The organism is Gimesia sp., from assembly GCF_040219335.1.
Classification (GTDB): domain Bacteria; phylum Planctomycetota; class Planctomycetia; order Planctomycetales; family Planctomycetaceae; genus Gimesia.
The window spans coordinates 377,501-435,171 of record NZ_JAVJSQ010000005.1; the positions used below are offsets into that span (position 1 = coordinate 377,501).

Here is a 57,671-nt window from a genome sequence, read left to right on the forward strand (position 1 = left end):
GCCATTATTGCGATTTTGATCGCGCTTCTGCTTCCCGCCGTACAACAGGCACGTGAAGCAGCCCGTCGCAGTACCTGCAAAAACAATCTGAAACAGCTGGGCCTCGCGTTTCACAATTATCACGACACCCACCGCGTTCTGCCCCCCGCAGCGATTAATCCTGGCAGTGCTAACTGCACGTCAGTTTTTTCCACCAATAACATCATGAATCACACCTGTTTCCAGATGATTCTGCCGTTCCTGGATCAGGCACCACTTTACAATCTCTATAACTGGTCGATTCCCAGTGGACCTGCCATGCATTCCAGCTGTGGACATACCGCGCCACCCACCACTGCTAACCAGTTTGGTCTGCTTGACTCAACGCTTCCGGTATTTATCTGTCCCTCTGAAAGTGGTAACCCGAAAGGCACCCAGAGCGCAGCAGGTAGCTACACCTCGAACGGTGCGCACCGTACCAGCTACGGAGTCGCCGCGAATCAGTATGACTCAGATAAAGTCAGCTCCTTCCAGGGGGACACCTACTCCAAAAAAGCCGCACTGGGCCTGAATGGATCAGCCAGAATTTCTGCGATCAAAGACGGAACCAGTAATACCATGCTCTTGATTGAAACTCCGTTCGAGAAAACGACCAGCGGTTCAGACGTCTATGTCGGCTTCGGTCCCTACTGGGATACATACACCCATACCAATTCCATCCGTCCCACCGGACAGGGGATTAATCGCCCCCGGAATGCAGCCTACAGCCAGCGGGTTTATGGTTGGGGCGCCGGTAGTTCACACACCGGTGGTGTGCATATTCTCCTGGCTGACGGAGCCGTCCGCTTCCTGAGTGAAAATGCCGACATGACTTCCGTCGTGCAGTCGCTGATTTCTGCCAGCGGCGGTGAAGTCATCGGCGAATTCTAATATTCAAAATGCTTTATCAATGTCCCGCTGCACCGTTCTGATACGGAGGCAGCGGGATTTTCGATTCAACGCTCCCTGAACTGCCATGTTTTCGATGACTGGCACTTATCAACGGCCATCGATCCGTTGACGCACGGGGAGTATATTCACTGAAAGACAGATGAAAGTCATGAAACACAGAGCGTTTGAGAAAAAAATCGTCGGCTGCCTGCTGGCAGTCGTAGCATTGACGGCTTGTTCCGGCGGCGAATCGCTGCCCGAACTGGCTACAGTAACGGGAACCGTGAGTCTGGATGGCAATCCACTGCCGGCGGCCAATGTACTTTTCCAGCCCCAGCAGGGAAAAACAGCCTTCGCGATGACCGATGAAAACGGAAAATTCGAATTGATGTATAACCAGGATGTCACTGGAGCAACTCCTGGAAATTATACCGTCAAAATTTCGAAAGAAAAAAATCCGGAAGAACCCGGCAATGAACTGCTTCCGGCCAAATACAACGAGCAGACAACTCTGAGTGCCGATGTCAAAGCCGATCAGGAAAACGATTTTCAGTTTGATCTGAAAACCAAATAATCAGATTCGCGTTTCTATTTTTTACAGATCCGGATTCAGCTCGTCAGAGTTGTTTCCGGATTTTGTAAAATCCGGTGATCGATTTCCAGGCCAGCGGGAGCACGCATAACCAGAGCAGGTAATTCAGTGTGCCCGGCAGGAAGTAAACATCAATGGGAATCCATGCATAGACCATAAACCGGGGACGAACCAGCCAGCTGTAGGGAATGGCCAGCGAACTGCGAATCATCGCGAAAACCACGACCAGCGTATAAAACAGCAGATACAAGCCCCCGACCGTGGCATGGACCACATCAAAATGAATCAGTGTAATCGTCGTAAAAGCAACGACTAACTGGTCTGCTGTCGTATCGGTAAATGAGCCGCGATTCCCCGCCGTTCCCATGAAACGGGCCAGGGGACCATCAATGCCGTCCAGCAGCAAATGCAAAAACAGCAGTCCCAGCGCAATCAGCCGCGCTCCTTCCCAGCTTTGCCCAAAAGTAAAGCAGAACCCGATGCCGCACAGCAGTGAGAGGCCGGTCAGCAGGTTCGGCGTGATCCCGGAGCGGACAAACAGCTTCAAAATCGGCAGAAAAAAACGCTGCCGGCGGGCCTGGGACGCGTCCATCAGCGATTGTTCGCCGCTGGCATAGACGGAGACGCGGGGCTGGGGGGCATTTTTTTGAGAAATCATTTCTGTGCGTTTCCTGACCAGGTCAACATCACCCCCCTGGATTCTGTTCGCACGATTCGATTCCCGGTTTCAGGTCTCCTCGCCTTCCTCGAACAGTTGATCCAGAGCGCCGGATGCTTTGACCTCTTCAAAATTTTGACGAAATACTTTTTCGGATTCCGGATCCAGCTGTGGTGGCTTGTCATGTTCCTGAATGTACTGGCTCATCTGTTCCAGTCTCGGATTCGCAAAGTAATGATCGCTCATGGCCAGGGACACAATCATTTCATCATCCGTCCGGGGCCGGGTCTGACATTGGTCGCAGGGCATGAACGAGCCAAATTTGATATGGCCGCATTGAAAGCAGACAGCTTTTGTCATGGCAACCTCGGGGATTCTCTCTATAAAAATTGATCCAGAGAGCGCGTCAGATTAATTATTGTAACCCCTGGTACCACAAACTTCAGGCAGAAACTCCCGAGATTTATTAAGTTTCCTTTTTATATGGTTCGCTTTTGATATGATAGATTCGTTTGAAGCGCGCAGAGATTGATATTTTTTAATTTAAATTGAGAGGGAACCATGGATCCGCACTCGTTTCAAAATCGGGGAAAAGGTCTTATCGCAGCGGCTCTGCTGCTGACACTCATTTTCGTTCCTGCAGGACAGGGGCGGGCAGAGAAAAAGACGGAAACCAAACCGTTTCCCGTCGTTCTCCAGAAACGCGTTGCCGATGACACGGGAAAATATCGTCCTGTCAAAGAAGCCTTCTACTGGAAACCGGAAGAGACAGCGATCATCGTCTGTGACATGTGGGACGATCATACCTGTAAACAGGCCGCCAAACGGGTTGCCGAAATGGCGCCCGCGATGAACGAAACACTCAAAGCGGCCCGGGATAAGGGAGTCTTTATCATTCATGCTCCCAGCGGACGTATGAATTTTTATGCCGATACCCCTCAGCGACAACGCGCCATCGATGCACCCTTTGTTCATGCACCTCTGGATTTCAAATGGAAATACTGGAATGACGAAAAAGAAGGGCAGCCGCTCGACTTCGTCCGGGCAGGGGGCTGTGGTTGTAAAGTGCCCTGCAAAGGCTGGGTTCCCGATGAAACCGGGCTGCGGCACTGGAAGGGCGAAAAAATTCCCTGGACCCGTCAGATCGCGACCATTGATATCGCTGACCAGGATGCCATCAGCGATAACGGCCAGGAAGTTTTTAATCTGCTCGAACAGAGGGGAATTGAGAATGTAGTTCTGATGGGCGTGCACACCAACCTGTGTGTCTGCGGCCGCCCCTTTGGATTACGACAGATGGTCTACCAGGGAAAAAATGCGGTTCTCTGCCGGGATCTCACCGATTCGCTTTTCCAGCAGAACGATCCTCCCATCAGTCATTTCCGGGGGACCGAACTGGTTGTGGAACATATTGAGAAAAAAATCTGTCCGACGATTCCCTCAACCACGTTCACCGGCAAGGCGGAATTTCGCTTTGATGAAAGTGCCACTCACTGATTTCGTTGATGAGACGGCGGAATCCTGACTGGCAACCTCCAGGCAGCGAAACGAATCGCTGCCCTCCTTCCTGATTTTTCTGGACAGTCTGCAAGATGCATACGCTTGATTATGGTGTTATTCTGGCTTACCTGCTGGTCTCCGTGGGCCTGGGGATCTATTTCGGTCGCAATCAGACCCGGCAGGAATTTTTTGCCGCCGGAAATTCGATGGGCTGGCTGCCCGTCGGTCTGAGTGTGATGGCGACGCTGTTTTCCGCCAACAGTTTCGTGATGTACCCCTCCATCGCATATGGCAGCGGTCTGCGGATCAGCCTGTTTCTGATTTCGATTTCACTGATGGCGCCGCTGGTGCTCTGGGTCTTCATTCCCATTTATGCCCGCCTCAAATGTCAGACCGCTTATGAATATCTGGAACGCCGCTATCATGTGTCGGTTCGTTCCCTGGCCAGCGGACTCTTTATCTTTCTCAGAATCGGCTGGATGGCTTCCGCAACCTATGCCGCCTCGGTCGTCCTGGCCAACGTGATGCAGGTCGATCAGACCATGGTCATCGTCGTCCTCGGCATCGTCTCCATTTTTTATACGATGCTCGGTGGTCTGCGGGCTGTGATGTGGACCGACGTGATGCAGTTCTTCATTTTCAGTCTCACAATTCTGCTGACACTTGGCCTGATTTTAAGCCAGACCGAGGGGGGCGTCTCGGGTGTCATTTCGACGTACTTCGAGGGACGCAGTAATGTGCTGATCGATTTCACTCCCTCGATGACACTGGAATACGGCAGTTGGGCGCTGCTCATCGGCCTGTTTCTGGAAGGACTTTCCGCATTTGGTGCAGACCAGGTTGCCGTCCAGCGCTACATCGCCGCCCGTTCCGAACGAACGTCCCAGATCGGTTTCATGATCAACATACTCGGGATGTGGACCGTAGTCCCTGGTCTGCTGGCCATCGGGATCGGACTGTACTCGCACTACCAGCACTTCCCCGAAGAGATGGTCTCAGTACTCGCCACAGAACTGGATGGGCAACTGCCTGATTGGCGCACGGACGGGGCACCTGGTGTGTCGGTTCCCGAATATTATCAGTCGTATCCTCAATATGTGGCCGAAGACATTCGGGCTCTGAATAAGCAGGACCAGGCACTGCCGCAATATGTCCGCCTGCATTTTCCTCCCGGGGTCATTGGTCTGTTTCTGGTGGCTTTAATGGCAGCAGTCATGTCGAGTATCGACTCGGGCATTCACTCTGTAACAACCGCGCTGATGGTCGATTTCCGCGATCGCCACATGCCACACTGGAAACCGGAGAACAATAAAACCGAAGTCCTGCAGGACCGGGCACTGGTCGTGCTGATCGGGATTCTCTCGGTGTTCCTTGCCTGTAATGTCGGCGAGATGGGGGACGTGTTTGCGATCGGTAAAAAAATGACCGCCGGTTTTGGGGGACCGTTACTGGCGGTCTTCGTGCTGGCCCTGTTTTTCAAGAATACGACAACTGCCGGCGTCTGGGTGGGAACCTTTGTGGGGGCGGTCATTACCATCGCCCTGATGTATCTTTACTCGGACTGGTTTTCGGTCTGGTACTGGCCCATCGGTTTTGGCTTGAGTCTGGTCATCGGCCTGGGCGTGAGCCTGGTCTCCAACCTGATTCACGGAGCTCCTTCCTCAAGGGACTCGAAAGAGGAACCGCTCACATTTTGGAATGTTGTGCGTAGTCATAAGACACTTTCTCAAAAATCCAGCGAGTAATCTGTCATGAAATTTTTAGAAATGACTGCCGTCGAACTTAAGAACGTGCCCCGCGAAGACACACTGGTGGTGCTTCCGATCGCCGCCGTCGAACAGCACGGCCCCCACATGCCGACCGGCACCGATCACTTTATCTGCACCGCGATTGCGGAAGCGGTAGAACAGAACCTGCCTGAATCGCTGCTGCTCCTGCCGACACAATGGCTAGGAGCCAGTCAGCATCATCTCCGCTGGGGGGCAACACTGACACCCCGCGTGGAAAATTACGAAACGCTGCTCTACGAGATCTGCGAGTCAGTACTGAATGACGGCTTCCAGCGCATTCTGATTCTTAATGGTCATGGCGGAAATATCGGACCGATGCAGACCGCGCTGCGTCGTCTCCAGGTTCATTACCCGGACTGCCAGTTGCTCGCGGCTTCCTACTGGTCTATCGCCGAACAGGAAATTGCAGCGCTGATGGAAGGGGAATGCAAAACAGTCGGACATGCCTGCGAGGCGGAAACGTCGCTGATCATGCATCTGCGTCCCGAACTCGTACACGCCGCCAAAATTGAGAACTTCAACGACTACGAACTCGACCTGCTGGACGGCGTCTATCATTGTCGCGATATGTTTCAGCGAACCAGCGCCGGGGCCACCGGCCGCCCGGATCTGGCGTCTCCGGAAAAGGGAGCCCAAATGTTTTCCGGAATCGTCGCACGGGTGACCGAGGTCCTGCAAGCCATCATTGCCAAACCGCTGACGTAGAAAGCATGCTTGGAGCGGAGTAAGTAAGTTGCTTACTGTGGAAAGTCGTTGGTATCAAAGCGGCTCAGTTCCAGAGCACGCTGCGGATCCAGAATCGAATTGCCCACATGCGTCGTGAAACCCAGCAGACAGTCTTTGCGTTTGAGGATTTCCAGGGTTTCCTGGTTGTAGGCACCATATGGATAGCACATGATCCAGTTATGAGTCGGGGCACCAATGCGGGAGAGGAACTGCAGAGAGCGATCGATTTCCTGTTCCTGAGTTCCCGCATCCACGGCATTCAGCCAGAAATGGTGGTACGTATGACTGCCGACATACATGCCTTCCCGAATCAGTTCTTTAAGATCGTCGGTCGTCATATAGAGTTCTTTGCTGAACTCCGCTTCCGTTTTGCCGACATACTTCTCAAACAGACTCGTCGTAATCTCCGAGCGTAATTCGAACGGCAGTTCCCGTTGCAGCATCCGCTTGAAGAAAATAACTTCCGCGGGATCATAGCGGCTGGGCTCGGAAAGTCGGTCTCTACATTCGGTGAGATACGCTTCCGAAAAATCACGCGTTCGCAGCTCGTCCAGCAGATCCCGGGAGAGCTGTTCCACATCGTCGGCGACTGCCAGGATGTAGTGAATCGCGTTGACATCCAGCAGCGTGTGGTCTTCAATTGGTTTCGCTGGCGGAAAAAAACAGGCACTCAGATTCCGTTTGACCAGTTCCGGCAAAACGTAATCATAGTGATCCCGATAACCGTCATCAAAGGTCAGCAGGCAGGCATTGTCCGGAAAATCAGCGGCGTCACCCGTCAGACAGGCGATTAACTGGTCAGCCGAGATGATTTCATACCGACTGCTTAAATAGTCCAGTTGCCGCTGGAATCCCTCAAATTCAAGCCCCTTAATCCCGGGGTAAGACGAATTCTGGATCTCCCGGACGTAATGGTACATGACCGTTACAAATTCGGCGTGCATGACAGAATCCGACTTGATTATGCGTTGACCGCTTCCAGCACGTACGAAGAGGAGTACGGAACCAGTTGATGGTTGGTAATCATCTTGTCCGAAGCGAAGCGCGCCATCTCTTTATGGATTTCAGAGATTTCAGCATCCTGCATCGTATTCACGGGGAAGGGATGGAAGTGCACCGGGTAGACCGCTTTCACGGTGAAACCAGCCTGATGCATTTTGTTCGCCAGGTCACTGGGGGTGAACTGGTAACGGGTATCAACGCCGATTCCGGTCAGCGGATGTTTGTCGGGCTGCACGTATTCCGATTTCAGATTGCGGATACACTCAACGGCTTCTGCCTGGGTTTTGCTGGTATGCAGGGCAATCGCTTCTTCGATCAGAGAATCCATGGTTCCCAGTTCATGTTCGATCCGGGTGAACTCGTTGATCGAGTGCACGTTGAACAGACGGTTGCGAGAACCGATGGCAATCGAACCACCCGGATTACAGATGGTTTTCAGGAAGGCCAGAAACTGTTCCAACTGTCCCAGCGAGATATATTCGATAAAACCCTGGGCACTGATCACATCATATTTGGTTTCCGGTTCAAAAGCGAAAATGGATCCACACTGAAACTCGGCACCAGCAGAAGCCTGCTGATTATTCTCTTTGGCGATTTCGATCATGTCTTCTGCAAAGTCGATGCCCTGCGCCTGCCAGCCTTTCTGTGAAGCTTCAATTGCCAGCTGACCGGTACCGCAGCCCACGTCCAGCAATGCGGAACCAGCAGGATATTTCTTCATGGTTTCGAACACAGCCTGATGGCGGTTATGAATCGTGCTGTAGACTTCGTCCTCCGTTTTGGCCTGCCAGGCTTTGGCGTGTGATTTGAAGAAACGGTAAGTCTGATCCTGCTGCGCTTGTAATGTCATAATCGTATCCTGTTCGATTTACTGGTCCGATCGCCCCACGGATGACTCCGGCAGCGATTTGAGATTCTGTTAGCGGTTGGCTTAGTTCTTCCAGGTATGAGTTCAACGAAATTTCAGATAAAGTTCCGGTCTCGGTCAGGCAGCGCTCTGATGTGATCCAGACTCGATGGCCTGGATCACGACTTCTGCAATCCGCTGAGGGCAGTTACCATCACAGTTCCAGGCCTCGCGGATCTGTTTTCCTCTTTCCTCTTGCGCCTGTCTCGTTTCTTTCTGTATTGCCTTTAACGTTTCCACGCCTTCCTCAACCGTGATGGACAGGCTGCTCCAGTCATACAGGCTCAACGGAATCGCGTGTGTCGAATAATCGCGATCGGTATGAAACAGGGCGACCTGCCTGCCCAGTAACGCGGCTTCTACAGCGACCGTTGATTTGTGAGTGATCAACGCATCGCAACTGTCGATGGCGACCGGTAAAGCCGTTTTGTCATCGACAAATGCGGACGAGCCCAACCGGGCGATCACGTTGTCCGCCAGTCGGGTGTCGCCGTTCGGATGCGGCCGGAGTGCGATTTTGAGTTCGGGTTTGTCGGGCAGTACCCGTTCCAGGCTGCCGACAATCAGTTCTTCTTTTTCATCCCAGACCGGCTTCATGGCAAACAGCGCCAGCAGATCTTCAGAACCAATTCCGTGTGCTTTGCGCCAGTCTGCGGCCTGGCTGGTGTTTTCTGAAAACTGGTGTACCCAGTCAAAATTTGGATTGCCGGTAACCCGCAAGGCTTCCGGTCGGATACCACGCCGAATCAGGTTGTCGGCTGCCTGCTGAAAAGGAACACAGACATAGTCGGCGGGAATATCGTTATGGGATCCCAGACCAAACAGATCGAGAACACCGACAGAAGGGACGCCCCGTTCGGCAGCAACCTGGATCGAAGCGAGTTCGGCCCGTGGCGAATTCGTCGTCAGCACAACATCCGGCTGTAAGGCGTCAAAAAAACGACGCATCGGTCCGCGGGGGAGAAACGCCTGTCTGCCTTGCTGTTGGAAGGCCTCGCGGGCACCCTCTTCGCCCAGCTGATCTTCCAGATCGGCGTAGGATAATCCCAGGTAGGCGATCGATTCTTCCAGCGAATTGACCTTACCCGGCTGATGCATTTCGCCTGCCAGACGGGCACCGTGATTGCGGGCCCGTTCTTCATCCGACCTCAGAATGTCTTTAAAGCCCAGGGGAGAAAACCCAGCATTCCGCAGCGCAGCGGCTGCGGTGGTCAGCCCGACAACCTGCACGTCATAGCCAACCGACTGCAGGTATTTGAGCACGGGGATCAGCATGAGCACATGCCCGCCTCCATAGCTGACTGCGAGAACTCGTCTGGATTGTGTGGGGCCAGGAAGCATAAATAAGCTAAATCTATCCGAATTTTATGACTGTAATCGAGTAATCTAACCCGGTTTGCGAACTGTCGGATTAACTTTGATCTGCTTAATTCTGTCAAGACGAATTCCGGTCAGGCAGTCAATCGAGCTGCTTCTGACTGAGTGTTCAGGTGTGGGGTAGGTTTTGGCAACTTTTTCACTTTTCCACGTTAATATTCGGTTTGGGAGCGAAAATTGCTCTTCCGCAATCAGCCGACAATGTCGAGAATACGCGACCCGGATGGGATCCGGTAAAAATACGTGAACAGTAGCAGCAGACGAAAGGATTCGTAATGTGTGGGATTATCGGTGGGTATGATCGTGAGCGACGCCCATTCGGAACTGCATTAGCGGAACAGGCATGTGAACGGATGCGGCATCGAGGCCCCGATGATCGGGGCTGGTTCGAAGCAGAGGGCATGCTCGTCGGCAATCAGCGCCTCTCGATCCTCGATCTCGCGGGCGGACACCAGCCCATGTTTTCCGACGATCGGCAGATCGTCGTCGTGCAGAATGGTGAGATCTATAATTTCAAAGAGCTGGCCCAGGGACTGCACTGCAAAACCACCTGCGATACCGAAGTCATTCTGCGCCTCTACGAACGGGACGGGGAAGCTTTTGTCAAACAGCTGAACGGCATGTTCTCGATTGCCATCCTCGATCTGCGCAAACAGAGTCTGTTGCTCTACCGGGACCGCATTGGGCAGAAACCACTCTATTTATATGACGATGGCAAGCGACTGATGTTTGCCTCGGAAATCAAATCCCTGTTTGCGATGGGCGTCAAAGCCGAAATGAACTGGGAAGGTTTCGATGCCTACCTGACCTACAATTTCGTGCCGCCGCCAATCACACTCTATCAGAACATCACCCATCTCATGCCCGGGCAGATGCTCAAGATCAGTCCGCAGGGAACCGAACAGAGTTGCTGGTGGAACCTGGCTGACAGCCCCGTTGAGTGTCGTACGGAAGAATCCTGGTGCGAAGAAATTATTGAAACCTTACGGTCGGCGGTACAGATCCGCCTGCGGGCCGATGTACCTCTCGGTGCATTTCTCTCGGGTGGCATCGACAGTTCTTCAGTCGTCTCGTTAATGAGTCGCGAACTGCCTCATCCCGTACAGACTTTCTGTATCGGCTTTAACGATCCCCGTTTTGATGAATCCATTTATGCCCGGGAAGTGGCAGAGCTCTGCGGTACCAGTCATACCTGTGAAGTATTGAATCCCAACCTGACTGCCAGCTGGCCGTTGACCGTCTATCACAATGACCAGCCGCACGGCGATGTCTCATTCATGCCGACACACCGCGTCAGTTCACTGGCCCGCAGGTCGGTTAAAGTGGTGCTGACCGGAGATGGCAGCGACGAATTGTTCGCCGGTTACGACGTGCATCGCAATTTCTTCGCCGGACAGGACCTCACACTCCCTCGCGAACAGATCGAAAATGCGTATATCAGTGCGATCAGCCTGTTTCGTCCTTCGGAAAAACGGTCCCTGTATACCAGCGAAACAAGTCAAAAGCTCGCCTCCGCCGATGCGTCACAGTATGCCCGTACGCATCTGGCCGAGTTCCGACATCTGGATCCGATCAGCCAGGCCCTGGCCCTCGATACCAAACTGCTGCTACCCGGAAACAACCTGGTTAAACCCGACAAAATGGCGATGGCAGTCTCGCTCGAACCGCGGGCACCGTACCTCGATTATCGGATGGTTAACCTCGCCTTCCGGATACCCGGTGCCTTGAAGCTCCGCAATGGTATGACCAAATCGATCCTGAAAAAAGCCTGCGAAAAAATACTGCCCCAGAGCATTATTTACCGTAAAAAACAGATGTTTACAGTTCCCATTGGCGAATGGTTCAAACGGGAGCTGGCCCCCTTTGTGAATGAAGTTCTGCTCTCGCCACGTTCGCTGGAGCGGGGAATCTTTCAGCCGGATCGCGTCGGCGAAATGATCCGCGATCACCAGTCGGGGCGGATGAATCACACGCGCACGCTGCGGGCGCTGCTCGCGTTCGAAATCTGGCAGCGCACTTTTATTGATACCATGTTCGATCATGCACCGACGTATGCAGAACTGGGTATCCAGAGTTCGGTCGAGCTGGAGGCGGTGCCCAAACAGGCCGCTTGATTCTCGTATTCAAACACCATTATTTCGGAACAGGTCAGACTCATGGATGAGCAACGCCTATCACAATCAACGAGTCACTCTGCTGCCCGCCAGTCAGGAGGTCCTCACTTTGATCCCCGAAACATGCCTGCAGAACCGACCGTGGTTTCTCACGAGGCTCGCACGGGTTATTTCTGGAAACGCCCCGCAGATTTCATGCTGAGTGGCCTGGCCCTGGTGGCATTGGCCCCGCTGTTTCTGGTGATCTCTTTGCTGATTAAACTCACTTCTCCCGGTCCGGTCTTTTTCCGTCAGCAGCGACTGGGGCTTAACGAACGACCATTCTCGATTTTCAAGTTTCGCTCGATGCGTGCCGGCTCCGATAAGACGGGAGCCCAGTTCACCTCTGCCAACGATGCCCGCGTGACGGGGATCGGTAAGTTGATTCGCAAGACCAGCCTCGACGAACTGCCTCAATTAATCAATATCTTTCGCGGGGAGATGAGCCTCATCGGACCGCGTCCTTATATCGGATTTGAACTGGAAAACGCCACACCTGATGAACGCCGCAAACGGGCCAGTGTCCGTCCCGGCGTCTCAGGGCTGGCGCAGGTCTCCGGACGCAGCAGCCTGTCTCAACAGGCGGTCATCGATTATGACCTGCAATACGTGGGGCAATGCAGTCTCAAGTATGATATTCAGATCCTGATACAGACGATTCGCAAAGTGATTCGCTGTGAAGGAACTAACTGAGACTCGTAAAACGTTGATTAATGAGCAGAGCAGGATGCCGGGAGGAGGTTGTCTGCTGTTCAGGCGTGAAAAATTAGTATCGCACGGAATTTACATTCCTGCTATTGATAAACCTGAACTGCTGCAGACTATTGCCTCTCTGGACTCCTGGTGTGATTGTTCCTGATACGATAATAATAGAAGCAGTCTGACGGAATCTGAATTTATGCATATTTTTGAGGGTCTTCCAAGCCAGTTAGACTCCGGTCCGGTGATGCAGCTGAAACGCTCAACGTTCCAGGAGCTTTCATTTCGCACCGGGCTCTGGTTCGCGCTGGGCGTCGGCTTTGCGATTCCGATCTCCACCAGTCTGACCTCAGCGTTCAGCGTGGGAGTTGTAATCTGCTGGTTTCTTTCGGGACAGTATCGGGTAACCTTCGAGCTGCTCCGAACATACCGGGTCGCCACGGTTTCACTGATCCTGTTCTGCACCCTGGCAGTGGGGTTGCTCTACACGCCCCAGACCCTCTCACTGGCTACCAGGAACCTGTTTAAATACCGTCAGTTTCTGATGATTCCGATCTACCTTTCCTTCTTTCTCGACAGTCGAGTCCGCCTGCGCGGCATTCGCATGTTTGAGTTGGCCCTGCTGCTGACACTGGCTGTCTCCATGTTCTGCTGGATGTTTGGCATCGAATGGGATGTCCCTTCGCACGATCATGCCATCTTCAAAAACCGGATCACCCAGAACATTTTAATGTCGTTTCTGGTCTATCTTTCTGCCTGGCGGTTTCTGGAGAAACCCCGCAAAAACTGGTTCTGGGGCGCTGTCCTGCTGATTGCGACCGTAAATGTTCTGTTAATCGTACCGGGCCGTTCGGGCTATCTGGCGGTCGGCGTGCTGATTGGCGTGTTGATGTACCAGAAGCTGGGATATAAGGGGATTCTTCCCGCGGGCGCCTGCGTACTGGTCATCGGCATGATCTGTTATCAGTCTTCAGATCGCTTTCAGAGACGCATCGATCTGGTGATTTCCGAGATCCGAAATTACCACCAGACGCAGGATCATGCCAGTGGCGTTAACCTGCGGATTGAGTTCCTGTTAAATGGCCTCGAACTGGCACAGTCCAGCCCGATCTTTGGTTCCGGAACGGGGAGTTTCGCTATCCGTTACGACCAGTTGATGGAGCAGAAGGGGCAGATGGTGACAGCGAACCCGCACAACGAATATGTGATGCTGCTGGTCCAGAATGGAGCGGTGGGAGTTGGTTTGTTTCTGCTGTTGTTCTGGTTCTGCTGGCGGTCTACCCGAGGCCTCTCCGGACTGGAACCAGCGTTTGCTCAGGCGGTTGTGGGAGTGTACATGATCGTCTGTCTGGTAAATTCGCTGATGCTGGATACCACCGAGGGAGGGCTGTTTGGTTATCTGATGGGCCTGACCTGTGCAGCCGGGGTCTCCGCGAGAGGAGCCAGCCTGGGATCGCCACCTGTTGAAACAGATGCCGACGCTCCGGACAGTCAGGCTGAAACCCTGCAAAATGCCGCCTGATCCCCGGCAAAACTCCTCTGCGCGACTCACGTCTCAAGCCGGGATCGTTTCCACCTTTACACAAAAAACAGGTTGAAATATGATCCCTGCGCAGTGAATTCGCAGGAATTTTCAGACTGTCAGAGCCGTGGAATGGATGCAAAATACCGCGACTGCTCTGACTTGAAGCGCTAATCAGGAAGGGGGGCCAGGGATGGCCGGTGCAGTTGGCTTAATCACGGCTCGAGGAGGCTCCAAGGGAGTCCCCCACAAAAATATCAAGGAACTGGCAGGCAAACCATTGATCGCCTGGACAATCGAGGCGGCGCTGGCCAGTCAGGAGCTGGACCGGGTTGTGGTCTCTACAGATGACAAAGAGATCGCCTCCATCGCGCGGCAGTATGGAGCCGAAGTCCCGTTTCTGCGACCGCTCAGACTGGCCCTCGATGACTCCAGCCACGCCGATGTGGTCTTACATGCGATTGACTGGCTCGAAGAGCACGACCAGTTCGTCGCAGAATATGTGGTCATGCTGCAGCCGACGTCTCCGTTTCGCATCGCAGCCGACATTGACGGCGCACTCGACTTCGCCCGGCAGAAAAATGCAAAATCCGTAATTGGAATGATGCACGCACCCAGTCACCCGATCTGTATGCGTGGGATGACTGAGGACGGACTATTGGTCGAACTGACCGAACAACGGGATGAGTCACAGCTCCGCAGGCAGTTGCTGGAAGACGTCTATGCTTTTAATGGCGCCGTGTATGTTGTCCAGACAGAAGCGTTTCGTGAATCAAAAACCTTTCGGCCGGAAGGTGAGACCTACGGTTACCTGATGCCAACCGAACGATCATGGGAAATTGATACAGAGTGGGAATTCCTCGTCGCCAGCCTGTTGATGAAAAATCAGCTGCAGGTGGCACCCCGGTCTAAAGCCGCCTGAATTCTGTTCTCCTCGCTGTTGCTTTTTTATGAATTGTGCGAGTCATGCGCGAAACGATTCCGTTATCGGTACCGAGCCTCACCGGCAATGAATGGAACTACCTGAAAGACTGCCTGGACACAGGCTGGGTCTCTTCAGTCGGCTCCTATGTGGATCGTTTCGAGCAGTCAGTCAGTGAGTACGTCGGAACGCAGTTCGGCGTCGCTACAGTGAATGGAACGGCAGCCCTGCATCTGGCGCTGCTGGCGTGTGGCGTTCAACGCGGCGATGAAGTGCTGGCCCCCAGCTTCACTTTTATCGCACCCGTCAATGCCATTCATTACTGTGGAGCCGAGCCGGTTTTTATTGGATCAGATCCCGCGACCTTCAATCTCGATCCCGACAAAGTACGGCAATTCCTGACAGAAGAATGTACCCGTGAGGCGGACGTTGTTTTGAACCGTCGCACCGGTCGCAGAGTCAGTACGATTCTGCCGGTGCATATTTTCGGTCATCCGGTCGACATGGACCCACTGAATGAAATTGCAGTGGAGTTTCAGCTGCCTGTCATCGAAGACGCCTCCGAAAGCCTGGGATCAGACTATCGCGAACGCAAAACGGGCGGACTCGCGAAGGTCGGCTGTTTTTCTTTTAACGGCAACAAAATAATTACCTGTGGCGGCGGAGGGATGGTCACTACCAGCGATGAAGCACTCGCCAGTCACATTCGGCACTTGAGTACCCAGGCCAACCGCAGGCCCTTTGAATACGAACACGATGAGGTCGGATTCAATTATCGACTCACCAATATCCAGGCGGCACTCGGAGTTGCCCAACTGGAGCAGCTCGATGGCTTTCTGGAAGTCAAACGTCGTAACGCCTGTCTTTACCGTGAACTGCTGGCAGAAATTCCCCAGGTGGAACTGGCCTGGGAAGAGCCCTGGGCGCGAAGCAACTTCTGGCTCTGTGCGCTGCTCGTGCCTCCTGCGGATCGAGGGCCGCTGATGGAGTATTTACTCGAACGCCAGGTGCAGGTCCGGCCTGCCTGGAAGCTGATGCATACCCTGTCCATGTATCAGAATTGTCAGACATACCAGCTGGAAGAGACCGAAGCGGCCTATGCCCGCTGCATCTCGATTCCCTCCAGTGTGCAGCTTAGCGAAGCCGACATCCGGTACGTCGTGGAATGCATCAAAGCTTATTTCGAGTCGTCATGAACCAGAACCGCACACCACTCATTCTGCTCGGAGGCGGAGGACATGCCAGGGTCCTCATCGATCTCCTTCTGGAATGGGACAGCTATATGCCGGCAGGTATTCTGGATCCGGAACTCGCAGTGGGAAGTCAGATCAAAGGAGTCCCGGTGCTGGGAACCGACGAAGAGCTTCGTGCTCAGCATGAGCAGGGGATCCAGCATGCCGTGGTGGCGGTCGGCAGCACCCGCTCGACCAACTTGCGGCGGAAGCTGTACGGTCAACTCCGCGAACTCGGATTCGAACAACCACCGTTGGTTCATTCCAGTGCCATTCTCTCACCGTCCGTGATATTAGGCGAGGGAGCACAGGTGATGGCCGGTGCGATAATTCAGACAGAGACCCGGATTGGAGCCGGGGTCGTGGTCAATACGGGAGCCCGCATCGACCACGATTGTGAAATCAAACAACATGCGTTTCTCGCACCGGGCGTCATCCTCAGTGGTGGCGTCACCGTCGGCGAGAATGCATTCCTGGGAGCCGGTGCCGTGGTAATTCAGGGCACGCACATCGGTAACAATGCGGTCGTCGCCGCAGGAGCCGTCGTGGTCCGGGATGTTGAGGATGGAGCCTTAGTAAAAGGAGTACCCGCGAAATGAGCGTATTCATCATCGCCGAAGCAGGCGTAAACCATAATGGCAGTGTGGAAACCGCGAAGAAAATGATCGATGCCGCCGTGCAGGCCGGCGCCGATGCGATCAAATTCCAGACTTTTAAAACGGAAAAGCTGGTCTGCAAATCAACGCCCCAGGCTGAATACCAGATGAAAAACAGCCTGAACGGGGAATCGGAGACCCAGTTTACCCTGCTCAAAAAACTGGAGATCAACCAGGAGACGCACCGCGAACTGTTCGATTACTGCGAACAGTCCGGCATCGTTTTCATTTCGACTCCCTTCGATCTGGACAGCATCGATCTGCTGAAATCGCTGGGACTGCAGTTGATCAAGGTCCCTTCAGGCGAGATCACGAATTACCCCTACCTGAAAAAAGTCGCCCAGACTTTTAACCAGGTGGTCCTCTCGACCGGCATGGCCGATCTGGGAGAGATTGAAGACGCACTCAATATTCTGATCAACAACGGCGTCTCCCGCGAAAATATTACCGTGCTGCACTGCAATACCGAGTATCCGACTCCCATTCAGGATGTTAACCTGCGGGCAATGCTCACCATCCGCGATGCCTTTGGTGTGAAAGTTGGTTATTCGGACCATACGCTGGGCATCGAAGTCTCGATTGCCGCAACGGCCCTCGGTGCCACCGTGATTGAGAAACACTTCACGCTCGATAAAAACATGGAAGGCCCGGATCATGCGGCATCACTGGAACCGGACGAACTGCTGATGCTGGTACGCGGAATCCGCAACACGGAAAAATCGCTGGGCAGTCCGCTCAAACGACCTTCCGCTTCAGAGTCCAAGAACAAACCTGTGGTCCGCAAAAGCATCGTCGCTGCCGGGGATATCAAGCAGGGAGACGTGTTCACAGAAGAGAACCTCTGCGTGAAACGACCGGGAACCGGGATCAGTCCGATGCAGTGGGATCAGGTCATCAACCAGGTGGCTCGGCGAGATTATGTCGAAGACGAAATCATTGAGTTATGAGTAACCGTGTCTGCGTTGTCACCGGATCACGGGCCGAATACGGTCTGTTAAGCCCTCTGCTGGAAGCACTGCGCGCCGCTGAGAGTTTCGAGTTGCAACTGCTGGTGACCGGATCGCATCTGTCTCCCGAATTCGGACTGACCTATCGCGAGATCGAAGCAGACGGTTATACGATTGACGAAAAAGTCGAAGTTGTGCTCAGTTCCGATACCCCGGTCGGCATCTGTAAATCGATGGGCCTGGGACTGATCAGTTTTGCCGAAGCGTATGCCCGCCTGACTCCCGATCTGATTCTGGTGCTCGGTGATCGTTATGAGATTTTCAGCGCCGTCTCCGCAGCACACATCAGTCGTATTCCCGTCGCTCATCTGCACGGAGGAGAAGTGACCGAAGGCGCATTTGACGATGCACTGCGGCATTCGATCACCAAGATGAGCCACCTGCATTTCACCTCCACGGACGCCTATCGCCGGCGGGTGATTCAACTGGGAGAAGCCCCCGAGCGGGTCTTCAATGTAGGGGCGATCGGATTAGATAACCTGCGTCGACTCCCTTTGCTCTCACGCGAAGATCTGGAGCAGCAGCTGGGGTTTAAGTTTAATAATCACAATCTGTTATGCACATTTCATCCCGTGACGCTGGAGCACAATTCGTCTGAGCAGCAGGTCCAGAGCCTGCTAAACGTGCTGGAGCAGCAGGCGGACACAAATGTCATCTTCACGAAAACAAATGCGGATACCGACGGGCGAATCATCAATCAGCTGATCGATGATTTTGCAGCGAAAAACCCGGATCGATTTCATTCACATGTTAGCCTGGGGCAACTGCGGTATTTGTCGGTGATGCAGTTTGTGGATGCGGTCGTGGGTAACTCGTCGAGCGGCATCATCGAGGCACCTGGATTTCGAATCGGTACGATTAACATCGGCAACCGTCAGACAGGGCGGATCAAATCGGAACTGGTCATCGATTGTGAGCCCACGGAAACAGGTATAGCGTCGGCTTTTAAAACATTGTATTCTTCCGACTTCCAGAAGCGGCGTTCGCAGGCAAGGAACCCTTATGGAGCAGGGCAGACGACGTCGCAAATTATCAGTATTCTCAAGGAGCATTTTCCCCGTCGGACGACTCAGAAATCGTTTCATGATCTGGATTAAGCCCGACATCGAGAAGCTGGAATCAATCAGGGAGAGGGAATCCCTGTTCGGATAAAGTGGGCCAGGGATGGACGTTATGAATGATTGTCTGATCAGCGCATCTGCAGATATCAAAGAAGCAATTCGCGCCATCGAGGCTGGCAAGAAGGGGATCGCGGTCGTTGTCGATCCCGCGCAAAAGCTGCAGGGGGTCATTACCGATGGTGATGTGCGTCGCGGATTGCTGGCCGGTCTTCGCCTGCAGGATTCGGTGACCCAGATTATGAACTGCCGGCCAACCAGGGCCGATGTGGCCATGCCTCAGTCATCGCTCGTGGAACTGCTCGACTCCAGCGGCCTGGAAGCAATGCCGCTGGTCGATGCCGAGAATCGTGTCGTCAAAGTCGTACTCTCTTCCGAGCTGACCCGTCGGACCGACACCGGACAGGCGACGGGATACAGCTGTGCTCTCATCATGGCAGGAGGAGAAGGGCGGCGACTGTTACCGCTCACAGAAAATCTTCCCAAGCCCCTCGTAGAAGTCGGTGGGATGCCATTGATCGAACGGCAGGTGCGTCGTCTGGCAACCGCGGGAGTGGAGCGAATTTATATCGCTGTGAACTACCTTGCCGAGATGATCGAATCTCATCTCGGGGATGGCAGCCGATTCGGGACCGAGATCGTTTTTTTACACGAGCGGGAAAAACTCGGAACCGCGGGAGCCTTATCTCTGATTGAAGAGACACCCGAAGGACCTTTGCTGCTGATGAATGGCGATGTCTTTACATCAATCAATTATCAGTCGCTGCTCGACTTTCATCTGCAGCATGAGTCGCTGCTCACGGTCGCTGCCATCGATTATCACGTTGAAATCCCTTATGGCGTGATTAAGACAGATGGACCGTTCGCAGTCCGCCTGGAAGAAAAACCATCGCAACAGTTTCTGTGTAATGCGGGAATCTATGCCCTCTCCCCGGAGGCCGTCAGTCAGGTCCCGCGTAATCAGCCCTATAACATGACCGACCTGATCGAGTCGAACCTCACCAGTCAACCGGGGGTCGCCGTGTTTCCGGTCCATGAATACTGGTCGGACATCGGAACTCATGCCGAGCTGGACAAGGCACGCACTGAACTCAAGCTGGCCCGCGAAACCCTGGATGGGCCGGACCAGGATGACGAGAGTGCCGTCCATCTGCAGTTGAATCAGCGCCGGGCTGCCTGAACATCACCCAAACGTCATTAAACCTCAAAAGAAACAAATCAATGTCAGAGTCGTTATCAGGAAAACAAACGCTGGTCACCGGCGCTGATGGCTTTATTGGAAGCCATCTGGTTGAGCAGCTCGTCCAGGCGGGAGCCCGTGTGCGTGCGCTCGTGTATTACAATTCCTGGAATCAGATCGGCTGGTTGAACGATGTCGCTCCCGAGGTCCTGAAAAATGTGGAAATCATTCAGGGCGATATTCGCGATGCCGAGCGAATTCAACTGGCAGTCGCAGACTGTGAATATGTGTTTCACCTTTCGAGCCTGATTGCGATTCCTTACAGCTATGTCGCCGCGCGGTCGTATGTGGATACCAATATCACCGGTGCCTTGAATGTGCTGCAGGCCTGTCGTAGTTCAGACAGGCTCACGCGACTCGTGCACGTCTCGACTTCCGAGGTCTACGGGACCGCTCAGACCGTACCCATTGATGAACAGCATCCCCTGGTGGGACAGTCTCCTTATTCCGCCAGTAAAATTGGTGCGGACAAAATGGCCGAGAGTTTTTATCTCTCCTTCGAACTGCCCGTGGTGACCGCACGACCTTTTAATACCTTTGGTCCCCGGCAGACCGCCCGCGCTGTGATTCCGACGATCGCCAGCCAGTTGCAGGCCGGCTGCAGCGAATTAAAACTGGGAGCCCTGACACCCACCCGTGATTTCAACTTTGCGACTGATACTGCGGCCGGCATGATCTCGCTGGCCCTCTGTCCGCAGGCGGAAGGTGAGGTTGTGAATATCGGCAGTGGCGAAGAGTGGTCGATTGAAGAGACCGCGCAGATGCTGATGGAAGTCACGGGGAAAGAAGTCCCCATCATCTGTGACGAAGATCGGATTCGCCCCGAAAAAAGTGAAGTCAATCGCCTGCTGGCGGACAATTCCAAAATTCAAAAACTGACCGGCTGGCAATCGCAGGTCTCATTTAAAGACGGTCTGGCCGCGACCGCAGAATGGATCGGACGCAACTTGCAATATTTCAATGCGGAACGTTATTCCATTTAAGTAATTCACCTCTTTCAGATAAGAAGACTATGTCACGTTCTGTTTCCATCTCAGCACTGTTTGTCGCGATCGCCATGATTCTCGGGCGGTTGACCGGCCTGCTGCGCGTGCTGGGACTGGCCACGGTTCTGGGGGTTTCCTATGCCAACGACCTGGCCGTGTTAATTATTTCCGTACCAGACTTTTTGAATTCCATGCTGATTGGCGGGGCGATGGCTGCGGTCCTCGTGCCTGAAATCCATCGGCGAAATCAGGCGGACTCTGGTCAGACGGCCAGCCAGTTGATTGTACAGACGATGGTCGTTGTCGCTGCCATCTCCGGAATTCTGGCACTGATTCTGGCAGCTCTGGCTCCCTGGTTTACCCAGGGGCTCGCATCCGGGTTTTCGGTGGCGCAGATCAGTCAGGCCAGCCCACTGATTGTGGTCGTCTTGTGGGCCTTCCCGATCTCGGCGGTGACGGCGGTTACCGGCGCAGTTTTGCAGTCTCAACATAAACCACTGGTCCCTGCGTATGGCAATCTGTTTTTTAACCTGATCGTCATTCTGGCGATTCTGTTCTGGGTCAACGCGGATCAGCTTCAGATCCTGGCCTGGGCGGTGGTGGCCGCGGCCGTGTTCCGTCTGGTGACGCAAATGGTCCCCTGTCTGTTTCAGGGCACTCTGCGGGGCGGGTTACAGAATTTAATGAAATTCGAAACGCTCGATCGGCGACTGCTGGTCAAATATTTTCAGGCGCTGACCGCCATTGGTCTGGTGATCGCGTTCCCCGTCGTTTCGCGTTCCTTCGCTTCTGCCTACACGGGGGGGATCAGCCTGTTCGAATATGCCCAGAAACTGGTGGAATTACCGCGGGGACTGCTGGGGGCGATTCTGACAATGGTCATTTTCCCACGATTAAGCCATGCTTTTGCTGAAGGGAAGTCAGACGACGGTTCCCGCATGATCAGCCAGGCCTCGGGGCTGATCCTGCTGATCTCAATTCCAGTGACAGTAGTAATTTACGGCTGCGCTGAACCGATGATCTCTTTTCTGTTTCAGCGTGGTCAGTTCTCCGCATATGATGTCGCACGGACAGCAGAATTATTGCAGATCGCAATTTTAGCGATGCCGGCCCTGATCATGTCCATTTTGACGATGGATGTCTTCTATGCCCGTCACGAAACCATGATGCCTTTTCGGTTCAGTTTGATTTCTCTGGTATGTCTGGTGGTATTTTCGCTGATTTTACGTACTTTTATGGGGATTTCCGGCGTCATGCTCGCGTTCGTGCTGACCAGCTGGTTTCATTTTCTGATGCTGACCGTCGGGCTGTATCTGAAAATGCGGGTTTCTGTCATTGAAGGAGTCAATTTAAAACATTGTGCCGCATTGGTTCTGCTGACATTCTCAGGAATCACCTTTTCCGCTATGATGTTAAGAGTGATTACGGAACCGGTAATGCTGGTTATCTATTCGGGATTCGTGGGATTATTCTGCTTTGGGGCCGTGTTGGTGATCCTGAAGAATCACCTCCCGCGTTTCCACAGGAAGCTGTCTTTATAATGAAGTATCTATATATCACCGATTGCCCTGAGATCGCAAAGTACGTAGATCAGTGCGGGGTGGATCGTATATTCATTGACCTGGAACTGCTCGGCAAGGTCGATCGACAGGGAGACAGAGATACTGTCATTTCACATCATCGCGCGGAAAATATCTCTCGCGTAAAACAGGTCGTAAGTCAGGCAGAAGTCCTGGTCCGGGTCAATCCGCTGAATCCCAATTCTGCTGAAGAAATTGAGCAGGTCATTGACCAGGGCGCCGATGCCCTGATGCTGCCCATGTTCCGCTCGGTAGAAGAAATCGAGTGGTTCTGCGATCGCGTCAATTCACGGGCTCAGGTTGTACCGCTTGTGGAGACCGTTGGTGCGATGGACCAGCTCGATCAGATTGTACAATTGCCGGGGGTCTCCCAGGTACACATCGGTCTGAACGATCTGCACCTCGACCTGGAGCTCAACTTCATGTTTGAGCTGATGTCCAACGGCATGGTGGAGGAAATAGCATCCATTTGTCGCGAGGCGAATGTCCCCTTCGGAGTTGGTGGTATTTCGACCATGGACACCGGCCTGGTTTCCGGCCGCCTGGTATTATCCGAACATGCCCGCCTGGGTTCAGAGTGGGTGATTCTGTCTCGGTCGTTTCATCAACTGGCTCACAGCCTGCAGGAACTTCAGGAAAAGATTGACCTGCCTCTGGAACTGGAGAAGGTTGATCAGCATTTTGCAGAGCTGCTCAAGCGGTCTGATTTTGAAATTGAACAGGATAAACAGACACTTTACCATGCGATCAATCAGGTGGCACGCGATGAACTGTCCGAGCGAAACGCCTCCTGAGAGAGACTCACTCGCATGCTCCGCGAGTTGAAAATGTCACATGCAGCAAAATGTCGCCCCAGCCGGGGTTTCAAAAATCTGTGAACCTCCAGGTTTTCTAAGCAATTCCCATTCAAGCTGAAGGATGATAGCGACTGATGAATTCCGTATTAGTAACCGGCGGTGCCGGCTTTCTGGGAAGCCACTTGTGTGACCGGCTAATCGAGCTGGGGAAGAATGTTATTTGTGTAGATAATTTCTTCACGGGAAATAAACGGAACATTGCTCATCTGATCGGCCATCCCCGGTTTGAAGTGATTCGCCACGATATCGTGCATCCGATCTACCTCGAAGTGAATGAGATTTACAACCTCGCCTGTCCCGCTTCTCCGGTTGCCTATCAGTATAACCCCATCAAAACGATCAAGACCTCAACCGTGGGTATGGTGAACGTACTCGGTCTGGCGAAACGCTGCCGGGCCAAAGTCCTGCACGCTTCCACATCTGAAGTCTACGGTGATCCAACAGTCCACCCCCAGGTGGAAGAGTACTGGGGCAATGTGAATCCGCTCGGGCCGCGGAGCTGTTATGACGAAGGGAAACGCATCGCGGAATCCCTGTGTGTCAATTACCATCACGCCCACAAGGTTCCGATTCGCCTCGTTCGAATTTTCAACACGTATGGACCGCGGATGGATCCCAATGACGGTCGCGTGATCTCTAACTTCATCAACCAGGCTTTACGGGGCGAACCGATCACAATCTATGGTGACGGTCAGCAGACCCGTTCCTTCTGTTACGTCGATGACCTGATCAGTGGTTTTCTGAAGATGATGGAGCAGGAAGAAACCACCGGCCCGGTGAACCTCGGTAATCCGGTAGAGAACACGATGCTCGAACTGGCCGAAGCGGTCCTGGAGCATGTGGATTCTTCTTCCAAACTGATCCATGAACCACTGCCTCAGGATGATCCCAAGCAGCGTTGTCCTGATATCACCAAAGCCAAGTCGTTTCTGAAATGGGAACCTCAGGTTTCACTGAAAGAAGGCCTGGGTAAAACCATCGAGTACTATCGGCAACTGATGGATCAGGAATCAGCATGAGTCAGATTCTGGTGACAGGTGCGGCTGGATTCATCGGATTCCACGTCACTTCTCAACTGCTCGCGCAGGGCCATCAGGTTACGGGCATCGATAACCTCAACAGTCACTATTCAGTGCAGTTGAAGCAGGACCGTCTCCAGGTCTTACAGAAGTCCGATCAGTTCGAGTTCGCTGAAATTGACCTGGTCGACGTTGCCGCCTTTGATCAACTGTTTGAGCAGCAGCAGTTTGATAAGGTGATTCATCTGGCGGCAGAAGTAGGGGTCCGTAATTCCCTGCTCAAACCGCTGGAGTATGTTCAGAGTAATGTAGTCGGGTTTGTGAATCTGCTCGAGCATTGTCGTAAAGGTCAGGTGCAGCACCTGGTCTATGCCTCGTCCAGCTCGGTCTATGGTGCGAATAAAAAGACGCCGTATGCCACGCACGACCCGGTTGACCATCCGGTAAGTCTGTATGCCGCTACCAAGCGGGCTGATGAACTCATCGCTCACAGTTACAGTCATCTGTATGATCTGCCCACAACCGGCCTGCGGTTCTTCACTGTTTACGGACCCTGGGGCCGTCCCGACATGGCGGTGCACATTTTCACGAAGGCCATTCTGGAAGGCACACCGATCAGGGTTTTCAATCACGGGAACCTGAAACGCGATTTCACCTATGTTGATGATATCGTGACCGGTGTCCTGGGCGTACTCGAACAGATTCCGGAACACAGCACATTTGCAGCCGAGTTCACTCCCCAGGAACAGGACCGGCAGACCGAAGCCCCTTACCGACTGTATAACATTGGTAATCACCAGCCGGTCGACCTGTCGCGTCTCATCGAAGTAATTGAGCAGCGTGTAGGGAAACCGGCGATTCGTGAAAATTACCCGATGCAGCCCGGCGATGTTCTGGAGACCTACGCTGATATTTCTGAGCTGCAGCAGGCAACCGGTTTCGCCCCTGCGACTCCCATTGAAGCAGGCATCGATCGCTTCGTGGAATGGTACCTGTCCTATTATGGCACTCCACAGGGATAGCGCTATCGGGCGATCAGAGACAGATAGACGCTTCGCGTCATTCTAGATCTGTTCAATAATCCGTGGAACCAATCGGGCGAGTTTTGCGCCACCCTCTGCAGCCACAGCCAGAATCTTGCTGATGTCGACCGGCTCCAGGGCATCGGGCAGACACAGGTCTGTCACAACGGACAATCCCAGCACCCGTATCGATGCATGATTAGCCACGATGCATTCCGGCACAGTTGACATACCGACACAGTCCGCTCCCATCAACCGCAGCATCCGGTATTCAGCCCGCGTTTCCAGGTTCGGACCCGCGACAGCCACAAAGACACCGGTCTGCGTACGGATCTGCAGTTCCAGTGCCGTCTGCTCGGCGACCTTGATCAATTCCTGATCGTAGGGAGCAGACATGTCCGGAAAGCGAATGCCCAGCCGGTCATCGTTCACACCCCGCAGAGGATTGTCACCCATCAGGTTGATCTGATCTTCGATGATCATGATGTCAGCCAGCCGGTACTGAGGATTCATTCCGCCGGATGCGTTGGTCACGATCAGTGTGTCCACTCCCAGAGCCTGCATCACGCGGACCGGGAAGGTGACTTCCTTCATCGAGTAGCCTTCATAGAAATGAAAGCGGCCTTCCATCGCCACCAGCGGCTTTCCATCCAGACTCCCGAACACCAGTTGCCCGGCATGCGATTCAACTGTCGAACGTGGGAAGTGTGGGATTTCCTGGTAAGGAATGGTGACGTCCTGTTCGATCTGTTTGGTGAAGTCGCCCAGGCCGGTACCCAGAATCAGACCGATGCGAGGTTTTTGACTGATCCGGGTATTGAGAAATTCGATGGCATCGTTGACTTGTTCAACCAATCCCTGCATGTCATGTTCTTTCGGTGAAGGTCTTGAGGAGGCCGATTGAAGCGACGAAACTCGCAGGCTGATGGAAGAGTCAAATGCGTGCCGCTCTCTGGAAGGTAGCAGAGCCAGGCTCGCGGATCAACCACGAGCCTCCCAGCTGATTCAGAAACGACTCAGAACATATCGTCGTCATCATCGAAATCATCGTCTTCGAAGTCGTCGTCTTCGAAATCATCGTCTTCTTCATCATCGAAGTCTTCGTCATCCTCTTCTTCGTCGTCGTCGAATTCATCATCGTCATCGAATTCATCGTCGTCGATATCTTCGAGGTCATCAAAGCCAATGTTTTCCTCATCATCGTCTAGCGAAAAGAAAACGGCGGGGAGCTTATCCGAGAACGTTTCAAGCTCTTCAGGGGATTCGGTATGAAGGGAATCAGCTAATAACACTGTTACATCCTCGTGATTTCATTGTATGTGCTTTCCGGGTCTCTAAACGATTATTTAACGGTTCGGGGTGTCCGTTGTGAATTACCCCCGCAGGGAGCAAGTCAGCACACGGAAGTGCTGAACTGGCAGGGATTCTACGAAATCAGCCGGCCGCAAATATTCCCTTTATTTTATTTATTTTGCTTTGTCAAGTGCGAAAAAAATGAACTGAAAATATATAGAATTATTTCCGTCAGGGCGGTGGAATCACATGAGGAAAAAATCGTCGATTTGCGCCTTCAGACCAAAAAATATGGCCCGGATACTGCCAGTTTCCGGGCGGGGAATCTGTAGTGATAACATGAATAGCGGGCGAAGCAGACCCTCCCTCAGCGGGGCCTGGATTCATCGAATCTTCAAATGAATTTCATACCCGTCTCCAGGCATGCTTTCGCCAGGCAAATCCGGCCGGGGGAGGTCTCGAGGAATCCCGTTTCAGCCCGGATTCAGAGCCCCGCCACAGCTCGATCCCGCCCCGGCCGTACAGCCAAAACAGTGCCGCTGAGTCACGATGGGGCGTTTCTCCAGAGATCCATAATCAAAATCTCGGATATGTCTCTGTCGGGGCGGTGAGACGGGAAGCGCAAGCATCTGGTTGAAATCACAGTCGTAGAGATAACCCTCCCAGTCGACCGAGATCAGCGAGCGACACATGACCCCCGGGACGGTCTCCGGGTTAAATGCCTGGATGAGCCGCGACATATACTCTTCCAGTCGCTCCTGTGCAACCAACTCACTTAAATAACGGCTGATGGGCATGTTGGTGATTGTAATCAGGTTCGTAAACTCGATGCCAAACCGCGATCGCAGTTGCTCTCGATAGGCAGATTCGAGCTGTCCCTGATCGGGGGGCAGGGAGTGACCCACCGGGTTAAAGACCAGTGTGAGTTTCAGGGGGGATTCGGGAGCCCCATAACCCACTTCATTGAGGCGTTTCAGGGCCTGGATCGATTTCTGAAACGCACCATCGCCCCGCTGGGCATCGGTATTCTCTTCCAGGTAGCAGGGCAGGGAAGCAACAATCTCGACTTCGTGCTCCGCCAGGAATTCCGGCAGATCCCGATAGCCCGGAGCGAGCAGAATGGTCAGATTGCAGCGATCAATGATCCGCTTGCCCATCTCGCGTCCCCGTCTGACCATCAGCCGAAAATGGGGATTCATCTCCGGGGCGCCCCCCGTCAGATCCAGGGTCTGAAAGCCGGGATGTGCCAGGGCGCGCAGACAGTGCTCGACATTCTCAATCTGCATAATCTCCCTGCGATCTGGACCTGCGTCCACATGACAGTGCTCGCACGTCATATTGCACAATCGCCCGAGGTTGACCTGCAGCGTTTCAAGAGTCTGGGCCTGTAACAGAGGAAGTTGATGCGTTTCAAGCTGCGCATCAAACGTGGGCACCTGGTCCTGAGCAGCGAGAATCTTTAACTGCTCACGGGGATCAGCCAGTTTGCTCTGTTGTCGCAACAGGGTGAGTGAAGGCATAAACGTTCCCGATCTTCCGTTTTCGTCTCTGGGTTAAAATCGACTGTGGAGCAAGTCAGCAGCAGCCACTGTCCGGAGTGCAGCAGGAGTCCAGAATCTGGCTGGTCAGATTATAATTCTTACCCTTGGTTTCCTGTGGATCCCGGATGGCATTCCGTCGGCAATCCATCTCGGTCGCCTGTTCCAGTGGAATAGCCTGGTACGGTTCCACCGGCAGGAACTGTCCCGTATAAGGGGCCTGCTGCAACAGGTTGAATGTTTTGTCGCAGACCGCGATCCGCTGTCCGCGGAAGTAGAGGTGCCCGTCGTCGTCTTCCACTTTTTTGAACGGCCCGCGATAAATCAAAGCCTGATTACGCTCGAGGCAGGGCCCCTGTTTGCCTTTATAAGCAGAGACGGTGACCGAACGGAACTCAATTCCGTTGACGGTCTGCCAGGGCTGCTCTTCGCGTTTGAGAATTTCCATCCCGTGGAAGCCGGCTGCTTCGAAGGCCGCCAGAAATGCATCTTCCCGAAACGCGCCCGAGATGCAACCCGACCAGAGCGTCGGATCATCCCGCATCTCCTGGGGCACATCTTCATCGCAGACGATATCGCTGATGACCGCTTTCCCGCCCCGCTTCAATACCCGAAAGACTTCCTGCAGCAACTGAGCCCGGTCCGCTTCCCGCACCAGGTTCAACACGCAGTTGGAGACGACACAGTCGACGCTCTCGTCCGCGATCAGGGGCGATTCACTGCGCAGTCGCTGTTCCAGGTCACGCAGTTCCAGCCAGCGTGCCTGACTGTCGATGGGGCTGTGGGCCAGTTCCTGGTTAAGCAGGTCGAGGTCCAGCTGCAGATCCTGAATCAGGCCGCAGCGAAATTCCACGTTTGCATATCCCAGTTCTTCAGCGACCGGCTGCTGATACTTTCGCGCCAGCGCCAGCATTTCTGCATTACAGTCCACGCCGATTACCCGTCCCTCCGGGCCGACAATCTGGGAAGCGATATAACAGATCTTACCGCCCCCCGATCCCAGGTCGAGGACCGTGTCACCCGGAGAAATGTAGGGTGACGGATCTCCGCAGCCGTAATCTTTTTCGAGAATTTCTTCCGGGATGATCGACAGGTAGGCGGGGTTGTATTGTACCGGACAGCAGAGTGATTGCTCGCGTTCCTGGGCGGCACTGGCATAGCGATTGTAAACCGAGGCCTCTTCGGTTGACTGCTGTCGCGTGTTAACTGAGTTCATAGCGTTGCGTTTTCCTTTCCGGTTCGCCGAAACAGCGAGAGGAAGTTCCAATCAGGGGGTGTACCTGTTTCTCAGGCTCCTACAGTATAATCGACGGCGGGAAATCGATAAACATTCCCTTTCCCCTCAACAGGCGACTTCTGGATCTTTCCAGCATGGACTATGATGACGTTCCGGGCTGTGAAGCACCTCACATTTTCCGATTCCCTCTTCAAAAAAGAGTTCCCTCTACACCATGGATTCTGCAGCAGCGCTCTCCGTCGTGATCCCGATCCTCCAGGGGGATACATCCTGGCGTGAACTGCTGCCCGATTTGAGTGCGTTTCCGGAATCGACCGAGTTTCTGTTCGTCTCGAATGGACCTCCGCCTGCTGACTGGGAGGCACTACTGCAGGCATTCCCACTCCGGCAGCAATGTCGCTGGCAGCAGACAGCAATCGGCCGAGCGGTGCAGATGAACCAGGGAGCCGCGCTGGCTCAAAAGCCCATTCTGCTGTTCCTGCACGCCGATTCACGTCTCTCTGCTCGTAGCGTTGAGAAACTGTTCGAGTCCCTGCAAAAGGCCCCTCAGGCGGTGTATTATTTTAATCTGCGGTTTGAGGATCAGAGTTTTTTTCTGATGCACGCCAATCGCTGGGGTGTCTGGCTTCGCTCGCATCTTCTGGGGATGCCCTTTGGAGATCAGGGGCTTTGCCTGGAGAAGGAAGCCTTTCATTCGCTGTGCGGATTTGACGAAACAGCGGCCTATGGTGAAGATCATCTGCTGGTCTGGAAAGCCCGTCAGGCGGGACTGCAACTGAAATGCACGGGGGCAGACATTGCCACGAGCGCCCGTAAATATCGGGAGCGGGGCTGGCTCAAGGTCACACTCCAGCACCTCTGGCTCACGGCCTGCCAGGCGACACCCCAATTCTATTTACTGATGAAAGCACGGATTCGAGCATGGTTTCACGGCAAGGCGCAATCGCCGTCTTTGTAAAGACCCCGGGTTATTCCCCGTTAAAAACGAGGTTGGCAGCCGACATCGGGCAGCAGTCAGCCGAGCAGTTTCATACAAGTTCTGCCCGGGCGGTGCAGGCAGTGGTAGCTGCCGTCTCAAAGGAGAGGCAGGTTGTTCCTTACTGGGCGGTCGCGGAACCGACGGCTTGCGACGCGCCCCTCTGGAACGATTTCACAACCATCCCTCAGGGGGCAGGGGGGCTGGGAGACAGACTGGCCCACATCAATCAGCGCTTGCTGGAGCAGCACGCGTTCGTGATTTTTCTCGGTGCAGATGCGCCGCAGTTGTCGCGCGAGATCATGCTGGAGGCAATTGAGATTCTCGACCAGTCTGTAGCACCGCCCCGGTTCGTCCTGGGACCTGCCGCAGATGGGGGCTTCTATCTGTTTGGGACGCGTGTCTGCCTGGACAAACAACTCTGGAACAGTGTGCCTTACAGCGTTAACGAGACCTCGTCAGCGCTTTGTGAGCGGCTGCAACTTTTGGGGGCCGTGCATCAACTGCCCCGGTTGACCGATGTGGATACGGTTACAGACCTGCCTGCGCTCATTCAGGAACTACTGCAGCTGGAAACACGGTTGCCTGCCCAGCAGCAGCTGCTGGAGTGGCTTCAGGGAGACGATTTTTCCGGGAAGGTCTGAATTTTCGGTTGTCCATCGCCCGGTTCGATGATTTCCACCATCGGAGGTTCATCTTCCGTAGGAACCGCCGGCTTGCCCTGGATAAGCATATACAGCGAACTGACCGCCAGCAGTAAGAGCAGGCACCGCTTAAACAATACCGGGTTGATTTTAGGCCCCAGCATCAGGCCCAGTTTGGTTCCCAGAAAAACAAAGGGCACAATCACCGCGGTCGTCACCAGCACGGGCAGTGTGGCGAAGCCCATCAGAGCCAGACCGATGGCCCGCGAAATGGAAATCATGATGAAGAAGCCGAAGATGAATCCCTTGTATTGTTCCTGCGTCCACGGCTGACGAATCGCATAGATCACGATCGGCGGCCCCGCGATACTCGTCGATCCCGCCAGGAAACCGCTGCAGAACCCGGCGAATGTGCTCCAGACCGAAGAGGCTTTCTGCGGCCCTCCTTCAACATGCACCGGCTTTTGAAAGAAACCGTCAACCACAATCAGCAGGATCACCAGCCCGGTGCCCCGCACCAGGTAATCCAGATCGATCAGGGTGAACGTCAGCAGACCCAGGGGGAGTCCCACCAGCGAACCGATGATGGCTCCCGCCAGCAGTTTCAGGTTCGAATGCCTGCGGTAAGCCCAGAACGTCCAAATTACCGGCAGCACAATACTGTAAGCCACGAGCAGATTGGCTTCGCGAAAATTGAGTAACAGAGGCAGCACCGCCATCGCTACGATGGCATAACCGAAGCCAATAATTCCCTGGATCAATGCAGAACAGAAAACAGCAACGAGGACGAATAACCACAACTGTGGATCAGAAAACATCATTAGATTTAGCTACGTAATAATGAGCCATGCCGCCAGCATGTCTCTGTCAGGCAAGAGTGAGCGCAGGCAGGGAGCAGACAGAACTATTCCAGCAACTCGCTGCCTTTGGTTTCACGGGCAAAGTAGGGCAGAATCGCACCGACGATATACAGCATGCTCAGAATTGTTGCTGTCTGTGCCAGTGAATAGCCCCAGTCCTTTTGCATCCAGCCCCCGATGAACAGGATCGGTGCGGCCAGGATACGACCGGCATTAAAGCAGAAGCCGGTGCCGGTGCCCCGCATACGGGTGGGATAAAGTTCGGGGAAGTAAATCGCATAACCGGCGTGCATGCCGAGTGTCAGAAAACCAAACACGGGCAGGAAGCAGCCAATCACGGTTGCATTATGAAATACCTGGAACAGCAGTAAGGAACTGATCAGCCCGCCCACATGAAACAGGAAAAATGCCCCCCGGCGTCCGACCCATTCGCAGATCGGTCCGAATGCCAGCAGCCCCAGTCCACCGCCAGTTGTCGCCAGGAACATTCCCAGCATCTCCCAGCGTTTGAGGGGCGCCTTGATCGTTTCCAGGTACGCTTTACTTTCATCGGGAGAGATTTCAGTCTGTCCGGGGAACTGTTCGGCCAGGTAGTCCGCCTGAACGGCATTCAAAAACGCATTCTTTCCATAGATGTGCACACCCCAGAACGTGGCCAGCCCGATCGCAGCCAGCAGCACGCCGATGCAGGTTCCCCTGACGTACTCGGGTAACACCAGGTCCGCGATGGAACCCATCTTTTTGCCGCCACCTTCGCGGGAGGCCTCTTGTGCCTGCCGCCAGGATTCCGGCTCGTGCATCGAACGACGGATCCAGATGATCAGAAATGAAGGCACGACCCCGAGTGCAAAGCCAATCCGCCAGGGCATGCTTTCCATGCCGGCTTCTTTGGCATAGGCCTGAATACTTTCATTCCCGATGATAAAGGCCCCCGCCAGAATCGCGAGGTAGGTTCCCAGCACACTGGAGGCGTGAAAGATACTCCCCACACGGGCGCGTGCTTTCGGGGGAAAGGTCTCCGCAACGAGGGTACTCGCCACCGCCCACTCGCCCCCCACACCGAGGGCCACCAGAAAGCGGAACCCGGCCAACTGCCACCATTCCTGTGACAGCGCCGAGAGACAGGTAAAGAACGAATAGAATAGAATCGTCAGCGACATCGTCTTTTTACGGCCGATGCGGTCGCTCAAAGCGCCAAAGGCAATTCCCCCCAGCGCACCACCGATCAGGAAGGCGCCGAGTGCGATATTGTTATAGAGTGCCTTGCGTCCCGAGATCTCTTTCTCGTGTGCCTCTACTTTCTGGGGATTCTGGAGTTCCTCCCCACTTAACGGCTCAACCCGGATCAGCGAAGGCATCGCTTCGTTCATGCTGGCGACGAAGATCTGACCTTCGAACACATCGAAGACCCAGCCCAGCGAGGCAATAATCAACACCAGCCACTGGTAACGGGAAATGCCGTGATACCATTTGTCTTCTTTGAGTTCGTCTTGCATCAGGCTGGTACTCTCAGTTTAAGATTGAAAAACATTGACGGCCGGTTTGCCGCTCAGTACAAGTCGGACGTCTTCGCAGACCGCGTCTACCACCCGCTCCTGAGCTTCCAGGGTGAAGGCGGCGATATGCGGTGTTAAGATCACGTTCTCCAGTTGATTCAGGGCGCTCTGGTGGGGAGGTTCCACTTCCCGCACGTCCAGGGCCGCACCGGCCAGCTTATGTTCCAGCAACGCCTGGGTCAGTCCCCGTTCGTCGACGACTTCTCCCCGCGAGGTATTGATGAAACAGGCCGTCGGTTTCATTTTGCTGAAATGCTGATAGGTCAGCATTCTGCGCGTATCGGGTGTCAGCGGGCTGTGACAGGTAATCACATCCGCCTGTGCCAGCAGCTCATCGAGTGAAACCAGTTTGCCGTTGAGCTCTTTCAAATGCGGTGCGTCGGCAGCAAGATACGGGTCGGCGGCGATGATGTTCATACCGAAGGCCCGGGCTCGTGTCGCAGTCAGCGTGCCAATCCGCCCCATGCCGATCAGCCCCAGCGTTTTGCCGTTCAGTTCGGTGCCGGTGAATTTGATCCGGTTCCACCCGCCGGTCAGTGTGTCCTGTCGTGCTTCGGGAATCTTGCGGAGCAGGGCCAGCATCAATCCCAACGTCAGCTCCGCCACAGAGAGTGAGTTCGCATCGGGCGTGTAACTGACGACGATGCCTTTCTCTTTCGCGTAGGCGGTATCGACGTTATCCAGACCGGCACCGGCCCGGGCAATGATTTTCAGGTTGGGGGCTGCATCAATCAGCTCCTGGTTGACTTTCGTCTGATTCCTGACAATCAGTGCCTGGGCATCTCCAATTTTCTGCTTCAGCAGATTGACGTTCTGCCAGAGGTAGGCGTCAAATTCGACATCCAGATCTTTCATCAGATCGTTCATGGATGCCCCTTGAATATTTTCGGTCACCAGCACATTGCTCATGGCTTACTTCCTGCTGCTCTCAGTTCGTGGCGTGGGTATTAGTCAAACATCGAGTAGTCAACGGGCTCGTTGATATCGATTGACTGGTCTGCGGGAGGCAGTGGGTATTTCAATCCGGTCGCACAGTTAAACAGGACTGCACTCTCGTCCGGGCTGACCCGGCCGGATGCCAGTTCCTGTTTGTAGGCGGCATAGGTGGCAGCCCCTTCGGGACACATCAGGAAGCCTTCCTTCTGCGAACATTCGTCGAGGGCGGCTGAAATTTTGTCATCGTCGACGGCGGTCGCAAACCCGTTGCTTTCCCGGACTGCACGCAGAATCAGGAAGTCACCAACGGCGATGGGAACCCGAATCCCCGCAGCAATTGTATGGGCATTCTCCCAGAGCGGGGCGTGTTCTTCACCCGCTTCGTAGGCCTTGACCATCGGGGCACAGCCGGATGCCTGGACGGCCACCATGCGAGGCAGTTTACCGGTCAGCCAGCCCATCTGTTTGAGTTCGTTAAAGGCCTTCCACATGCCGATCAGACCCGTACCGCCGCCGGTCGGGTAGAAGATCACATCGGGGACTTCCCAGCCCATCTGATCGGCCAGTTCCAGGCCCATCGTTTTTTTACCTTCGATGCGGTAGGGTTCTTTGAGTGTCGAGAAGTCGAACCAGCCGACTTTCTCTTTCCCTTCGCCCACAATTTTACCGCAGTCATTGATCAGTCCATTCACCCGCCAGACGTTCGCCCCCTGGGCGGCGATTTCACGGACATTGATTTCCGGAGTATCACCAGGACAGAAGATGTAAGACTTCATTCCGGCCCGGGTACCATAGGCGGCCAGTGCGGCACCCGCGTTCCCGTTGGTAGGCATTGCGACTTTGGTGACGCCCAGTTCTTTGGCCATCGAGACTGCCATGCACAGACCGCGGGCTTTGAACGAACCAGTGGGCAGACGACCTTCGTCTTTGATCCAGACCTGCCCCTGTCCTCCCTGCAGACGTGGTACGGGAATTAGTGGTGTATGAATTTCGCCCAGGCTGACAATGTTTTCCGATTTGCGAACCGGCAGGAATTCGCGATACCGCCAGAGAGTCGCCGGCCGGGCTGCCAGGTCTGCCTTACTGACCGACTGCTTGATGCCGTCCAGATCGTATTTCACCAGCAGGGGCTTGCCTGCCTTGGACAGACCGTGCAACTGGTCGGCTTCGTATTGATCATGTTCCATGCCACATTCAAGGTGGGTGACAAACGTGGGAGACTCGGGTAAAGCGTCTTGCATGGGAACGTACCTGCTATTTGAAAGAAGAATCGATCAGACGATGTATTAGATTTCAAGGCGGGGAATACGCGTATTTATAGTTCTGTTATCCAGCTTAAGCTCAAAATGTCAACCCATCAGCACTGTCGAATGTTTTTTCCGCAATCACTTGACAGCAGTGGTTCTGCAGGAGAGCCGGTTCCAATCTGGGGATCGTGCAGAGGGACACTTTTCCGGGCAGAAAAAAAGAACGACCACCCGAAATGAGTGGTCGTTCGTGAACTTCAACAGTCACCGGGAGAGCCTTACTCGACGGGACCTTCAACACCACCGGTGTAGTGTTCGCCGTCCGGTTCTTCACCGTGCAGAACTTCTGCCTTGTAACCACCCTTCATGTAGAAGTAGATCACCAGAATCAGGTAACCAATGGCCATGACCAGCGGAACCAGGGCCGTACACTTCAGTGCCATCCGACCTCCGTAGATGCCGGCTTCTTCTACCGGGCCGATATCTTCAGGGGCAAACGCTTCCGCTCCCTGCCACCAGGTATTGAGGCTGGAAATGTATGCATCCGATTTCCCCTCTTTATCAAGCTGTTCTACTTTCTTCTCCAGATCCTGGCCATCATTGTTCAAGACACTGACCTTGGAACCATCGAGACCTTTGATCTTAGGGAGAAACAGGAAGCCGTTCGCTTCTGCAACGGAATAGCGTTCGTAAGTTTGAGGAGCAATTTCCTCGAGCTTTTCTGTTGCATAGTAATCCTGGTTGTAACCGATCCCGGGGCCACCCAGCAGACCGGCTGAGAGCATGCCGATACCTCCCATGGCGCCCATGGTGATCGCCCCCCCTTTGGGGAACAGTTCGCCAACCACACCCAGCATGGTCGGCCAGAGGAAGGTTTTACCCAGACCGTAAACAGTCACGGCGATCCAGACCCAGACGACTCCCTCTGAAGAGCCGATCATGTACAGACCGACGGAACCGAAGCAGGCACTCATGAAGAGCAGACCCAGTGGATTGATTTTTTCTACAATCGGACCGGCGAAGAAACGCAGGACGAACATGATCGCTGAAGCGTAGATGAACAGATACAGACCCTGTCCCGTAACGATGGACTCTGTGATGTTGGCAATCCAACTGTCCGTACCCAGTTCTACATAACCGACACAGGCATGCAGCAGGAGCAGGAACAACAACAGCGGGCTGGCAAACGTCATCAACATCTGGCCAAAGCTGACACCCGCCGACTTCGCTTCCGATTGCGGAAACTTCTGCTTGATCACGATGAAACCGTAGATCAGGGTCGGCACGAGAAAGACCGCCATCGGAATTTCCCATCGCATTCCGGCAACATTGCCTTTGATGCTCGTGTAGATCGTAGCGATGATCCCGCCGATAATCAGCCCGCCCGGCCAACCAGCGTGCAGAATGTTGAGGTAGTGTGTTTTCTGGCGGGGATAAAGTGTCGCGACCAGCGGATTGATGACCGCTTCACACAAACCGTTTGCCACCGCAAACATGAACATCCCAATGTAGAGGCACCAGTAGGTCGCATCTTTCCCCATGCTGTTGAAGATGGGAGTCGCCGCAAAGGTGACCAGGGCCGACAACACGTGCAGAATGAACGCCAGCAGCAGGATCGGTTTGTAGCCGACATTGTCGGTGATCAGACTGGCCAGCAGAATCACGACACCGAAACCAACCAGGCCGCCTCCGGTGATCGTTCCCAGGTCGAACTTGGTGAATCCGTACTGGGCCCCCCAGTCTGCGAGGATCCCGCCGCGGATGGCGAATCCGACGCCGGCGGCAATGAGAGTCATAAAACTCGCAATAAACAGCGGTTTGTTATTGTTCATGGTTGCGACTTCTTTGTTTGATTGAGGGCGAGAATATTAAGTGCAAGGTGTGGTTCAAGTATCAAACGTTTCAAAGCGAAACTGGAAGATGCTGATCAGGAATGGATACTTCGAAAGGTCTTGAGCACACGACGACGACTTAGCACAACCGGCTGCCGGAAAGGCAATGTTTCGAGCGGACGCTGGTTGCAGGTTGATCAGCAACGCCAGATTCTAACCAACCCCGATTAAGATTTCCACAATACGTATGCAGGAATGCGAATGTTTGTCAGATTCCTGAATCTTAAGTCTCGGTGCGGTCAGGCAGCCTGCGTAAAATCAACAGACGTTCCCGCCGTTCCGCTTCAATCTGGTCGGGCAGGTGAATTTTCTGGCCTTCCCGCGTCAGTTCGAGCAGTCGCTGCCAGTGATCGAAGCCCATCCGCTTCCGCGACCAGTGCATCTCCTGCCAGATCTTGAGAAAGCACTGTTTGACCAGATAATCGGGAGTATCGAGCAGTTGATCACAGTCCAGCCGCCATGTCTCCTGGTTCTGATCAAGGGTCGCGCGATTTAGAATCTGTGTCACATCTGCTGAAATCACTTCAGTGACTTCTTCCGCCTGTTGAGAGAGCCGATGCAAGGCCTGCACGACAGCGGGATTGAACTCTGTTTTCAGGTAGGGGAGTAACTGATGACGAATGCGATTACGGGTAAAACGCAGATCTGTGTTCGACGCATCGGTGCGAAATTCCTGGCCAAACTCCTGTAGATAATGCACAACGTCTTCGCGACTGAGATCCAGCAAGGGACGTACGAGATAGAGGTTTTCCGCCAGTAACCGAACACGGGGGATGCCTTTCAGGCCGGAGATTCCAGTGCCGCGGATGATGTGATGCAACACGGTTTCCGCCTGATCATCGAGGGTATGCGCCACCGCAATCCGCGTGCAGTGTTCTGCGTGGGCAGTCCGGATCAGAAATTCATAGCGGGCGGACCGACTCAGTTCTTCCAGGCCGGTTGAGGACCCCGTCTGTTGCGACGCCAGCTCCTGTTTTTCCAATAGGAGAGGCAGGTTGAATGCTCGGCAGGTCTCCTTCAGCCAGTCCGCGTCCGCATCGGAATCTGAGCCCCGCAGGCCGTGATTCAGGTGGGCTACGACCAGGGAACCGGGGCAGAAGTTGAGCTCTGTCGCTGAGACCAGTTCCATCAGGGCGCGCAGCAGTGCAATACTATCTGCACCACCCGAGACGGCAACCAGGGTTCTCTCGGCTTGTGTTGCAGGTGGACTCTTGTCTGGTAAATACGTTTGCCCGGCTGCAATCCGCTGCTCGCAGGCGCGCCAGCCGCGATTCACTGCTGAGACAAACTCATTCATAAGGGCAATCGTTTCTTTCACTGACGGGAGACACGCAGGCAGGTCTGACGCATGAGAGCGAGATGGGAAATTGAACCAATATTTCTCACAATATACTATCGCATCCGGAAATCTCTTGTTACCATGAATCGGGAAATTTGCGAGAAGTTTCCTCTGTCATTCGAGTTACAGACAGATTCATCTCTTCGATTCCAAAAGGAACGAACTTTGGGAATCGGCTGATGTTTCCTGTTTTTTTCTGGATGTTCTGGAGTGAGCTTTTCATAATAGTTTCATTGTATTTTATTTTTAAGTTTCCTTTCGGCATTTCCTGGCTTGATCGGGAGCATTGTCACAGAACTGTTTACGACACGGAAACTGAACTTCAGCTGCTGTGTCAAAACAAACTCTGTGCTGTAAGAGTTTCTAAAGTAGTATCAGGTACAGTTGAATTGGAGAATCAACAATGTTTGGCATTCTCAATGAGACAATCCTTGCAATTTATGTTCTGTTCACAAAAGTGGCGAAACAATTGCCGACGCTGATTCGTTCACGGAAATCCTCTCCCTGGACGGAAGAAAGCTCTTCCCCTGCACATGTTCAGACACAACTGACGGGGCAGCAGGAGTGGGTGCGTCAAATTCTGTCTTATCTGGGGATCGAATTACGGTCAAAGGTACCCGTCCCGGTCCGCACTGACCGGAGATACTTTCGACGGCGTTAGCAGGCACCTGCACGGGCCATCTGTTTGTTGTTCAAATTCACCAAGTTCCAGACTACTGCTGAGTTAAAGCTGTTATTTGAATTTCATATCTTTATTCAGACATCTTTAGATCGATCAGAAACTCCCGGACGCTCCTGTCATTCTGAGAAATTCCTGACAACCTGCATCGTGCACTTCCGGCCTGATCTCCAGGACTGGAGATTAAGGATTTGTACGGTATTGTCTCTGTTGTATGTTAACGCCAAATAGCATTCTGCAGGAAAGGGACTTTTCACCAAAGGCGCATAGGAAGCACCTGGAATATGTTAACAGAAGTCGCTATTGGAGCTACTCTGGCGCTCATTGTCGGGGCCTTCATCGGTTATTTCATTGACCGCATTCGCCGCGGATCTGCCTATCAGTCTTATCAGCAGATTCTGAAACAGGCCGAACTCGATGCCGAAAACCTGCTCAAAAGCCAGAAGCTGGAAGCCAAAGAAGAGCTGCTCAAACGCCGCGAATCTCTGGAAGAAGAAGTCAACAAGCAGCGCGAAGAGCTCTGGGCCGTTGAGAAAAAGCTCAGCAAGCGTGAGAACGCGCTCGAAGATCAGCAGGCCGATTTCCTCAAAAAGGAATCCATGATTCAGGCCACCCAGTCCAAGTTGGCCTCCCGTACCAAAGCGGTCGAAGCCCGCGAACAGGAACTGGAACGTGCCCTGAAGAAGCAGCAGGAAGAGCTCTTCAAAATCAGTGGACTGGATCGCGAAACCGCCTCACAGATGCTGCTCGACCGGCTCGAAAATGATCTCAAAAATGAAACCGGCGCACTGATTATGAAGTATCAGAGCGAGCTGAAACAGTCGTGTGACAAGCTGGCACGCGAGACCATCGGCATGGCCGTTCAGAGGTTCGCTTCCGGACACGTGGCCGAGACCACCGTCTCCACAGTGGAACTCCCTGAAGAGGAAATGAAAGGGCGGATCATCGGTCGGGAAGGTCGTAACATCCGGGCCTTTGAAAAAGCGACTGGCGTGGACGTGATTGTGGACGATACACCGGGGGTGGTCGTTGTTTCCGCCTTCGACAATGTCCGCCGGCAGATCGGTAAAATGTCCCTGCAGAAACTGGTCAACGATGGACGCATCCATCCCGCCCGTATAGAGGAAGTCGTCGAAGAGACACAGAAGGAACTCGAAGAATACATCCTGACCATGGGGCAGAACGCCTGTCAGGAAGTCAATATCTCCGGCGTGCATCCCAAACTGGTCGACCTGCTGGGCCGTCTGCATTTCCGTACGAGTTACAGTCAGAATGTACTCCGGCACTCAATCGAGGTTTCCGCTCTAACCGGCATCATGGCAGAACAGCTCGGCCTGGACGGGACACTCGCCCGTCGTTGTGGTCTGTTCCATGACATCGGTAAAGCCGCCGACCACGAAATGGAAGGGGGCCACCCCGCCGTCGGTGCCCAGCTGCTCAAGCGGTACGGCGAATGTCAGGAAGTCGTGCATGCCGCCGCCGGTCATCACGATGACATCCGCCCCGATTACATCTACACTGTGCTTGTCGCTGCTGCGGACGCCTGTTCTGCTTCGCGCCCCGGTGCCCGCCGCGATACGCTGGAAAAATATGTGCGTCGCCTCGAAGAGCTGGAAACGCTGGTTTGCGGCTTCCCGGGCGTCGATCATACCTATGCGATTCAGGCTGGTCGTGAAGTTCGCGTAATCGTCGATTCCGATCAGGTCAACGACCGTGAAGCAGCCAAGATGTGCAAAGACATCGCCAAGGCGATCGAAGAAACCCTGACCTACCCGGGCGAAATCCGGGTGACCGTGATGCGCGAGTCACGTACGGTCGAATACGCCCGCTAAGCGGGAAGATCTGCTTCCATCAGAGCAGCGATGGCCCAAGCGTCGTCGCTGCTCTGTTTTTTTAACGCATCGATCACTTTCTTCCGCCGCTCTTCCGGATGGTTCTGGCTCAGTTTGAACTTGCCTTTGATGCGTTCAATCTCAATCCGAAAGCCGACGATTCCCTTAAGCAGTCCCTCGGTGAACTCAGTCTCTGGAGTCTGCATGGACCAGGACTCAGGCTGCGAGGCTTCATAAAACTGCACGGTTTCTGCGATGACCGCTTTCAGCTCTGCGTCATCAGTGATCCGGTAATACCGACCGTAAACGTGCACCGTCTGATAGTTCCAGGTCGGGACTGTATTCTGAGATGCATACCAGGTGGGTGAGATGTAAGCATGCGGACCATGGAAGATGGCCAGCATACTCTGATTGTCTGGAGTCTCCGCTTGCGGATTCGCCCGGGCAAAGTGCCCCAGCAGGCACCCATTCTGTCCCACCTCACGCTGCAAAAGTAAAGGCAGGTGAGAAGCAAACGGCTCTTCGCCCTGATTGCTCACCAGTGTGGCAAAGCTGTGTTGTTTGATAAACGGGTGCAGTCGGCTGACGTCGGTTTCGGCAAAAGCGGCTGGGACATACATGGAATCAGCTGGTCCTCAGGAAGAGAGCAGGGGACGGATTGTACATTCAGTTCTGACAGCGGTTCCGGTTCGCAGGTTCGTCAGACTATCAATTCCAGGATCATTTCTTTAACTTGAAGTGACTGCCATCATTGTGAGGCGGAAACCACTCTCATGCAAAGGAGTTCCGAAATAATGCCTTTTATTGATATCGATTCCGTCCAGCCCCTGGAAGTCCTGCCTGGCTGTAAAATGCGGACCCCTTTCGGGGAAAATCTGATGCTGTCTTACCTGGAAATGGAGGAAGGGGCCATTGTGCCCATGCACCATCATCCACACGAGCAGGGGGGAATGCTCCTCAAAGGCAGGCTGGAACTGACGATGGGAGACGAAGTGCGAACTGTCGAAGCAGGGGCGATGTTCATTATTCCCCCCAACACTCCGCATCAGGCGGTTGCCGTCGATGGGCCTGCCGTAGTCCTGGATGTATTCAGCCCGGTCCGCGAAGACTACGCGGAGCTGTTTAACAAGTACATCCCGACAGAGTCAGACGAAAGCTGATCGCGTCAGTTTACGACTGGTGTTGCTGCTGGCTTTGCAGCTGTTTGAATTCGTCAGCCCTGCGGAGCAGCTCTTCTTTGGAGAGTACTTCCGTCTGGGTTGCGATATGCCATTGAATGCCAAAAGGATCCTTTACCGAGGCACTCCGCTCGCCGTAAAACTGGTCTGCCGGTCCGCGCTGGCCCAAAGCTCCTGCTTCCAGGGCTCTCTGGTAGGTGAGATCCACATCCGGTACATAAACGTGTAAAGCTGCGGAGGTGGGCCCCCATTCCTCACAGGCATCGGCCAGCTCAACCATGGAATCGCCGATTCTCAGTGTCGCATGGCCGATCTTGTCATCGTGGTATGAGATTAATTCAGTTGTCGCATCGAAGACGAATGTCACAAATTCAATCAGTCTCGCTGCCCCTTCTACCAGCAGATAGGGAGTGACTGCGTGGTAGCCATCGGGGGTGTAGTGGGGGGCCATCTTGATTTCTCCTGAAATGCTGGGGACTGGAGGCGAAACAGGACCCGCAAAACAAACCATATTTGAACTGATAATGTGGCCATTATACAATGGAATCTGTTTCAGGAATAGCAATTCATGTAAACTATTTTTTCCCTGTCAAAAACACTTGAAAACAAACGTTTTTTATCAGTTGGACTCTTACCTTCACGCGAAATTTCGGGGAAAATCCAATGCGACTGCTGCTCATTACTCTGCTGCTGTTTTCAGGGCTCAATCCGGTTCTGGCCGCCGGTCGACCCAATGTGATCCTGATTATGAGCGATGACCAGGGTTACGGTGAACTTTCCTGTCACGGAAATCCCCTGCTCAAAACTCCCCACCTCGATCAGTTGGCCTCCGAGAGTGTCCGTCTGACCGACTTTCACGTCGCCCCGATGTGCACCCCGACCCGGGGGCAGTTGATGACCGGCCAGGACGCGTTTCGTAATGCTGCCATGAATGTCAGCAGCGGACGGACGCTGCTCAGGCCCGAACTCCAGACCATGGCCAATCAGTTCCAGGCGGCCGGTTATCGCACCGGCATGTTCGGGAAATGGCATCTGGGAGACAATTATCCCTATCGTCCGCAGGATCGTGGCTTCCAGGAAACACTCTGGTTTCCCTCATCTCACATCAGCGCGGTACCCGACTACTGGATCAACGATTATTTTGATGATACCTATTTGCAAAACGGACACCGCGTGAAGCAGACCGGTTATTGCACGGATGTCTTTTTTCGTGAAATGCGGAACTGGATCCGTACCCGTGATGAATCCCTCCCGTTTTTTGCCTACCTGCCTCTGAATGCGCCCCACGGACCTCTGTATGTCCCCGATCATTATCGGCGACCAGTCGAAGCAGCACTCCGGGAACATCCCGAGGTCGTGCAACATCTCAAGCCCCAGCGCAGAAAAGCACTGATCAGCTACCTCGCGATGTGCGCTAACATCGATGAAAACATCGGCAAGCTGGAACGGTTTCTGAGCGAATCGAAACTGCGCAACGATACGATCGTCATTTTTCTGACCGATAACGGGAGTACGATGGGCCCTGATTACTATAACGCCGGCATGCGTGGCAGGAAGGTGACGCTCTGGGAGGGAGGCCATCGTGTTCCCTGTTTCATTCGCTGGCCAGACGGTAATCTCGGACCGGCACGCGATGTGAACGATCTGACCCACGTTCAGGATCTGCTCCCCACGCTGGCCGAGCTCTGTGAACTTCCCCTGCCTGAGCAGCGACTGGACGGCATCAGTCTGGCGCCGCATCTGCGGGGAGAAGTCAAATCGCTGCCGGACCGGATGCTGGTCGTTAATTACAGTCGTATGCCCTTCATCGGCAATAAGAAGAGCATGTTCCTCTCAAAGCCGCGGAAGGAAGGGGCTGCCGTCCTCTGGAAACGCTGGCGCTGGCTGGAGAACCGGGAGCTATATGATCTCAACAGCGATCCATTGCAAAAAAAGAACGTGGCAGAACAGCATCCGGAAGTCGTCGCCCGGATGCAGGCACACCTCGATCAGTGGTGGAAAGAGCTACAACCGCATGTAGCCGAGCCGCAGCGGGTGATTATTGGCCATGCAGCGGAAAACCCTTCAATGCTCACTGCCTGTGAATGGCTGGACGTCTTTGTCGATCAGCAGGGGCAGGTGCGTCGTGGAATCCGCCGCAACGGCACCTGGCAGCTGACAGTTGCCGAGGCGGGCAACTATGAATTCGAATTGCGTCGCTGGCCCCGTGAAAGTGGATTGAAACTGAACGCGGGCACCCCCGCTGTCAAAGTCACTGATGGCCAACTCGCCGAAGGAGTGGCGCTACCAGTTGCGAAAGGCCGTCTCAAAATTGGCAGTTTCGAAGCGACGGCCAAACCGGATGCCGATGGGGAGTCGATTACGATTGAGACTCCACTGAAGCCCGGACAACTGGAACTGACAACCTGGCTCCTGGATGAGCAGGAGCAGGAGATCTGTGGTGCCTACTACGTCTATGTGAACCGAAAGTAAATGCGATTGCTACTTCGGTTCCTTTTCCGAGGCATTGAGCAGTGTTTGAGCGAATGATTCCAGGTGGCGGATATTGTCACAGAAGGCGGCATACTGCATCTGGTGACGGATCGGTTCTTTAAGAGCCCGTCCGCCGACCACGAAGGCCACATCCATACCGAATTCATCGTAGAGTTCGGCGTAGTGCTGCAGAAATTCCTGTTCGTTGCGGATGTAGCTCACACTCAGCCAGAACATCCGCGGCCGCTGTTGCTCGATTGCCGCGGCCAGGGTGGAGAAGGGGAGATTGGTTCCCAGTGAAGATGCATTCCACTTAATGTCGCGGAGCACCAGTTCAACCATCGTGGTGGCCAGGCTGTAGAGATCCCCTTCCACCGCACCACCGAAGGCCACGGGAGCATCAATCGGTGGATTGGGAATCAGCGTTCGCAATTCATGCAGCAGGCGGAGGGCCAGTTCGCAACCACGCCGTTCCTGGTAGACCTCTGCTTTTCCGCACTCCCACCGATCACCGATGGTCACGAACGACCGACCGATCACCAGGTCACAGATTGAGCTGATGCTGTGTTCCGCCAGGTATAGGTCCAGTACGATCTGACGGCATAGATCTTCTTCGCCTCTCAATAACGCCTCGGTCAGCTGTTCTTCGGCGCGATCAATCACCCGGCTGGTCTGGCCGGTGGTGGCTGGGAGTCCCAGTACTTCGGGGCGTACAAGCTCGTATTTGCTGGAGCGTAAAAATTCGATCAGATCCGGCAGGGCAATACGGCGGTGTCCCCCAGCCGTGTACTGGGTGGGGATCACCCCTTTGTCGCACCAGCGTTTGACGGAGGATTCACTGGCCTGGATGGCACGGGCTACCTGTTTAGACGTCAGAAATTCGTGCATTTGACTTGATTCTGAAGTGGACGATCTGGTCGTTATCGAAAAGGGATATAAACATTCAATACACTGATACTAGTTCGGAAACTGTAATCTGACAAGTCACATAATTATAAGTTCCTCAATAGTAACAGGATGCATTTAGTTTTGCTGAAATGAACGTTTTGGACGAATTTGTGGTTGTTTTTGTTTTCCTGCTTGCGTATAAATGGTGTAGTAGAAATGAACGAATTTCGATTTTCAGGAATATGAAAATGATAGTGTGTTCAAAAGATCATTGTGAGCAATCGTCCCAGCAGCTGGCACAACGTGCCCGTGAAATTCTGCAGGCCGAAATTGACTTTATCCCGAATCCCAGCTTTCAGGATTCAGATGCGGACGAAGTGATTCTGGGGCAACCCTTGCCTGAGAGTAACACTGAAATTACAGCTGCTGCCTTCACGAAACCGGGCAGCCGGGCACTCTCGACTCAAATCGCCCGTCTCTGTCGCTCAGAAGTGCTGTCTGCAGCTGACGAGCAGGATCTGTTCCGCAGAATGAACTACCTCAAGTTCAAAGCCAATATGCATCGTTGCAAACTCGACCCGGAAGAGGTCGAACCCTGCGACCTGGAGCGAATCGAAAATCTGCTCCAACAGGCAGAGCAGGTTCGCGATCAGATCTTTCGCTGCAACATGCGACTGGTGGTCTCGATCGTCAAGAAATGCGTGACTCCGGGCGTGAGCTTCGACGAGCTACTCAGTGATGGCTGCCTGACGCTGATACATGCCATCGAAAAGTTCGATTATGCCCGAGGATTCCGTTTCAGTACGTACGCATACCACTCCATTTCGAACTACGCGTATCGAAAAATTGCAAATCGTCGCAAGGAACGCAACAAATTTAAACAGCTGGGTGAAGAACGCACCCTGGAAGAACTGCAGGAGCAGAAGAATCCGATGATGGTCCGCGCGGTCTGGGATGAACTCTCCGACCTGCTCAAGCAGACGATCGACACGCTCGATCAGCGGGAACAGTTTATTGTCCGCAGCCGGTTTGCTCTCGGCAAACATCGCAAAATTCAGACCTTTCAAAAACTGGCCGATGAACTTGGAATCTCCAAAGAACGGGTACGTCAGCTTGAACAGCGGGCCGTGGCCAAACTGAGAGCACTCGCAGAAGGATCCCGTCTGGATGCGATTCGTGAACTCGTCGGCGGCTGAATATGACACTTACTCAATTACAAGAACGGTGAAATATGGATCGTGAATACTGTGAAATCGAGGCCTTCTATGACGGTGACTGTCCGCTCTGCCTGCGGGAAGTCAACCTGCTGAAGCGTTTCGATCGCCGCCACAAGATTCACTTCACTGATATTGCTGCAGAGGACTTTGATCCAGCAGTTTATGGGAAAACGCAGGCTGAATTTATGGATGAGATGCACGGACGTCTCCCCGACGGTACCTGGATCAGTGGAGTTGAAGTATTTCGTCGTCTCTACTCGGCAATTGGTTGTCGCTGGCTCGTGGCTCCGACCCGCTTGCCGGGCATCTCACACAGTCTCAATTATCTCTACAGACATTTCGCCCGTTACAGGTTAAAATTAACAGGGCGCTGTCAGCAGGGGCAGTGTACAGTGAAGCCGTCTCAAGATAAGGTTCATTCATGAAAATTGCCATCATTGGTAGCGGCATTTCCGGTTTGACGGCTGCCTGGTTTCTGCATCGACAGCACGATGTCACGATCTTCGAAGCGAATAACTACATCGGCGGACACACCAACACGATCGAAGTCGATCTGGAGGGGGAGGAACATCCCGTCGACACCGGGTTCATTGTTTTTAACCACCAGACCTACCCGAACTTCACCCGCATGCTGGACCGACTGGAAATCACTTCACAGCCGACCAGGATGAGTTTCAGTATGAAGTGTGAACGAACCGGGCTCGAATACCGGGGCGCCGATCTGAATGGCTTTTTCGCTCAGCGAAAGAATCTGTTCAACCCTCGCTTCTTTAAACTCCTGAGTGATATTTTTCGTTTCAACAAACAATCGCTGGCCCTGCTTGAATCGGATAACGATACCCTGACGGTCGGCGAATACCTCATGCGTGAGAACTACTCCCGCGAATTCATCGATCAGTACTTTCTCCCCATGGGGTCGGCGATCTGGTCCTGCCCGGTAGGCACTTTCGAACAGTTTCCCATTCGCTTCATCGTGGAGTTCTATCGCAACCATGGCATCCTGGCGATCCGGGAACTGCCTGAGTGGCGTGTGGTTTGTGGCGGTTCACACCAATATGTCAAAGCGATCACCGCCGACTTTCGAGAGTCAATCCGTCTGCAGACCCCAATTCGCGCTGTCAGGCGTCTCTCGAAAGGTGTGGAAGTAACTCCGGTCAATGGTGCTCCTGAAGAGTTCGATCACGTGATTTTCGCCTGCCACAGTGATCAGGCTTTGAAAATCCTCGGAAGCGACGTACATCCGGTCGAACGCGAACTGCTCTCCGCATTCCCCTATGAACCGAATATTGCCCAGCTGCATACCGACACAAGCGTTCTGCCCCGCAGTGAACGTGCCTGGGCCTGTTGGAATTACTTCATGCCCCGCGGCGAGAATCGCAAAGCAACAATTACCTACAACATGAATCAGCTGCAGAGCCTCGACTCGCAGCATACGTTCTGTGTGACACTCAATGGTGAAGAGCGGGTCGATTCTTCCAGGGTCATTCGTCGTATCGAGTATGCCCACCCCATCTTTACGATCGAACGGGCTGAGACCCAGCGGCGTCACGCGGAAGTGATCAATCAGCGAAATACATCGTTTTGTGGTGCCTACTGGGGCAACGGATTTCACGAGGATGGCGTTAACAGTGCCCTGGCGGTCTGCCGAACTTTACTGGAAACAGAAGACATATGGAAAGCGGAATCTACACCGGCTGGGTTCGACACAGACGACTTAAACCCGTCGAACACAGCTTTCGCAATCGAATCTTCCTGATGTACCTTGATCTGGATGAACTCGATTCCGTGTTCGAGGGACGCTGGTGCTGGTCTACCCGTCGTCCGGCTCTGGCCCGGTTTCGCAGAGCCGATCATCTGGGCGATCCAACCCAACCACTGGGAGAATCGATTCGCAACTTTGTGGCAGAGCAGGGCTATTCCCGACCCGAGGGGCCGATTCGCCTGCTCACGCATTTGCGGTATTTCGGATTTGTGATGAACCCGGTCTCTTTCTACTACTGTTTTAATCGTGCAGGCACAGACTGGGAAACCGTCGTCGCGGAAGTGAACAACACGCCCTGGGGAGAACGGCACTGTTATGTGATTTCGCGGAAACAACTGGAAGCAAACGGGGACGATCAATTGATGCAGAAGGTTTTTCATGTTTCTCCCTTCATGCCTCTGGATATGCAGTATGGCTGGAAACTGACAGAGCCCCAGCAAAAGCTGACCGTTCATATCGATAACTATCGTGAAAGTGAAAAAGTATTTGACGTAACGATGCAACTGGAACGTCGGGAGATCACAACCCGTAACCTGTGGCAGGTCCTGCTGACTTATCCGCTGATGACCTGGTACGTGTTTGCGGCGATCTACTGGCAGGCACTCCGCCTGTGGTGGAAGAAGGTTCCCTTTTATCCCCATCCCAGACATCTCTCGGCCACAGACAATCAAATTACAGGCACAGAGCCCAACGCGAGGACCTCATGAGTACCATCAACGAATCCCCCGAGCTGACCTGGAACGCAACTGCGTCTGCCGGTCTCATGGACACGACCTGCCGCACACTGTTATTAAAGAAATTACAGTCAATGCAGCACGGCCGGATAACCCTCATCGATGGAGAGCAGGAGCAGCATTTCGGCGATCCGGATGCCGGCTTACGAGCCGTTGTCCTGGTGCAGAATCCCCGCTTCTACCGTCGGGCTGTCCTCGAGGGAGGCCTGGGCATTGCACAATCATTGATCGACGGTGACTGGTCCTGTCAGAATCTGACGGCACTGGTGCGGATCTTCATTCGCAACCTGGAAGTCACCGATCGCTTTGAATGGGGGATGGCCTGGTTCCGACAATGTGCCGCCCGGCTGGGGCACTGGCTCAGAAGAAATACACGCCTCGGAGCGGCCCGCAACATTCATGCACACTACGATCTGGGGAATGATTTTTACCGGCTCTTCCTGGATGAAACCATGAGCTATTCCTGTGGTGTCTTCGAACAGGAGACCGACACCATGCAGGAAGCCTCTTTGAATAAGCTGGACCGCGTCTGCCGGAATCTCAATCTGAAACCGGGCGATCATCTGCTGGAGATTGGCACGGGCTGGGGAGGGCTGGCCGTGCATGCCGCTCAGTATTATGGCTGTCGGGTGACGACCACTACCATTTCACAGGAGCAGTATAATCTGGCGGCCGAACGAGTTGATGCCGCCGGACTCACGGATCGCGTAACACTGCTGCTGAAAGACTACCGCGATCTGGAAGGACAGTACGATAAACTGGTTTCGATCGAAATGATTGAAGCAGTCGGTGCCGAGTTCTTCGAGACGTATTTTCAGAAGTGCTCAGACCTGCTCAAGCCGGATGGCATGATGTTGCTGCAGGGAATCGTAATCAAGGATCAGCGGTTCAAAGAATATCTCAAAAGCGTGGATTTCATCCGCCGCTACATATTCCCGGGAGGCTGTCTCCCTTCCGTGGCTGCGATCCTGGAAACAACATCGCGGGTAACCGATTTCCGACTCCTGCAACTGGAAGACATCGCTCCCCACTATGCCCAGACACTGCGCTGCTGGCGGGAAGCCTTTCATGAGCGGATCGACGCGGTCCGCGCGCAAGGCTATTCCGAATCATTCATTCGCATGTGGGATTATTATTTCTGTTACTGCGAAGCCGCTTTCGAGGAGCGTCAGTGTAACACGGTACAGATGCTGCTTGCTAAGCCGTCCTGCCGTTTCGATCCTGTACGTCATCATGCACTTCGCGACTTGACCAAAGAAGCTGAGGAGGTGCTCGCTTGAATCCCTGGTGGATGATTCTGATCGGCGGGGCAGGCATGTCTGCTGTAATGGGAGTTCTCTGGTTGCTCCAGAAGCGAACCGGGGATGCAGGCATCGTTGATGTCGCCTGGGGCATGGGCGTCGGCTTGCTCAGTCTGTTTTTTGTCTGGGGAAGTGTGGAAGGCGATTTGACCAGGCGGATCATTGTCGCGACGTTGGCTCTGCTCTGGTCTTTAAGACTCAGTGGTTACATACTCTATCGCGTCTTAACCATGCCCGAAGACGGGCGTTATCAGACCCTCAAAGAGAAATGGGGAACCGCCGCCCAGGGAAAACTTTTCTGGTTCTATCAACTCCAGGCAGTCGGCAGTCTGCTGTTTGCCCTGCCGATGTTGTTGGCAGCCCAGAGTATGGCTCCGCTGGGATTTCTTGATTATATTGGAATCGTGATCTGGTTTGCTGCTATCTCAGGGGAACTCATTGCCGATCAGCAGCTGTCCCGATTTCGTTCAGATCCGCACCAGACGGGGCAGGTCTGTCAGCGCGGACTCTGGCACTATTCCCGGCACCCGAATTACTTTTTTGAATGGCTGCACTGGTGGGCCTACGTCTGTCTGGCCATCCAGTCGCCCTGGGGCTGGCTGACAATTCTCGGTCCAATCCTGATGCTGCATTTCATCCTCAATGTGACGGGAATTCCTCCTACGGAAGCCCAGGCCATCAAGAGCCGGGGCGAAGCCTATCGCGAATATCAGCGGACCACGAGTGCCTTCTTTCCCTGGCCTCCTAAATCAAAACAGGTGACAACATGAAAACTGACATGCTGGTGAATCTGGCCATTGAATGTGTGGAGCGGGGCTGGGTTCCCGACAGTCTGGTCCGACGTGCCATTCGTAGACTCTGCAGCAAACGGCTCGATAGCCTGGATGGGGGGAGTCCTGCCGCGGATGCAGAGAATCGACGTGCTTTCGTCGAGGCTGCCCTGCAGAGCCCGATTGCCCTGGTTCCGGAAAAGGCGAACGAACAACATTACGAAGTGCCTGCCGCGTTTTATGAGCAGGTGCTCGGAGCGCGGCGAAAGTATAGCTGTTGTTACTGGCCGGAAGGAGTGACGACCCTCGACGAAGCCGAGGTCGCCGCTTTGAAAGAGAGCTGCCTGCATGCAGAGCTTGAAGATGGCATGCAGATCCTGGAACTGGGCTGCGGCTGGGGCTCGTTGACGCTCTGGATCGCTGAGCATTATCCTCAAAGTCATATCACCGCTGTTTCGAATTCTCATTCTCAACGGGTTGCGATCGAACAAATGGCGCGGGAAAGAGGCTATGCAGACCGCGTGAATGTGATCACTGCAGACATGAACGATTTCGAACCCGATCAAAAGTTCGACCGCGTGGTCTCAGTAGAGATGTTCGAACACATGCGGAATTATGCCCGCCTGTTAAATCGCATTTCCGACTGGCTGGTCGACGATGGAAAACTCTTCGTACATATTTTCTGCCATCGAAACTATGTCTACGAATTCAGTGACAAGAATGCAGACGACTGGATGGCCCGGCACTTCTTTACCGGGGGGATCATGCCCGCCGATGACTGGTTTTCCCACTTCCAGCAAGACATGCAGGTCGAACAGCAGTGGCGCTGGAACGGTCGTCACTATCAGCTGACGTCTGAAGCCTGGCTGGAGAATCTGGACCAGCGCAGCGCTAAAGTCCTGCCGATCCTGGCAGAAACTTATGGGACACAGCAGGCTCACCGCTGGTGGATGCGCTGGCGTCTGTTTTTCCTCGCGGTCGCGGAACTGTTCGGCTACCAGTCCGGTGAAGAGTGGTATGTCTCACACTATCTGCTGAGTAAAACGAAGGTGAAGCATGATACCCCGTCACTTCCTGACAAAGTGACGGAACATTCTCTGCATTAAAACAGGGATATTATTCGCCCTCTGTGGACATCCCCTGCAGATCTTCTCTGACTTGGGGAAGTTCCTGCAGACAACGTTGCATTTCGATGGAGAGTTCATCGATCAATGCATCAATGTTTTCCAGGTGGTCCTCTGTGCCTGTTTGCTCGATTTCCTGTGACAACTGTTGCAGGGAGGCTGCACACAGAATACTGGTAGCTCCCTTGAGCGAGTGCGCTGCTTCAGCCACGCCTCGCGCATTGCCCTGATCTGCATACTCGCGAATATGTGCCACACGTGTTTCACCTGAGCTTTCCAGTTCCTCCACCAACGATTCAATCAGTTCCAGATTGCCGCAGCAAAGCTCAATCAATGCAGCTGTATCTATGACGCGGTCACTGTCGATTTCGCGATCAGAAGAGACGACCGTTTCAGTTTTCGCAGATATCGTATGCTGGTGTGATGCTTTCCTGGCAAGGTACTGATCGAGCAGCTTTCTGAGCTGCGCTTTCTGCACGGGTTTACTGATGTAGTCATCCATGCCGGCTTCCAGGCAGCGTTCCCGGTCTCCTTTGATCGCATTCGCAGTGAGTGCCACAATGGGGAGGTGCCCTTCAAGCTCCCCTTGCTGTTCCATTTCACGAATTTGGCGAGTGGCTTCCAGCCCGTCCAGTTCCGGCATCTGACAGTCCATCAGTACCAGATCGTAATTGTGTTGTTTGACTGCTTCGATTGCTTCCAGTCCATTGACCGCTGTATGGCAGAGGCACCCGAACTGCTTCATCAACTCGGTGACATACATCTGGTTGATGTTGTTGTCCTCGGCCAGCAGAACCGTCGTTGCCGACAGAAATGCGTGTGCTTCCGCCTCCTGATGCGCATCGAGATCCTGTATGCGAGGCAGGCAGGACTCCTGTTGATACAGATTGCAGAGTACCTCATACAGCTTGTGTCGATTCAGTGGTTTGTGCAACAGGGCAGCAGCGCCACTCTCCTGCAGTTCGCTGGCGTTAAGATGTGTTTCCGGCGAACGTGAGATCAGAATGACCCTGGGATCTGAGTCCTTGAGTTCGTGGGCCAGAACCCTGCCACTCAGGTCCGGCAGTTCCAGATCGGTCATCACCAGGTCAATGATCTCTTGGTTGTCGTGTGCCCGTTCCAGAATCGAAAGGGCTTCCGCGACAGATACGGCGAGGTCTGTTTTAAGTCCCCATTCTTTGGCGAAATCGTGCAGGATCTGCAGGCACTTTTGATTGTCGTCGACGATCAGGACCCGTTTCCCAGCCAGCGGTGAGCGAATCGGGAGTGCCACCGAAGTGGGCGAGATGATTTCAAAGGGAATCTCAAACCAGAAGGTCGAACCTGCGCCTTCCTGGCTTTCGATACCAATTGAACCCCCCATTAATTCGACCAGGTTGCGGGAGATGACCAGCCCCAGACCACTGCCGCCATAATTGCGTGTGGTCGAAGCATCGACCTGCGTAAATGACTGGAAAAGGCGGTCCATTTTATCTTCAGAGATACCAATCCCCGTATCACTCACGGTGAAGCGGATTGTGATCTGTTGGGGCTCCTGTTCGATGGCTTCCGCACGCACGGAAACTTCACCTGTTTCAGTAAACTTGATTGCGTTGCCAACAAGGTTCACCAGTACCTGCCGTAGTCGATAACTGTCTCCCTTAAGAATCAGTCGCGTGGCTGGATCAATAGAACAGGGAAGCTCCAGACCTTTCTCAGCAGCCCGCCAGACCATGGTGCTCATGGTGTCCATCAGCAGCTTTTCGACGTCGAACTGATGCAGATCCAGGTCCAGTTTGCCGGCTTCGATTTTGGAGAAGTCGAGAATATCATTGATCAGGCCCAGCAGCGACTCACCACTGTTCCGGCAGGCATCGACGAAGTCCTGCTGCTGCCGGTTCAGGTTTGTACCGGCCAGTAATTCTGTCATGCCGATCACTCCATTGAGTGGCGTACGCAACTCGTGACTCATATTGGCCAGGAAATCACTCTTGGCCCGGCTCGCTTCTTCCGCGGCCTGTTTGGCGTCTTTCAGTTTTTCTTCGGTCTCTTTCTGCGCGGTGGCATCCAAAACGAAACAGAGACAGAGATCCTCCGCTTCATCCAGGCGCGTCATACCCAATACTACGGGAACGCGACTGCCATCTTTACGGTAGTATTCTTTTTCGATCGGTTTTGCTGCACCGGTTTCCAGCATTTCCTGCAACACTTCCTGGTCGCGCTGCTGCCATTCTGTCGGCGTCAGCTCCTGGCAGTTGATCAGCCCGGCTTCCAGGTCGTCGGCAGTATAACCCAGAATGCGGAGCAGTTCGTCATTCGCCTGTTCGACACTGCCGTCAAAGCGACAGGTCATGATTCCCAGGATATCGGCCTGTCTCAATTTGCTGAACTGAGAATTGGCCATTCGCAGGGCGAACTCCGACTGTTTACGGGCCGTCACATCGACCTGGGTGGCGATGAAGTTCAGCAGGATGTCATCGTCATCGAGCACCGGATCGATCTTGAGTTCGATCCAGTACTCGCGTCCGTCGCGATCGTAATTCACAATTTCCGTCGCGATGCTTTCTTTTTTCTGCAGGCTGTCTCTGATGCTGGTAATCGTATCTGAGTTCGCTTCCGGACCACGTAAAATATCACAGAGGTGCTGTTCCATCACCTCGTTGAGCGTGTAACCACTCAGCGAGGTAAAGGCATCATTGACCCATTCAATATTACCCTGGGCGTCGGAGATGATCACCGAATGCTTGGTTTTACTGGCAACCAGAGACAGTTTTTTGACCTTCTGGTGATACATCTGCAATGCTTTATCGGCTTCTTTTCGCCCCTGGATATTCTCGATCAGGAAGATGAAGTGCCGTGGTTCTCCAGTTGGCAGACGGACCAGTGAAACGGTCATGTTCGTCCAGACGACCGCTTGATCCTGTGTAAGATATCGTTTTTCAACCGAGTAGGAATCGATTTCACCTGCCAGTAATTTTGCGATCTGGACCAGGTCTGCTTTCAGATCGTCCGGGTGAGTCAGGTTCTGCCAGTTCTTTTCCAGCAGTTCCTGATCTGTGTATCCCAGCAGATCGCATAGTCCTTGATTGAACCGCAGCCAGCGACCATCGGGAGACACGTGGGCGATTCCCATCGCGACCTGCTCAAAGGTGCTGCGATAGTTCTGCTCACTTTCGGAAAGGGCATTTCTCTGGATCTGTTGTTCTGTGAAATCATGGCAGACGCCGACAAACAGTTTCGGCTCACCAATATCATCAAAGACCGCATGCCCCTGAGCATAGATGTAATGTACCGATCCATCCCGGTAAATCACGCGATATTCACAACTGTATGGAGTGCCGGTATCGACGCTGTTATTAAAACAGGTTTCGACACGTTCCCTGTCAGCGGGATGCAGCCGTTTGCTGAAATCTTCGTAGTGCAGTTCCGTTTCCTCGGCAGGAACATCGAACATCTCCCGCGTCTGCCGGTCCCAGTTGAGCAGGTTGGTTTTCAGATCGAGCTCCCAGACGCCGATCTGTCCTGCTTCCAGCGCATAATCCAACCGTTCCTGGCTCTCCTGCAGCTTCGTACCTAACAGCGCCGCGGAAGGAAGTTTGAGTGCCTCGGGAATCAGACGGATTAATACGAAGACCGTAATCCAGGAGACGATCGCGGTACTGGCCTTAATCAACCCGGAGAAACGGTAAACGGGCCACCAGAAGATGCTCGCCTCAATCAGGTGTCCAAATCCGCAGAACAGAATGAAAGCGGCAAACAGCCAGATAGTTCGTGGGAAGGGGAGATCTTTGCGCTGCAACAGGAAGTAGAGCAGCATGACCGGAATTGTGAAATAGGCACCGAAAATGGCAATGTCAGACAGGATATGCAGCCAGCCCACATCACTCGACCAGGTACCACAATACCAGCGCTGCGGGTAATCGTTGGTGTCGAACAGTTTCGAGAAAAACGTAACCGGCCCTTCGGCTTGCAGCTCTGGTTTGGCAGCTGCTTGCGCACAATGACCGCCAGAGCAACTTTTTGCAGTCGCGGGTGCGGATGTTTCGGCAGCGATTGCAGAGGCCATCATCCCCGGCAGCAGTAAACACAACAGGCAGATAAGCCAGAGTTTTCTGGCGCGAACTTTGAGTACAGTATCCGGACGCATAATCTAATCTCATACTGGAAAGAGAAGAGCCAGCGATTCTAAAGTGCCAGACAAAATCGCTGCAGGCAGGTGATCGGATCTCCACGGAACGTATCGACGACCATTGAAATCTAGGTCAGGAAGTTTGCAGGTGAGTGAAAAACCGCAGGCTTCCCTCAAGTTGCAGGGAAATTCCTCACGCTGTGGAAGGCGGTAGAATCCTTATGACCGTTGCAGAGAATCGAGCCAGCAGAAAGAGAAGGTTCGTTCCTGACCGGTCAGATCAAAGCTGGATCAAGCAGTAATGCTGTTATTCGAGTGGTTTCAACTCCCCTTGTGGAGACGGATTTACAGTTCGGTTGGTCTCCTCAATCAACTGCTGTTCAATCTCTTTAATTCGCAGCTCAAATGACTGCATTTGTTCTGGTTCCTCTTTGATCTCCGCTTGGATACGAGCCACTTCCTGCAGGGGTTCCAGCAGGTTGAGCAGAGCCTGAGATCGTTTCTGGTAATCCTTCTTTTCTGCCTTGATCACAGAGGGCAGGGCAGCCAGATAGACCATTGTCACAACCAGCAGGGCGATCAGGCTGGAATGTCTCAGCAGGAGAGTTCCCTCT

At 53.8% G+C, this 57,671-nt stretch carries 51 protein-coding genes (2 of these 51 running past the window's edge); 31 read left to right on the forward strand and 20 right to left on the reverse strand.

From position 1 onward, the window contains the following. Window positions 1-909: the 3' portion of a DUF1559 domain-containing protein gene (locus RID21_RS05450; RefSeq protein WP_350187569.1), read on the forward strand. It extends 60 nt beyond the left edge of the window; the window shows 909 of its 969 coding nt (coding positions 61-969); the start codon falls outside the window, past its left edge; it ends in the stop codon at window positions 907-909. Between the two features lie 169 nt (window positions 910-1,078). Beyond that, window positions 1,079-1,483 carry a carboxypeptidase-like regulatory domain-containing protein gene (locus RID21_RS05455; RefSeq protein WP_350187570.1) on the forward strand — a complete coding sequence of 135 codons (405 nt, stop codon included), beginning with the start codon at window positions 1,079-1,081 and terminating at the stop codon, window positions 1,481-1,483. A 43-nt stretch (window positions 1,484-1,526) separates the two neighbouring features. On the opposite strand, the gene RID21_RS05460 is transcribed toward RID21_RS05455, so the two are convergent. Both RID21_RS05460 and RID21_RS05465 read right to left on the reverse strand, forming a co-directional pair. Continuing rightward, on the reverse strand, window positions 1,527-2,159 hold the full coding sequence (locus RID21_RS05460) for a CDP-alcohol phosphatidyltransferase family protein (RefSeq protein ID WP_350187571.1): 633 nt from the start codon (window positions 2,157-2,159) through the stop codon (window positions 1,527-1,529). Between the two features lie 69 nt (window positions 2,160-2,228). Beyond that, window positions 2,229-2,423, reverse strand: coding sequence for a hypothetical protein (locus RID21_RS05465; RefSeq protein WP_350187572.1), 195 nt, complete (start codon window positions 2,421-2,423; stop codon window positions 2,229-2,231). 297 nt (window positions 2,424-2,720) lie between these two features. Between RID21_RS05465 and RID21_RS05470 the strand changes: the two genes are divergently transcribed. The 3 genes from RID21_RS05470 to RID21_RS05480 all read left to right on the forward strand — a co-directional run bounded on the left by RID21_RS05470 (window position 2,721) and on the right by RID21_RS05480 (window position 6,154). Next, window positions 2,721-3,656 carry a hypothetical protein gene (locus RID21_RS05470; protein ID WP_350187574.1) on the forward strand — a complete coding sequence of 312 codons (936 nt, stop codon included), beginning with the start codon at window positions 2,721-2,723 and terminating at the stop codon, window positions 3,654-3,656. Between the two features lie 95 nt (window positions 3,657-3,751). Then, on the forward strand, window positions 3,752-5,404 hold the full coding sequence (locus RID21_RS05475; RefSeq protein WP_350187576.1) for a sodium:solute symporter family transporter: 1,653 nt from the start codon (window positions 3,752-3,754) through the stop codon (window positions 5,402-5,404). A gap of 6 nt (window positions 5,405-5,410) precedes the next feature. Then, window positions 5,411-6,154 (forward strand): creatininase family protein, encoded by a 744-nt coding sequence (locus tag RID21_RS05480; RefSeq protein WP_350187577.1) that lies wholly within the window; start codon window positions 5,411-5,413, stop codon window positions 6,152-6,154. A 32-nt stretch (window positions 6,155-6,186) separates the two neighbouring features. Here RID21_RS05480 and RID21_RS05485 read toward each other — a convergent pair whose 3' ends face one another. The 3 genes from RID21_RS05485 to RID21_RS05495 form a co-directional block, all read right to left on the reverse strand. Then, complete coding sequence (locus tag RID21_RS05485) at window positions 6,187-7,119, reverse strand: polysaccharide deacetylase family protein (protein ID WP_350187578.1); 933 nt, start codon at window positions 7,117-7,119, stop codon at window positions 6,187-6,189. Window positions 7,120-7,136: 17 nt separating this feature from the next. Continuing rightward, window positions 7,137-8,027: a class I SAM-dependent methyltransferase gene (locus RID21_RS05490; RefSeq protein ID WP_350187580.1), complete on the reverse strand. Its 891-nt coding sequence runs from the start codon at window positions 8,025-8,027 to the stop codon at window positions 7,137-7,139. A 135-nt stretch (window positions 8,028-8,162) separates the two neighbouring features. Continuing rightward, entirely contained in the window at window positions 8,163-9,365 is a 1,203-nt protein-coding gene (locus RID21_RS05495; protein WP_350187581.1) for a glycosyltransferase family protein, read from the reverse strand. Between the two features lie 371 nt (window positions 9,366-9,736). Between RID21_RS05495 and asnB the strand changes: the two genes are divergently transcribed. The 14 genes from asnB (at window position 9,737) to RID21_RS05565 (ending at window position 25,474) form a co-directional block, all read left to right on the forward strand. After that, on the forward strand, window positions 9,737-11,575 hold the full coding sequence (asnB, locus tag RID21_RS05500; protein ID WP_350187583.1) for an asparagine synthase (glutamine-hydrolyzing): 1,839 nt from the start codon (window positions 9,737-9,739) through the stop codon (window positions 11,573-11,575). Between the two features lie 42 nt (window positions 11,576-11,617). Further along, window positions 11,618-12,307 (forward strand): sugar transferase, encoded by a 690-nt coding sequence (locus RID21_RS05505; RefSeq protein ID WP_350187585.1) that lies wholly within the window; start codon window positions 11,618-11,620, stop codon window positions 12,305-12,307. Window positions 12,308-12,512: 205 nt separating this feature from the next. Next, the gene (locus RID21_RS05510) at window positions 12,513-13,835 is read left to right on the forward strand and encodes an O-antigen ligase family protein (RefSeq protein WP_350187587.1); all 1,323 of its coding nucleotides are present in this window, start codon (window positions 12,513-12,515) and stop codon (window positions 13,833-13,835) included. A 193-nt stretch (window positions 13,836-14,028) separates the two neighbouring features. Next, window positions 14,029-14,757: an acylneuraminate cytidylyltransferase family protein gene (locus tag RID21_RS05515; protein ID WP_145038464.1), complete on the forward strand. Its 729-nt coding sequence runs from the start codon at window positions 14,029-14,031 to the stop codon at window positions 14,755-14,757. 44 nt (window positions 14,758-14,801) lie between these two features. Next, window positions 14,802-15,953 (forward strand): LegC family aminotransferase, encoded by a 1,152-nt coding sequence (locus tag RID21_RS05520; RefSeq protein ID WP_350187588.1) that lies wholly within the window; start codon window positions 14,802-14,804, stop codon window positions 15,951-15,953. Continuing rightward, window positions 15,923-16,588 (forward strand): acetyltransferase, encoded by a 666-nt coding sequence (locus RID21_RS05525; protein WP_350187590.1) that lies wholly within the window; start codon window positions 15,923-15,925, stop codon window positions 16,586-16,588. The genes RID21_RS05520 and RID21_RS05525 overlap by 31 nt, the downstream gene beginning before the upstream one ends. Further along, window positions 16,585-17,592 carry an N-acetylneuraminate synthase gene (gene neuB, locus RID21_RS05530; RefSeq protein WP_145038470.1) on the forward strand — a complete coding sequence of 336 codons (1,008 nt, stop codon included), beginning with the start codon at window positions 16,585-16,587 and terminating at the stop codon, window positions 17,590-17,592. The genes RID21_RS05525 and neuB overlap by 4 nt, the downstream gene beginning before the upstream one ends. Then, a complete protein-coding gene (neuC, locus tag RID21_RS05535) occupies window positions 17,589-18,749 on the forward strand; it encodes a UDP-N-acetylglucosamine 2-epimerase (protein WP_350187591.1) in 1,161 nt (386 codons plus the stop codon). The genes neuB and neuC overlap by 4 nt, the downstream gene beginning before the upstream one ends. Before the next feature lie 76 nt (window positions 18,750-18,825). Then, a complete protein-coding gene (locus RID21_RS05540; RefSeq protein ID WP_350187593.1) occupies window positions 18,826-19,950 on the forward strand; it encodes a nucleotidyltransferase family protein in 1,125 nt (374 codons plus the stop codon). Between the two features lie 41 nt (window positions 19,951-19,991). Further along, entirely contained in the window at window positions 19,992-20,993 is a 1,002-nt protein-coding gene (locus RID21_RS05545; protein WP_350187594.1) for an SDR family NAD(P)-dependent oxidoreductase, read from the forward strand. A gap of 29 nt (window positions 20,994-21,022) precedes the next feature. Further along, a complete protein-coding gene (gene murJ, locus RID21_RS05550) occupies window positions 21,023-22,537 on the forward strand; it encodes a murein biosynthesis integral membrane protein MurJ (RefSeq protein ID WP_350187595.1) in 1,515 nt (504 codons plus the stop codon). Next, complete coding sequence (locus tag RID21_RS05555) at window positions 22,537-23,370, forward strand: aldolase/citrate lyase family protein (RefSeq protein WP_350187597.1); 834 nt, start codon at window positions 22,537-22,539, stop codon at window positions 23,368-23,370. The genes murJ and RID21_RS05555 overlap by 1 nt, the downstream gene beginning before the upstream one ends. Before the next feature lie 137 nt (window positions 23,371-23,507). Next, window positions 23,508-24,452, forward strand: coding sequence for a UDP-glucuronic acid decarboxylase family protein (locus RID21_RS05560; protein ID WP_350187598.1), 945 nt, complete (start codon window positions 23,508-23,510; stop codon window positions 24,450-24,452). Beyond that, window positions 24,449-25,474: an NAD-dependent epimerase/dehydratase family protein gene (locus RID21_RS05565; protein ID WP_350187599.1), complete on the forward strand. Its 1,026-nt coding sequence runs from the start codon at window positions 24,449-24,451 to the stop codon at window positions 25,472-25,474. Before RID21_RS05560 ends, RID21_RS05565 begins: the two co-directional genes overlap by 4 nt. Before the next feature lie 42 nt (window positions 25,475-25,516). On the opposite strand, the gene RID21_RS05570 is transcribed toward RID21_RS05565, so the two are convergent. The 4 genes from RID21_RS05570 to RID21_RS05585 form a co-directional block, all read right to left on the reverse strand. Next, entirely contained in the window at window positions 25,517-26,338 is an 822-nt protein-coding gene (locus RID21_RS05570) for a purine-nucleoside phosphorylase (RefSeq protein WP_350187601.1), read from the reverse strand. A 152-nt stretch (window positions 26,339-26,490) separates the two neighbouring features. Beyond that, window positions 26,491-26,766 carry a hypothetical protein gene (locus tag RID21_RS05575; protein ID WP_350187602.1) on the reverse strand — a complete coding sequence of 92 codons (276 nt, stop codon included), beginning with the start codon at window positions 26,764-26,766 and terminating at the stop codon, window positions 26,491-26,493. Window positions 26,767-27,240: 474 nt separating this feature from the next. Next, complete coding sequence (gene arsS, locus RID21_RS05580; protein WP_350187603.1) at window positions 27,241-28,287, reverse strand: arsenosugar biosynthesis radical SAM (seleno)protein ArsS; 1,047 nt, start codon at window positions 28,285-28,287, stop codon at window positions 27,241-27,243. 55 nt (window positions 28,288-28,342) lie between these two features. After that, window positions 28,343-29,521 carry a DUF8838 domain-containing protein gene (locus RID21_RS05585; RefSeq protein WP_350187604.1) on the reverse strand — a complete coding sequence of 393 codons (1,179 nt, stop codon included), beginning with the start codon at window positions 29,519-29,521 and terminating at the stop codon, window positions 28,343-28,345. Window positions 29,522-29,756: 235 nt separating this feature from the next. Here RID21_RS05585 and RID21_RS05590 point away from each other — a divergent pair, with 235 nt between their 5' ends. Beyond that, on the forward strand, window positions 29,757-30,500 hold the full coding sequence (locus RID21_RS05590; RefSeq protein ID WP_350187605.1) for a TIGR04283 family arsenosugar biosynthesis glycosyltransferase: 744 nt from the start codon (window positions 29,757-29,759) through the stop codon (window positions 30,498-30,500). Next, entirely contained in the window at window positions 30,464-31,162 is a 699-nt protein-coding gene (locus tag RID21_RS05595) for a TIGR04282 family arsenosugar biosynthesis glycosyltransferase (protein WP_350187607.1), read from the forward strand. The genes RID21_RS05590 and RID21_RS05595 overlap by 37 nt, the downstream gene beginning before the upstream one ends. Here the strand turns inward: RID21_RS05595 and RID21_RS05600 are convergent. The 6 genes from RID21_RS05600 to tilS form a co-directional block, all read right to left on the reverse strand. Further along, window positions 31,132-31,980, reverse strand: a complete 849-nt coding sequence (locus RID21_RS05600) for a sulfite exporter TauE/SafE family protein (RefSeq protein ID WP_350187608.1) — start codon at window positions 31,978-31,980, stop codon at window positions 31,132-31,134. The two genes, RID21_RS05595 and RID21_RS05600, sit on opposite strands and share 31 nt — an antisense overlap. An 86-nt stretch (window positions 31,981-32,066) precedes the next feature. Continuing rightward, the gene (locus RID21_RS05605) at window positions 32,067-33,518 is read right to left on the reverse strand and encodes an MFS transporter (protein ID WP_350187609.1); all 1,452 of its coding nucleotides are present in this window, start codon (window positions 33,516-33,518) and stop codon (window positions 32,067-32,069) included. A gap of 18 nt (window positions 33,519-33,536) precedes the next feature. Next, window positions 33,537-34,487: a hydroxyacid dehydrogenase gene (locus tag RID21_RS05610; protein WP_350187611.1), complete on the reverse strand. Its 951-nt coding sequence runs from the start codon at window positions 34,485-34,487 to the stop codon at window positions 33,537-33,539. Between the two features lie 38 nt (window positions 34,488-34,525). Beyond that, window positions 34,526-35,755 (reverse strand): threonine synthase, encoded by a 1,230-nt coding sequence (locus RID21_RS05615; RefSeq protein WP_350187613.1) that lies wholly within the window; start codon window positions 35,753-35,755, stop codon window positions 34,526-34,528. A 284-nt stretch (window positions 35,756-36,039) separates the two neighbouring features. After that, the gene (locus RID21_RS05620) at window positions 36,040-37,593 is read right to left on the reverse strand and encodes an MFS transporter (RefSeq protein ID WP_350187615.1); all 1,554 of its coding nucleotides are present in this window, start codon (window positions 37,591-37,593) and stop codon (window positions 36,040-36,042) included. Window positions 37,594-37,876: 283 nt separating this feature from the next. Beyond that, window positions 37,877-38,950, reverse strand: a complete 1,074-nt coding sequence (gene tilS / locus RID21_RS05625) for a tRNA lysidine(34) synthetase TilS (RefSeq protein WP_350187617.1) — start codon at window positions 38,948-38,950, stop codon at window positions 37,877-37,879. Window positions 38,951-39,955: 1,005 nt separating this feature from the next. Between tilS and rny the strand changes: the two genes are divergently transcribed. Continuing rightward, on the forward strand, window positions 39,956-41,503 hold the full coding sequence (rny, locus tag RID21_RS05630) for a ribonuclease Y (RefSeq protein ID WP_350187619.1): 1,548 nt from the start codon (window positions 39,956-39,958) through the stop codon (window positions 41,501-41,503). On the opposite strand, the gene RID21_RS05635 is transcribed toward rny, so the two are convergent. Beyond that, window positions 41,500-42,123: an FMN-binding negative transcriptional regulator gene (locus RID21_RS05635; protein ID WP_350187621.1), complete on the reverse strand. Its 624-nt coding sequence runs from the start codon at window positions 42,121-42,123 to the stop codon at window positions 41,500-41,502. The two genes, rny and RID21_RS05635, sit on opposite strands and share 4 nt — an antisense overlap. A 174-nt stretch (window positions 42,124-42,297) precedes the next feature. On the opposite strand from RID21_RS05635, the gene RID21_RS05640 reads away from it, so the two are divergent. Continuing rightward, window positions 42,298-42,663, forward strand: a complete 366-nt coding sequence (locus tag RID21_RS05640) for a cupin domain-containing protein (RefSeq protein WP_350187623.1) — start codon at window positions 42,298-42,300, stop codon at window positions 42,661-42,663. A 10-nt stretch (window positions 42,664-42,673) separates the two neighbouring features. Here RID21_RS05640 and RID21_RS05645 read toward each other — a convergent pair whose 3' ends face one another. Beyond that, entirely contained in the window at window positions 42,674-43,132 is a 459-nt protein-coding gene (locus RID21_RS05645; protein ID WP_350187625.1) for a VOC family protein, read from the reverse strand. Window positions 43,133-43,344: 212 nt separating this feature from the next. On the opposite strand from RID21_RS05645, the gene RID21_RS05650 reads away from it, so the two are divergent. Next, window positions 43,345-45,153 carry an arylsulfatase gene (locus tag RID21_RS05650; protein ID WP_350187626.1) on the forward strand — a complete coding sequence of 603 codons (1,809 nt, stop codon included), beginning with the start codon at window positions 43,345-43,347 and terminating at the stop codon, window positions 45,151-45,153. Between the two features lie 9 nt (window positions 45,154-45,162). Here the strand turns inward: RID21_RS05650 and RID21_RS05655 are convergent, their stop codons facing one another. Further along, the gene (locus RID21_RS05655; RefSeq protein WP_350187628.1) at window positions 45,163-46,041 is read right to left on the reverse strand and encodes a MerR family transcriptional regulator; all 879 of its coding nucleotides are present in this window, start codon (window positions 46,039-46,041) and stop codon (window positions 45,163-45,165) included. Between the two features lie 248 nt (window positions 46,042-46,289). On the opposite strand from RID21_RS05655, the gene RID21_RS05660 reads away from it, so the two are divergent. Genes RID21_RS05660 through RID21_RS05690 form a run of 7 tightly spaced genes read left to right on the forward strand, consistent with a single transcriptional unit; the run spans window position 46,290 to window position 52,931 of the window. Continuing rightward, the gene (locus RID21_RS05660; RefSeq protein ID WP_350187630.1) at window positions 46,290-47,237 is read left to right on the forward strand and encodes a sigma-70 family RNA polymerase sigma factor; all 948 of its coding nucleotides are present in this window, start codon (window positions 46,290-46,292) and stop codon (window positions 47,235-47,237) included. 35 nt (window positions 47,238-47,272) lie between these two features. Then, a complete protein-coding gene (locus tag RID21_RS05665; RefSeq protein WP_350187632.1) occupies window positions 47,273-47,683 on the forward strand; it encodes a thiol-disulfide oxidoreductase DCC family protein in 411 nt (136 codons plus the stop codon). Next, complete coding sequence (locus RID21_RS05670; protein WP_350187633.1) at window positions 47,680-49,014, forward strand: NAD(P)/FAD-dependent oxidoreductase; 1,335 nt, start codon at window positions 47,680-47,682, stop codon at window positions 49,012-49,014. The genes RID21_RS05665 and RID21_RS05670 overlap by 4 nt, the downstream gene beginning before the upstream one ends. Further along, the gene (locus RID21_RS05675; RefSeq protein ID WP_350187635.1) at window positions 48,930-49,727 is read left to right on the forward strand and encodes a DUF1365 domain-containing protein; all 798 of its coding nucleotides are present in this window, start codon (window positions 48,930-48,932) and stop codon (window positions 49,725-49,727) included. The genes RID21_RS05670 and RID21_RS05675 overlap by 85 nt, the downstream gene beginning before the upstream one ends. Continuing rightward, window positions 49,724-51,034: a class I SAM-dependent methyltransferase gene (locus RID21_RS05680; protein WP_350187637.1), complete on the forward strand. Its 1,311-nt coding sequence runs from the start codon at window positions 49,724-49,726 to the stop codon at window positions 51,032-51,034. The genes RID21_RS05675 and RID21_RS05680 overlap by 4 nt, the downstream gene beginning before the upstream one ends. Further along, a complete protein-coding gene (locus tag RID21_RS05685; RefSeq protein WP_350187638.1) occupies window positions 51,031-51,825 on the forward strand; it encodes a DUF1295 domain-containing protein in 795 nt (264 codons plus the stop codon). Before RID21_RS05680 ends, RID21_RS05685 begins: the two co-directional genes overlap by 4 nt. Then, entirely contained in the window at window positions 51,822-52,931 is a 1,110-nt protein-coding gene (locus RID21_RS05690) for an SAM-dependent methyltransferase (protein WP_350187640.1), read from the forward strand. The genes RID21_RS05685 and RID21_RS05690 overlap by 4 nt, the downstream gene beginning before the upstream one ends. A gap of 10 nt (window positions 52,932-52,941) precedes the next feature. Here RID21_RS05690 and RID21_RS05695 read toward each other — a convergent pair whose 3' ends face one another. Together RID21_RS05695 and RID21_RS05700 are read right to left on the reverse strand one after the other, a co-directional pair. After that, the gene (locus RID21_RS05695; RefSeq protein ID WP_350187641.1) at window positions 52,942-57,075 is read right to left on the reverse strand and encodes a PAS domain S-box protein; all 4,134 of its coding nucleotides are present in this window, start codon (window positions 57,073-57,075) and stop codon (window positions 52,942-52,944) included. Between the two features lie 289 nt (window positions 57,076-57,364). Beyond that, window positions 57,365-57,671, reverse strand: partial view of a hypothetical protein gene (locus tag RID21_RS05700; protein WP_350187643.1) — the 3' portion only. 2,072 nt of this gene lie beyond the right edge of the window; the window shows 307 of its 2,379 coding nt (coding positions 2,073-2,379); the start codon falls outside the window, past its right edge; the stop codon is at window positions 57,365-57,367.

Coding starts and splice junctions, on each gene's coding strand:
- RID21_RS05660 (WP_350187630.1), top strand. CDS start 46,290: ATGATAGTGTGTTCAAAAGATCATTGTGAGCAATCGTCCCAGCAGCTG.
- RID21_RS05460 (WP_350187571.1), bottom strand. CDS start 2,159: ATGATTTCTCAAAAAAATGCCCCCCAGCCCCGCGTCTCCGTCTATGCC.
- RID21_RS05515 (WP_145038464.1), top strand. CDS start 14,029: ATGGCCGGTGCAGTTGGCTTAATCACGGCTCGAGGAGGCTCCAAGGGA.
- RID21_RS05690 (WP_350187640.1), top strand. CDS start 51,822: ATGAAAACTGACATGCTGGTGAATCTGGCCATTGAATGTGTGGAGCGG.
- arsS (WP_350187603.1), bottom strand. CDS start 28,287: ATGCCTTCACTCACCCTGTTGCGACAACAGAGCAAACTGGCTGATCCC.
- RID21_RS05605 (WP_350187609.1), bottom strand. CDS start 33,518: ATGCAAGACGAACTCAAAGAAGACAAATGGTATCACGGCATTTCCCGT.
- RID21_RS05655 (WP_350187628.1), bottom strand. CDS start 46,041: ATGCACGAATTTCTGACGTCTAAACAGGTAGCCCGTGCCATCCAGGCC.
- neuC (WP_350187591.1), top strand. CDS start 17,589: ATGAGTAACCGTGTCTGCGTTGTCACCGGATCACGGGCCGAATACGGT.
- RID21_RS05545 (WP_350187594.1), top strand. CDS start 19,992: ATGTCAGAGTCGTTATCAGGAAAACAAACGCTGGTCACCGGCGCTGAT.
- RID21_RS05610 (WP_350187611.1), bottom strand. CDS start 34,487: ATGAGCAATGTGCTGGTGACCGAAAATATTCAAGGGGCATCCATGAAC.
- murJ (WP_350187595.1), top strand. CDS start 21,023: ATGTCACGTTCTGTTTCCATCTCAGCACTGTTTGTCGCGATCGCCATG.
- RID21_RS05475 (WP_350187576.1), top strand. CDS start 3,752: ATGCATACGCTTGATTATGGTGTTATTCTGGCTTACCTGCTGGTCTCC.
- RID21_RS05665 (WP_350187632.1), top strand. CDS start 47,273: ATGGATCGTGAATACTGTGAAATCGAGGCCTTCTATGACGGTGACTGT.
- RID21_RS05675 (WP_350187635.1), top strand. CDS start 48,930: ATGGAAAGCGGAATCTACACCGGCTGGGTTCGACACAGACGACTTAAA.
- RID21_RS05620 (WP_350187615.1), bottom strand. CDS start 37,593: ATGAACAATAACAAACCGCTGTTTATTGCGAGTTTTATGACTCTCATT.
- RID21_RS05670 (WP_350187633.1), top strand. CDS start 47,680: ATGAAAATTGCCATCATTGGTAGCGGCATTTCCGGTTTGACGGCTGCC.
- RID21_RS05595 (WP_350187607.1), top strand. CDS start 30,464: ATGGTTTCACGGCAAGGCGCAATCGCCGTCTTTGTAAAGACCCCGGGT.
- neuB (WP_145038470.1), top strand. CDS start 16,585: ATGAGCGTATTCATCATCGCCGAAGCAGGCGTAAACCATAATGGCAGT.
- RID21_RS05680 (WP_350187637.1), top strand. CDS start 49,724: ATGAGTACCATCAACGAATCCCCCGAGCTGACCTGGAACGCAACTGCG.
- RID21_RS05570 (WP_350187601.1), bottom strand. CDS start 26,338: ATGCAGGGATTGGTTGAACAAGTCAACGATGCCATCGAATTTCTCAAT.
- RID21_RS05465 (WP_350187572.1), bottom strand. CDS start 2,423: ATGATTGTGTCCCTGGCCATGAGCGATCATTACTTTGCGAATCCGAGA.
- RID21_RS05600 (WP_350187608.1), bottom strand. CDS start 31,980: ATGTTTTCTGATCCACAGTTGTGGTTATTCGTCCTCGTTGCTGTTTTC.
- RID21_RS05635 (WP_350187621.1), bottom strand. CDS start 42,123: ATGTATGTCCCAGCCGCTTTTGCCGAAACCGACGTCAGCCGACTGCAC.
- RID21_RS05505 (WP_350187585.1), top strand. CDS start 11,618: ATGGATGAGCAACGCCTATCACAATCAACGAGTCACTCTGCTGCCCGC.
- RID21_RS05560 (WP_350187598.1), top strand. CDS start 23,508: ATGAATTCCGTATTAGTAACCGGCGGTGCCGGCTTTCTGGGAAGCCAC.
- RID21_RS05645 (WP_350187625.1), bottom strand. CDS start 43,132: ATGGCCCCCCACTACACCCCCGATGGCTACCACGCAGTCACTCCCTAT.
- tilS (WP_350187617.1), bottom strand. CDS start 38,950: ATGAATGAGTTTGTCTCAGCAGTGAATCGCGGCTGGCGCGCCTGCGAG.
- RID21_RS05510 (WP_350187587.1), top strand. CDS start 12,513: ATGCATATTTTTGAGGGTCTTCCAAGCCAGTTAGACTCCGGTCCGGTG.
- RID21_RS05695 (WP_350187641.1), bottom strand. CDS start 57,075: ATGCGTCCGGATACTGTACTCAAAGTTCGCGCCAGAAAACTCTGGCTT.
- RID21_RS05590 (WP_350187605.1), top strand. CDS start 29,757: ATGGATTCTGCAGCAGCGCTCTCCGTCGTGATCCCGATCCTCCAGGGG.
- rny (WP_350187619.1), top strand. CDS start 39,956: ATGTTAACAGAAGTCGCTATTGGAGCTACTCTGGCGCTCATTGTCGGG.
- RID21_RS05525 (WP_350187590.1), top strand. CDS start 15,923: ATGCATCAAAGCTTATTTCGAGTCGTCATGAACCAGAACCGCACACCA.
- RID21_RS05555 (WP_350187597.1), top strand. CDS start 22,537: ATGAAGTATCTATATATCACCGATTGCCCTGAGATCGCAAAGTACGTA.
- RID21_RS05490 (WP_350187580.1), bottom strand. CDS start 8,027: ATGACATTACAAGCGCAGCAGGATCAGACTTACCGTTTCTTCAAATCA.
- RID21_RS05455 (WP_350187570.1), top strand. CDS start 1,079: ATGAAACACAGAGCGTTTGAGAAAAAAATCGTCGGCTGCCTGCTGGCA.
- RID21_RS05470 (WP_350187574.1), top strand. CDS start 2,721: ATGGATCCGCACTCGTTTCAAAATCGGGGAAAAGGTCTTATCGCAGCG.
- RID21_RS05540 (WP_350187593.1), top strand. CDS start 18,826: ATGAATGATTGTCTGATCAGCGCATCTGCAGATATCAAAGAAGCAATT.
- RID21_RS05480 (WP_350187577.1), top strand. CDS start 5,411: ATGAAATTTTTAGAAATGACTGCCGTCGAACTTAAGAACGTGCCCCGC.
- RID21_RS05650 (WP_350187626.1), top strand. CDS start 43,345: ATGCGACTGCTGCTCATTACTCTGCTGCTGTTTTCAGGGCTCAATCCG.
- RID21_RS05520 (WP_350187588.1), top strand. CDS start 14,802: ATGCGCGAAACGATTCCGTTATCGGTACCGAGCCTCACCGGCAATGAA.
- RID21_RS05485 (WP_350187578.1), bottom strand. CDS start 7,119: ATGCACGCCGAATTTGTAACGGTCATGTACCATTACGTCCGGGAGATC.
- RID21_RS05640 (WP_350187623.1), top strand. CDS start 42,298: ATGCCTTTTATTGATATCGATTCCGTCCAGCCCCTGGAAGTCCTGCCT.
- asnB (WP_350187583.1), top strand. CDS start 9,737: ATGTGTGGGATTATCGGTGGGTATGATCGTGAGCGACGCCCATTCGGA.
- RID21_RS05615 (WP_350187613.1), bottom strand. CDS start 35,755: ATGCAAGACGCTTTACCCGAGTCTCCCACGTTTGTCACCCACCTTGAA.
- RID21_RS05565 (WP_350187599.1), top strand. CDS start 24,449: ATGAGTCAGATTCTGGTGACAGGTGCGGCTGGATTCATCGGATTCCAC.
- RID21_RS05585 (WP_350187604.1), bottom strand. CDS start 29,521: ATGAACTCAGTTAACACGCGACAGCAGTCAACCGAAGAGGCCTCGGTT.